This window comes from Paenibacillus sp. SEL1 (genome assembly GCF_054602535.1).
Genome location: NZ_CM137723.1, coordinates 2,310,343 through 2,368,013, shown reverse-complemented (window position 1 = coordinate 2,368,013; position 57,671 = coordinate 2,310,343). Strand labels below are relative to the sequence as shown.

At 46.5% G+C, this 57,671-nt stretch carries 53 protein-coding genes (2 of these 53 only partly in view); 18 read left to right on the top strand and 35 right to left on the bottom strand.

What is annotated here, in order from left to right; genetic code table 11:
* Positions 1-898 carry the 5' portion of an extracellular solute-binding protein gene (locus ACYCSE_RS10810; protein ID WP_235306985.1) on the bottom strand. 356 nt of this gene lie to the left of the window's left edge, so 898 of the gene's 1,254 nt are visible here — the first part of the coding sequence; its start codon is at positions 896-898; its stop codon lies off the left edge, out of view.
* A gap of 537 nt (positions 899-1,435) precedes the next feature.
* Between ACYCSE_RS10810 and ACYCSE_RS10805 the strand changes: the two genes are divergently transcribed.
* From ACYCSE_RS10805 to ACYCSE_RS10795, 3 genes are all read left to right on the top strand, one after another.
* Positions 1,436-3,643: a glycoside hydrolase family 3 N-terminal domain-containing protein gene (locus ACYCSE_RS10805; RefSeq protein WP_459702502.1), complete on the top strand. Its 2,208-nt coding sequence runs from the start codon at positions 1,436-1,438 to the stop codon at positions 3,641-3,643.
* 13 nt (positions 3,644-3,656) lie between these two features.
* Positions 3,657-7,097 carry a GH36-type glycosyl hydrolase domain-containing protein gene (locus tag ACYCSE_RS10800; protein ID WP_459702230.1) on the top strand — a complete coding sequence of 1,147 codons (3,441 nt, stop codon included), beginning with the start codon at positions 3,657-3,659 and terminating at the stop codon, positions 7,095-7,097.
* Positions 7,098-7,259: 162 nt separating this feature from the next.
* A complete protein-coding gene (locus ACYCSE_RS10795; RefSeq protein ID WP_459702229.1) occupies positions 7,260-8,264 on the top strand; it encodes a LacI family DNA-binding transcriptional regulator in 1,005 nt (334 codons plus the stop codon).
* Between the two features lie 100 nt (positions 8,265-8,364).
* Here the strand turns inward: ACYCSE_RS10795 and ACYCSE_RS10790 are convergent, their stop codons facing one another.
* The 6 genes from ACYCSE_RS10790 to ACYCSE_RS10765 form a co-directional block, all read right to left on the bottom strand.
* On the bottom strand, positions 8,365-9,042 hold the full coding sequence (locus ACYCSE_RS10790; protein ID WP_459702228.1) for a hypothetical protein: 678 nt from the start codon (positions 9,040-9,042) through the stop codon (positions 8,365-8,367).
* A 92-nt stretch (positions 9,043-9,134) separates the two neighbouring features.
* Positions 9,135-10,355, bottom strand: a complete 1,221-nt coding sequence (locus ACYCSE_RS10785) for a stalk domain-containing protein (protein ID WP_459702227.1) — start codon at positions 10,353-10,355, stop codon at positions 9,135-9,137.
* Between the two features lie 354 nt (positions 10,356-10,709).
* Positions 10,710-11,195, bottom strand: coding sequence for a cytochrome c biogenesis protein CcdC (locus ACYCSE_RS10780; RefSeq protein ID WP_235306981.1), 486 nt, complete (start codon positions 11,193-11,195; stop codon positions 10,710-10,712).
* A gap of 43 nt (positions 11,196-11,238) precedes the next feature.
* Positions 11,239-12,006, bottom strand: a complete 768-nt coding sequence (locus tag ACYCSE_RS10775; protein WP_459702226.1) for an ABC-2 transporter permease — start codon at positions 12,004-12,006, stop codon at positions 11,239-11,241.
* Positions 12,003-12,716, bottom strand: coding sequence for an ABC transporter ATP-binding protein (locus ACYCSE_RS10770; protein WP_348621246.1), 714 nt, complete (start codon positions 12,714-12,716; stop codon positions 12,003-12,005). Before ACYCSE_RS10770 ends, ACYCSE_RS10775 begins: the two co-directional genes overlap by 4 nt.
* Complete coding sequence (locus ACYCSE_RS10765) at positions 12,713-13,126, bottom strand: GntR family transcriptional regulator (protein ID WP_103048456.1); 414 nt, start codon at positions 13,124-13,126, stop codon at positions 12,713-12,715. The genes ACYCSE_RS10770 and ACYCSE_RS10765 overlap by 4 nt, the downstream gene beginning before the upstream one ends.
* Positions 13,127-13,339: 213 nt before the next feature.
* Between ACYCSE_RS10765 and ACYCSE_RS10760 the strand changes: the two genes are divergently transcribed.
* Together ACYCSE_RS10760 and ACYCSE_RS10755 are read left to right on the top strand one after the other, a co-directional pair.
* Positions 13,340-13,912, top strand: coding sequence for a hypothetical protein (locus ACYCSE_RS10760; protein ID WP_459702225.1), 573 nt, complete (start codon positions 13,340-13,342; stop codon positions 13,910-13,912).
* A gap of 209 nt (positions 13,913-14,121) precedes the next feature.
* On the top strand, positions 14,122-14,667 hold the full coding sequence (locus ACYCSE_RS10755; RefSeq protein WP_459702224.1) for an N-acetyltransferase family protein: 546 nt from the start codon (positions 14,122-14,124) through the stop codon (positions 14,665-14,667).
* A 51-nt stretch (positions 14,668-14,718) separates the two neighbouring features.
* On the opposite strand, the gene ACYCSE_RS10750 is transcribed toward ACYCSE_RS10755, so the two are convergent.
* Entirely contained in the window at positions 14,719-15,051 is a 333-nt protein-coding gene (locus ACYCSE_RS10750) for a hypothetical protein (protein ID WP_061830729.1), read from the bottom strand.
* A gap of 187 nt (positions 15,052-15,238) precedes the next feature.
* Here ACYCSE_RS10750 and ACYCSE_RS10745 point away from each other — a divergent pair, with 187 nt between their 5' ends.
* On the top strand, positions 15,239-16,057 hold the full coding sequence (locus ACYCSE_RS10745; RefSeq protein ID WP_459702223.1) for an alpha/beta fold hydrolase: 819 nt from the start codon (positions 15,239-15,241) through the stop codon (positions 16,055-16,057).
* Between the two features lie 108 nt (positions 16,058-16,165).
* On the opposite strand, the gene ACYCSE_RS10740 is transcribed toward ACYCSE_RS10745, so the two are convergent.
* The 3 genes from ACYCSE_RS10740 to ACYCSE_RS10730 form a co-directional block, all read right to left on the bottom strand.
* Positions 16,166-16,381: a cold-shock protein gene (locus tag ACYCSE_RS10740; RefSeq protein WP_013308357.1), complete on the bottom strand. Its 216-nt coding sequence runs from the start codon at positions 16,379-16,381 to the stop codon at positions 16,166-16,168.
* Positions 16,382-16,512: 131 nt separating this feature from the next.
* Positions 16,513-16,713: a cold-shock protein CspD gene (gene cspD, locus ACYCSE_RS10735; RefSeq protein ID WP_013308356.1), complete on the bottom strand. Its 201-nt coding sequence runs from the start codon at positions 16,711-16,713 to the stop codon at positions 16,513-16,515.
* A gap of 387 nt (positions 16,714-17,100) precedes the next feature.
* Complete coding sequence (locus ACYCSE_RS10730; RefSeq protein ID WP_459702222.1) at positions 17,101-19,536, bottom strand: LamG-like jellyroll fold domain-containing protein; 2,436 nt, start codon at positions 19,534-19,536, stop codon at positions 17,101-17,103.
* 425 nt (positions 19,537-19,961) lie between these two features.
* Here ACYCSE_RS10730 and ACYCSE_RS10725 point away from each other — a divergent pair, with 425 nt between their 5' ends.
* Both ACYCSE_RS10725 and ACYCSE_RS10720 read left to right on the top strand, forming a co-directional pair.
* Positions 19,962-20,306, top strand: a complete 345-nt coding sequence (locus ACYCSE_RS10725; protein WP_459702220.1) for a DUF805 domain-containing protein — start codon at positions 19,962-19,964, stop codon at positions 20,304-20,306.
* Between the two features lie 422 nt (positions 20,307-20,728).
* A complete protein-coding gene (locus tag ACYCSE_RS10720; RefSeq protein WP_459702219.1) occupies positions 20,729-21,127 on the top strand; it encodes a hypothetical protein in 399 nt (132 codons plus the stop codon).
* Between the two features lie 82 nt (positions 21,128-21,209).
* Here ACYCSE_RS10720 and pyk read toward each other — a convergent pair whose 3' ends face one another.
* Positions 21,210-22,625 carry a pyruvate kinase gene (gene pyk, locus ACYCSE_RS10715; protein WP_023986598.1) on the bottom strand — a complete coding sequence of 472 codons (1,416 nt, stop codon included), beginning with the start codon at positions 22,623-22,625 and terminating at the stop codon, positions 21,210-21,212.
* Positions 22,626-22,804: 179 nt separating this feature from the next.
* Between pyk and ACYCSE_RS10710 the strand changes: the two genes are divergently transcribed.
* Positions 22,805-23,593 (top strand): helix-turn-helix transcriptional regulator, encoded by a 789-nt coding sequence (locus ACYCSE_RS10710; RefSeq protein WP_459702218.1) that lies wholly within the window; start codon positions 22,805-22,807, stop codon positions 23,591-23,593.
* A gap of 194 nt (positions 23,594-23,787) precedes the next feature.
* Here ACYCSE_RS10710 and ACYCSE_RS10705 read toward each other — a convergent pair whose 3' ends face one another.
* The 5 genes from ACYCSE_RS10705 to ACYCSE_RS10685 form a co-directional block, all read right to left on the bottom strand.
* Positions 23,788-25,206 carry a sucrose-specific PTS transporter subunit IIBC gene (locus ACYCSE_RS10705; RefSeq protein WP_013308350.1) on the bottom strand — a complete coding sequence of 473 codons (1,419 nt, stop codon included), beginning with the start codon at positions 25,204-25,206 and terminating at the stop codon, positions 23,788-23,790.
* Between the two features lie 67 nt (positions 25,207-25,273).
* Complete coding sequence (locus ACYCSE_RS10700) at positions 25,274-26,749, bottom strand: glycoside hydrolase family 32 protein (RefSeq protein WP_459702217.1); 1,476 nt, start codon at positions 26,747-26,749, stop codon at positions 25,274-25,276.
* Between the two features lie 181 nt (positions 26,750-26,930).
* Positions 26,931-27,953, bottom strand: a complete 1,023-nt coding sequence (locus ACYCSE_RS10695; protein ID WP_069292049.1) for a LacI family DNA-binding transcriptional regulator — start codon at positions 27,951-27,953, stop codon at positions 26,931-26,933.
* A 172-nt stretch (positions 27,954-28,125) separates the two neighbouring features.
* The gene (locus ACYCSE_RS10690; RefSeq protein ID WP_322174105.1) at positions 28,126-28,968 is read right to left on the bottom strand and encodes an aldo/keto reductase; all 843 of its coding nucleotides are present in this window, start codon (positions 28,966-28,968) and stop codon (positions 28,126-28,128) included.
* A 31-nt stretch (positions 28,969-28,999) separates the two neighbouring features.
* Positions 29,000-30,196 (bottom strand): MFS transporter, encoded by a 1,197-nt coding sequence (locus ACYCSE_RS10685; protein WP_061830747.1) that lies wholly within the window; start codon positions 30,194-30,196, stop codon positions 29,000-29,002.
* Positions 30,197-30,384: 188 nt separating this feature from the next.
* Here ACYCSE_RS10685 and ACYCSE_RS10680 point away from each other — a divergent pair, with 188 nt between their 5' ends.
* Entirely contained in the window at positions 30,385-30,750 is a 366-nt protein-coding gene (locus ACYCSE_RS10680) for a winged helix-turn-helix transcriptional regulator (RefSeq protein WP_069292048.1), read from the top strand.
* A 78-nt stretch (positions 30,751-30,828) separates the two neighbouring features.
* On the opposite strand, the gene adhP is transcribed toward ACYCSE_RS10680, so the two are convergent.
* Entirely contained in the window at positions 30,829-31,845 is a 1,017-nt protein-coding gene (gene adhP, locus ACYCSE_RS10675) for an alcohol dehydrogenase AdhP (RefSeq protein ID WP_250259850.1), read from the bottom strand.
* 224 nt (positions 31,846-32,069) lie between these two features.
* Here adhP and ACYCSE_RS10670 point away from each other — a divergent pair, with 224 nt between their 5' ends.
* Positions 32,070-32,909, top strand: a complete 840-nt coding sequence (locus ACYCSE_RS10670; RefSeq protein ID WP_459702216.1) for a carbonic anhydrase — start codon at positions 32,070-32,072, stop codon at positions 32,907-32,909.
* Between the two features lie 111 nt (positions 32,910-33,020).
* On the opposite strand, the gene ACYCSE_RS10665 is transcribed toward ACYCSE_RS10670, so the two are convergent.
* Positions 33,021-34,307, bottom strand: coding sequence for a Gfo/Idh/MocA family protein (locus ACYCSE_RS10665; protein WP_459702215.1), 1,287 nt, complete (start codon positions 34,305-34,307; stop codon positions 33,021-33,023).
* A 138-nt stretch (positions 34,308-34,445) separates the two neighbouring features.
* Here ACYCSE_RS10665 and ACYCSE_RS10660 point away from each other — a divergent pair, with 138 nt between their 5' ends.
* Positions 34,446-35,282, top strand: a complete 837-nt coding sequence (locus ACYCSE_RS10660; protein WP_459702214.1) for a helix-turn-helix transcriptional regulator — start codon at positions 34,446-34,448, stop codon at positions 35,280-35,282.
* Positions 35,283-35,292: 10 nt separating this feature from the next.
* On the opposite strand, the gene ACYCSE_RS10655 is transcribed toward ACYCSE_RS10660, so the two are convergent.
* From ACYCSE_RS10655 to ACYCSE_RS10640, 4 genes are all read right to left on the bottom strand, one after another.
* Complete coding sequence (locus ACYCSE_RS10655; protein ID WP_013308340.1) at positions 35,293-36,123, bottom strand: carbohydrate ABC transporter permease; 831 nt, start codon at positions 36,121-36,123, stop codon at positions 35,293-35,295.
* Complete coding sequence (locus ACYCSE_RS10650) at positions 36,113-36,985, bottom strand: carbohydrate ABC transporter permease (protein WP_061830759.1); 873 nt, start codon at positions 36,983-36,985, stop codon at positions 36,113-36,115. Before ACYCSE_RS10650 ends, ACYCSE_RS10655 begins: the two co-directional genes overlap by 11 nt.
* A 38-nt stretch (positions 36,986-37,023) precedes the next feature.
* The gene (locus tag ACYCSE_RS10645) at positions 37,024-38,322 is read right to left on the bottom strand and encodes an ABC transporter substrate-binding protein (protein WP_459702213.1); all 1,299 of its coding nucleotides are present in this window, start codon (positions 38,320-38,322) and stop codon (positions 37,024-37,026) included.
* Positions 38,323-38,570: 248 nt separating this feature from the next.
* The gene (locus ACYCSE_RS10640; RefSeq protein ID WP_459702212.1) at positions 38,571-39,128 is read right to left on the bottom strand and encodes a GNAT family N-acetyltransferase; all 558 of its coding nucleotides are present in this window, start codon (positions 39,126-39,128) and stop codon (positions 38,571-38,573) included.
* Between the two features lie 165 nt (positions 39,129-39,293).
* Here ACYCSE_RS10640 and ACYCSE_RS10635 point away from each other — a divergent pair, with 165 nt between their 5' ends.
* A complete protein-coding gene (locus tag ACYCSE_RS10635) occupies positions 39,294-40,169 on the top strand; it encodes a hypothetical protein (protein ID WP_414126438.1) in 876 nt (291 codons plus the stop codon).
* The gene (locus ACYCSE_RS10630; protein WP_235306960.1) at positions 40,162-40,776 is read left to right on the top strand and encodes a hypothetical protein; all 615 of its coding nucleotides are present in this window, start codon (positions 40,162-40,164) and stop codon (positions 40,774-40,776) included. Before ACYCSE_RS10635 ends, ACYCSE_RS10630 begins: the two co-directional genes overlap by 8 nt.
* A gap of 71 nt (positions 40,777-40,847) precedes the next feature.
* Here ACYCSE_RS10630 and ACYCSE_RS10625 read toward each other — a convergent pair whose 3' ends face one another.
* The 9 genes from ACYCSE_RS10625 to ACYCSE_RS10585 all read right to left on the bottom strand — a co-directional run bounded on the left by ACYCSE_RS10625 (position 40,848) and on the right by ACYCSE_RS10585 (position 50,569).
* A complete protein-coding gene (locus tag ACYCSE_RS10625; RefSeq protein WP_452565993.1) occupies positions 40,848-41,303 on the bottom strand; it encodes a hypothetical protein in 456 nt (151 codons plus the stop codon).
* Between the two features lie 49 nt (positions 41,304-41,352).
* Positions 41,353-42,321, bottom strand: coding sequence for an ATP-binding cassette domain-containing protein (locus ACYCSE_RS10620; protein WP_459702211.1), 969 nt, complete (start codon positions 42,319-42,321; stop codon positions 41,353-41,355).
* Positions 42,308-43,345, bottom strand: coding sequence for an ABC transporter ATP-binding protein (locus ACYCSE_RS10615; protein WP_459702210.1), 1,038 nt, complete (start codon positions 43,343-43,345; stop codon positions 42,308-42,310). Before ACYCSE_RS10615 ends, ACYCSE_RS10620 begins: the two co-directional genes overlap by 14 nt.
* Positions 43,346-43,404: 59 nt before the next feature.
* Positions 43,405-44,250, bottom strand: coding sequence for an ABC transporter permease (locus tag ACYCSE_RS10610; protein WP_069290853.1), 846 nt, complete (start codon positions 44,248-44,250; stop codon positions 43,405-43,407).
* 4 nt (positions 44,251-44,254) lie between these two features.
* Positions 44,255-45,205 carry an ABC transporter permease gene (locus ACYCSE_RS10605; RefSeq protein WP_459702209.1) on the bottom strand — a complete coding sequence of 317 codons (951 nt, stop codon included), beginning with the start codon at positions 45,203-45,205 and terminating at the stop codon, positions 44,255-44,257.
* Positions 45,206-45,277: 72 nt separating this feature from the next.
* Positions 45,278-46,897, bottom strand: coding sequence for an ABC transporter substrate-binding protein (locus ACYCSE_RS10600; protein WP_459702208.1), 1,620 nt, complete (start codon positions 46,895-46,897; stop codon positions 45,278-45,280).
* 157 nt (positions 46,898-47,054) lie between these two features.
* Complete coding sequence (locus ACYCSE_RS10595; RefSeq protein ID WP_061831915.1) at positions 47,055-47,417, bottom strand: DUF1304 domain-containing protein; 363 nt, start codon at positions 47,415-47,417, stop codon at positions 47,055-47,057.
* 130 nt (positions 47,418-47,547) lie between these two features.
* Positions 47,548-49,059 (bottom strand): methyl-accepting chemotaxis protein, encoded by a 1,512-nt coding sequence (locus tag ACYCSE_RS10590; protein ID WP_459702207.1) that lies wholly within the window; start codon positions 49,057-49,059, stop codon positions 47,548-47,550.
* 256 nt (positions 49,060-49,315) lie between these two features.
* Complete coding sequence (locus tag ACYCSE_RS10585) at positions 49,316-50,569, bottom strand: cation:dicarboxylate symporter family transporter (protein WP_061831913.1); 1,254 nt, start codon at positions 50,567-50,569, stop codon at positions 49,316-49,318.
* A gap of 211 nt (positions 50,570-50,780) precedes the next feature.
* Between ACYCSE_RS10585 and ACYCSE_RS10580 the strand changes: the two genes are divergently transcribed.
* Positions 50,781-52,085 (top strand): sensor histidine kinase, encoded by a 1,305-nt coding sequence (locus ACYCSE_RS10580; protein WP_459702206.1) that lies wholly within the window; start codon positions 50,781-50,783, stop codon positions 52,083-52,085.
* Positions 52,086-52,090: 5 nt separating this feature from the next.
* A complete protein-coding gene (locus ACYCSE_RS10575; RefSeq protein WP_061831911.1) occupies positions 52,091-53,020 on the top strand; it encodes a response regulator in 930 nt (309 codons plus the stop codon).
* Between the two features lie 202 nt (positions 53,021-53,222).
* Here the strand turns inward: ACYCSE_RS10575 and ACYCSE_RS10570 are convergent, their stop codons facing one another.
* Complete coding sequence (locus tag ACYCSE_RS10570; RefSeq protein WP_165179584.1) at positions 53,223-53,726, bottom strand: MarR family transcriptional regulator; 504 nt, start codon at positions 53,724-53,726, stop codon at positions 53,223-53,225.
* A gap of 318 nt (positions 53,727-54,044) precedes the next feature.
* On the opposite strand from ACYCSE_RS10570, the gene ACYCSE_RS10565 reads away from it, so the two are divergent.
* Together ACYCSE_RS10565 and ACYCSE_RS10560 are read left to right on the top strand one after the other, a co-directional pair.
* Complete coding sequence (locus tag ACYCSE_RS10565) at positions 54,045-54,542, top strand: DinB family protein (protein ID WP_459702205.1); 498 nt, start codon at positions 54,045-54,047, stop codon at positions 54,540-54,542.
* 204 nt (positions 54,543-54,746) lie between these two features.
* On the top strand, positions 54,747-55,946 hold the full coding sequence (locus ACYCSE_RS10560) for an MFS transporter (protein ID WP_452565985.1): 1,200 nt from the start codon (positions 54,747-54,749) through the stop codon (positions 55,944-55,946).
* A gap of 23 nt (positions 55,947-55,969) precedes the next feature.
* Here ACYCSE_RS10560 and ACYCSE_RS10555 read toward each other — a convergent pair whose 3' ends face one another.
* The gene (locus ACYCSE_RS10555) at positions 55,970-56,791 is read right to left on the bottom strand and encodes an endonuclease/exonuclease/phosphatase family protein (protein WP_452565984.1); all 822 of its coding nucleotides are present in this window, start codon (positions 56,789-56,791) and stop codon (positions 55,970-55,972) included.
* Between the two features lie 5 nt (positions 56,792-56,796).
* On the bottom strand, positions 56,797-57,671 hold the 3' portion of the coding sequence (locus tag ACYCSE_RS10550) for a PTS transporter subunit IIBC (RefSeq protein ID WP_452565983.1). 790 nt of this gene lie beyond the right edge of the window; the window shows 875 of its 1,665 coding nt (coding positions 791-1,665); its start codon lies beyond the right edge, outside the window; it ends in the stop codon at positions 56,797-56,799.

The following is a 57,671-nucleotide window of genomic DNA, read 5'->3' as shown; positions in this document are numbered from 1 at the left end:
ACAGGTTGTTTACTTTGCCAGGAAGCTCCGCTATATTCCACTTACCTTCCAATTCTGGTGCCTTGCTCTTGATTTCTTTAATCATGAAGGGACCGCTGATAAACATTGGAACGATACCCTCGCCTTGCAAACCTTGAACGGAATCAATTCCAATATCCACTGCGTTAGAGCCATTTTGGAAAAAGGTATTCACATACTTCACAGCATCCACAAACGGTGGTTGATTGAACAGCGGATTGCCCTGCTCGTCAACCAGCTTGGAACCGTTCTGGAGAGCAAACATAAAGCCCATAGACTGCTCCTTTGCACTAAAGGAGATGCCATATTTGCCTTTGCCCCGAGCCGCCAGCTTTTGAGCAGCATCGGAAAGCTCTTCCCACGTTTTAGGCGCTTCATTATATCCGACTTGTTTCAGTAGGTCAGAACGATAGAACAAAACTCTCGTTTCAGTGTACCAAGGCACACCGACTGGTTTCCCTTCAAATTTTGTCGTACCTACAGCACCCTCGAAGAAATTCTTCGATTCCAGTTCAGGATACTTGCTGATATAAGGGCTAATATCCGTCAATGCACCCGCTGACGCAAGTTCGGGAACCCATGATGTACCTAACTGAACCACGTCCGGACCGGATTTTGAAGCAACTGCTGTCAGCAGCTTATCGTGAGCGTTATCCCAAGGCAACGCCTGTACATCAACGTGAATATCTGGATTTTCTTTCTCAAAATCTTTTACAATTTCAGGAAGCAGTTTTCCTTCTGCTCCCATGCCCCACATGGTGATGGTCGTCTTGCCGTTCGCATCTTTGCCAGACGAATCATCCTTGGACGAGCAGCCTGCCAGCGCGCCCCCCAGTAATAAGGTACTTGCCAAAATGATCCCCAACGTTCTTTTCATCATACGAATTCCTCCCGAGATGATCGGTTTACCGATCATGCAATATGATAACGGATTCAAATACGAGGATTTTGCAAAAATACAATAATTGATTGGAATCGAATTTTGCAAAATCCTGATGCATGTAAATACATAGCGATTAAAGCATACCGCTATAACACTTATGTTCAAAGCACAAGGACCATACCCGTCAATAGAAACGTTTCGATAGTCATTATAGAACAAATTGAAACCGTATTCAATAGCAATATTATTTTTTGTTTGTTCGGAATCCTGACTTTTTTTCGTTTTTATCATCTTTATTACGCTATTTAGCCTATAAAAACCCGCTGAATTGGATTTGACTCTCCATTTGAAAGCGTATATAATCCAACTGAGTTCAACAATAGAAACGTTTCGATTAATAATACGACAGAATATTATGCTTCTATACTAGCTATTAGCCTGTTCAGCACTTTTTTGAATCATCTTTATCCAAAAAATCTCATGAATCTGAAAAAGAGAGCTGTCCACCAACAATACAGCTTATGGAGGATTATGATGGAACAACACCTGAATTCCTATTTAGAAAACATGACGCTTGAAGAAAAAGTCGATCAACTGCTACAGCTTGTAGGTGCCTTCTTTGAAGAAGCGGGAACAGATAGTCAAATTACCGGTCCTATGGCTTCTCTCGGCATCACAGAAAAAAATGTCCATAACGTCGGTTCCGCGCTTGGCCTCGCAGGGGCTAAAGAAGCGATTCGTGTTCAGCAGGCTCATTTGAGTAAAAACCGTCTGGGTATTCCGCTTTTAATTATGGCAGATATTGTACACGGCTTCAAAACGATTTTCCCTATACCGCTGGCTATTGGTTGCTCATGGGATATGCAGCTGGCAGAAGAGAGCGCTACCATTGCTGCCCGAGAAGCGGCTGTATCCGGTGTTCACGTCACATTCGCCCCTATGGTCGATCTGGTGCGTGACCCGCGCTGGGGCCGTGTGATGGAATCTACAGGGGAAGACCCTTACCTCAACAGCGAATTTGCTCGAGCGTTTGTGCGTGGGTTTCAGGGTAAAGATCTGACGAACGATACCGACCGGGTCGCCGCATGCGTGAAGCATTTTGCCGCATATGGAGCTGGCGAAGGCGGACGGGATTACAATACTGTAGATGTATCCGCATGGCAGCTGCGAGAGTATTATCTCCCCTCTTACAAAGCTGCTTTAGATGAAGGCTGTGAAATTGTGATGACATCCTTCAATACCGTAGAAGGCGTAGCCGCAACGGGCAATAAGCGCCTGATGCGTGATTTGCTTCGTGATGAATGGGGCTTTAATGGTGTACTCATTTCGGATTGGGCCGCCATCAAGGAGCTTATCCCTCACGGCATCGCCGAGGATGAGCGCGAGGCAGCGAAGAAGGCACTGCTGGCTGGCGTAGATATCGAAATGATGACCTCCTGCTATAACGGGCATCTGCCTGAGCTGGTTCGTAGCGGACAGCTGGATGAAGCGCTCATTGATGAAGCCGTGATGCGTATATTGAAGCTCAAGCAAAAGCTGGGCTTGTTCGAAAACCCGCTACGCGGCGCAGACCCTGAGCGTGAACGTGAAGTTGTGTTCTGCGAAGCCCATCGTGCGGTTGCCAAAGAACTAGCCATTAAATCATGCGTGCTGCTCAAAAATGATTCCGTTAAATCATGCGTGCTGCTCAAAAATGATTCCGTTCTTCCATTGAATCGCAATCAACGTATTGCATTGATCGGACCTTTTGCAGAGAGCGGCGATATTCTGGGTTCTTGGTCGTGGAGCGGTTCACAAGAGGAAGCCATTCGTGTTGTTGACGGGTTCCAATCGAAAATATCCTCCTCGCTGCTCACGGTAGCGGCAGGATGCTCTATCGACGATATGACTGAGGAGCAATATACAGAAGCTCTGCAAGCTGCCAGCCAAGCAGAGGTTATCGTGTTGGCGCTTGGAGAGCGCTCGGATATGAGTGGTGAAGCAGGCAGCCGTTCCAATATTCGCTTGCCACAAGCCCAGTTGGAACTGGTGAAGCGCCTGAAGACGCTGAACAAGCCTATGGTAGCCGTACTATTTAATGGTCGTCCGTTGGATTTGCACGGTGTTATTGAAGAAGTAGACGCTGTACTGGAAGCCTGGTTCCCTGGTGGCGAAGGCGGCGCGGCGATTGCCGATTTGTTGTACGGTGATGCCGAACCTACGGGTCGCCTGACCATGTCATTCCCGCAATCGGTCGGACAGGTGCCCGTGTATTACAATCATTTTAATACAGGACGCCCGCAGCTAGACCCGAATACAAAAGAACGTTACGTCTCCCAATACCTAGACGTACCGAACGAACCTTTATTCCCGTTCGGCTATGGACTGAGCTACACCAATGTAGCCTATGACAGCGTACAGCTTTCCGGCGACACTCTTACTCCCGGTCAGGAACTGACCGTTAAAGTGCAGGTAACGAACACAGGAACGCGTCCAGTCGAGGAAACTGTCCAGTTCTATATTCGTGATATCAGCGGTGATACGGTTCGCCCAATGAAAGAACTGAAAGATTTCTGCAAAGTCCTTCTTGCCCCAGGCGAAAGCCGGGAAGTGGAATTTACAGTGACCGAGCCTCAGCTGCGCTATCATCATGCAGATTTGAGCTTTGACAGTGACAGCGGTGAATTTGCCGTCTTTACAGGACCTAACAGCCGAGATACTACAGAAGGCCGTTTTCGGTTAGTAAAAGAAACAGGAAAGTGAGGCGTACCCTATAATGAATACAAGTCTGGATCAAAATATTTTGCTGCGGGCCGGCGACCTGTCTTTTACCTTCTTGAGCAGTGGTGATGTGTATAAGATCGCCCACGGCTCAACGATGATCAACCAACTGTTGACCAATTCAGTCGACGGTTCCTTGAACAATCTGTACTTGAGATTGTACCGTCCGTCCGGTGTAAGTATCACTCCCCTACTTGGGGTTCGCTCACCGGGAGTAATCCGACAAACGGATCAGCAGATTATTTGGGAAGGTTTCACCGCTGGTGTAGGCTATCAGGTGACCTTCACGCTAAGCCGCCTGGGAGTATGGTTCTGGGATGTAACCCTACAGGGCGATGACGTGGAAGCAGATGTCGTGTACGGTCAGGATATCGGCATTGCCGATACCGCTGCTGTGCGCAGTAATGAAGCTTATTTATCTCAATATATTGACCACACCGTGTATCATGATGAACAAAGAGGCTATACCGTTTGCTCACGTCAAAACCAGCCTCAAAGTCAGGCATTCCCATACATTCAACAAGGCTCGTTAACCCGCACTGTTGGTTACTCGACTGACGGATTTCAGTTCTTTGGACTTTCGTACAAAGAAACGAATGAGCCTGAAGCACTCCGTCGCGATTCGCTCGCCAATGAAGTGTACCAATACGAATTCGCCTATACCGCGTTGCAATCTGAGCGGGTGAAACTGGCTGGGGAAGCTCGCTTTACTTTTTACGGTCTGTTCCAGCCCAATCATCCAGCCGCAGTGACAAAGCTGGAGTATCAGGAAATGGTGACAAAAGCACGTGACGAAGTAGCTGCCATTCTAGTAGACGCTTCCGAGACCATCATACCGGTACGCGCGGCAAGTGATCTTCAGGCAGGGCGTGTGGCTCCAGCTCAAACCATCGGTGAGCCGCTGCGTACATTGGACTTGACCGATGCCGAAGTGGATCAACTTTTCCCCAAACGGCAGGAAGAAGAACGGGATGGCGATGAACTACTTTCCTTTTTCACGGACAGCTATGAGCATGTCGTACTCAAATCCAAAGAGCTTCGTGTAGAGCGTCCCCATGGGCACATTTTAATGGGCGGGCATTACTCAGGAGGTAAGGAAGAAACCATTACAACCACCTCCTATATGTACGGGGTGTTCAATTCCCAACTCGTAATCGGCAATACAAATTTCAACAAAATGATTACCAACGCGCGTAATGCGCTTAATATTCCCAAGACATCCGGTCAACGTATTTATGTCGGAATCCAAGGGAAATACCGCCTGCTCACGATGCCTTCCCTGTTCGAGATTGGCTTCAATTATGTGCGCTGGTATTACAAAACGACAGACGATACATTCATTATTACAAACCATACGAATGTCGATAGCCCAGAAGTACGGCTTCACATGCGTGCGGCGAGTGGCAAAACCTATCCGTTCCTCATCACTCAGCAAATGTCTATGCATGTGAACGAATATGAGCTCCCGTTTCATATGGAACGTGAAGGTGATGCCCTACTCTTCCGGGCAGACTCCGCCTCTCTGAGCGCCGAGGCCTATCCAGACTTGCTGTACCGAATGCACATAGAGGGCGCTCCATTACAGCATGTGAGCGACGCTCACGCATTGCTACAGGGGAAAGCTTCTCCTGATGCGTCTCTGGTTGTGCTGGAGCTGGGTGACAGCAGCGAATGGACCTGCACCGTGCAGGGTTGGCTGAATGGGCTTTCAGCTGGGCAAGAATCAGCGCACAAAGAGCGTCATGCTTCCTTTGAAGATGAGCGCGAGCGCTATCGGGCATATTTTGCCGAGCTTATGAACGGTTTCCATCTGTCGCTGGGTCAACACGAAACGAGCGAGCTATTCCGTGTGAACGCAGTGGCTTGGTGGTACACCCACAATATGCTCGTTCACTACTCTGTGCCTCACGGTCTGGAGCAATACGGCGGTGCAGCCTGGGGAACACGTGATGTGTGTCAGGGGCCTGTGGAATATTTCTCAGCTATGCAAAAGTTCGATGAGGTTCGTTCCATTTTGCTGACTGTTTTCAGCCATCAGTACGAGGACAGCGGAAACTGGCCGCAATGGTTTATGTTTGACAACTATACTCACGTGCAGCAAGAAGAAAGCCATGGAGATATTATCGTCTGGCCACTCAAGGTACTGGGCGACTATTTGACCGCTACCCGTGATTACAGTATTCTGGAAGAAAATGTGCCTTACACCCATCGGCATACTTTCGATTATACCAAGCAGACCGCGACTCTCATGGAACATGCCCTGAAGGAAATCGAATATATTCGCGAGAATTTCCTGCATGATACGTATTTGTCGGCCTATGGCGACGGCGATTGGGATGATACCCTCCAACCAGCCAATGCTCAGCTGAAGCAATACATGGCGAGCAGCTGGACGGTTGCACTCACCTACCAAGTTATTAGTAACTTTGCTGCTGCTTTGGAGCAGGCCCCCGCGGGTGTAGTAAGTGAAGCCGACAAGATCGCACAAGATCTACATCAGATGGCCAATGGCATCCGTAAAGACTTTAACCGCTACATGCTGGAGAGCGGAATTATTCCGGGCTTCGTGTATATGGAAGAGCCCGGCCAACCTAAGCTGATGCTCCATCCGTCTGACACCGAGACAGGAATCCATTATCGGTTGCTGCCGATGACACGCAGCATGATCAGCCAGCTGCTCACGCCTGAGCAAGCATTGGCTCATGAGCAACTCATCCGTGAGCAGTTCCTCTGCCCGGATGGCGTGCGTCTGATGAACCGCCCTGCACAGTATGATGGCGGTGTGAGCTCGCACTTCAAGCGTGCAGAGCAAGCGGCCAACTTCGGACGTGAGGTCGGGCTGCAATATGTGCATGCCCATATTCGCTTTGCGGAAGCGATGGCCAAATTGGGACGCAAGGATGACGCTTGGCACAGCTTGAAGCTCATCAATCCGGTCGGCATACGTGCGTCCGTACCGAATGCCGAATGGCGCCAAAGCAACGCCTATTTCAGCAGCTCGGACGGTAAGTTTAATACCCGCTATGAAGCACAGGAACGGTTTGGTGAACTGCGTGAAGGAGCTGTACCCGTCAAAGGCGGCTGGAGAATCTATTCCAGTGGTCCAGGGATCTATATGAATCAGCTCATATCAAATGTCCTTGGTGTTCGTCAGTCGGGCGAAGATCTGATCCTGGACCCCGTGCTGCCGGAGCATCTCGACGGATTGGAATTTGAATTTTCCTTTGCAGGAAAACCGATCACCTTCGTCTACCGCATGCTGCAAGAGCATACTGGCGGTGAGCAAGGCCGTACAGTATTGAACGGAACACCACTGGAAAGCGTGCCAGCCGATGATAATCGCTACCGCTCCGGTGCCTTGCGCATCAAACGCGAGATTTTCGAGCAAGCCTTGGCAGAACATGACGGTGTACACCGTCTGGAGATTATTTTATAAAGCGTTTTTAATGCTAAATCTGGTATAGGCAACAAAGGGATGGCGATCTTGCGGGATCGCCCTTTGCTGCTTATGTGTAGGACTACGACATTTGGAATAGATATGTGGTTAATAATGAATATACAATAGCAATTATAAGATGGACGACAAGGAGGTGACGATGTGGTCAGCATTAAAGATATCGCCAAACAGGCGGGCGTTTCCATATCTACCGTTTCATATGCCTTGAATGGTAGCGATAAGGTAACAGAAGAAACTTGCGCACGTATTTTAGCCATTGCCAAAGAGCTTAACTATGTGCCCAATGCCGCCGCACGTAATCTCAAGAAAAGGCAGACCAAAATTATTGGCGTTTTCCTAACTGATTTCCGTGGAGACGTTTATGGAGATTTACTGTATGGCATCAAGGAAATTTTGAACCGCAAGGGCTATGATCTCATCGTATGCAGCGGTAAGCAGTCTCACCGAATGCTGCCGGAACGCATGATCGACGGCGCCATTGTGCTGGATCAGACGTTTGATAGTCAGGAGCTACTGAACTACGCCGAGCGAGGACATAAAATTGTCGTGTTGGACCGTGAACTGAACCATCCTAACATTAACCAGGTGCTGCTGGATAACAAAGCGGGCGCCGCTCTCGCAATCGAACATTTATTGGAATTGGGACACCGTAAGCTATATGTGGTTACCGGACCAGAAGGTTCTTACGATTCATGGCAACGGATGCAGGCGGTCAAGCAGACCATTGAGCGTAGCGGCGTGGCTGAAATGATCGAAATTGACGGCGATTTTGAGAAATCGGGCGGTGAACAGGCGGCTGAGATCATTTTGCAGCAACAAGTTAGCCCGGATTCGGAACCTGTAGCCGTATTTTGTCTCAATGATGAAATGGCAGTGGGCTTTTACAATCGAATGGCTCAGTCAGAGCTGACGATTGGCAAGGATATTCATATCGTCGGCTTTGATAATATCGAGCTGGCGCAATATATTCAGCCCCGTCTGACAACGATTGACTATTCCAAGCGTAAATGGGGCGCTGTAGCTGCCGAACAAGTTCTCAAAATCATTGCTGGGGAAGACGTGGAGCATGAACGTTTATACGTTACGCTTGTCCAAAGAGAATCGGCAGGCGCAGCACTCATCACCCAAGATCAACAGAATCTGTGATGAACAGCGTAGAAGTAACCTGCTCGCCAGCCTCCTCCCAAAAAAAAAGAACTTCCACAGGCCCAAAACACGGGGTGGAAGTTCTTTTGGTTATACTTATTTAACTTAACAAATCCTCAATTGAATTCGACAACGACCGTAAGGGATTACCAATCGTTTGCCCCGTCTCCAGCTCCACCTGTAACGCAGCATCAACCATAGACAACTGTGCTACAGCCAGCCCTCTGCTTGGATCAACCTCCCTTAGCTCATACAGCGAACGAACCAGCAATTCCTTATACTCGTCTTCACGTCCCTGCATAATCAGTTCAAAAGCGTCCTCCACCACCTTAACCTCTATCCAAGAAGAGATATCCGGTTTGCCTAACAGAGCAGCCGTATGATAAAGACGCTTCATCGTTCCCTCTACAGTAGCCGGATTCGTGAATACCAAGGTCCGTGGCCGCAAATCATCGCATATCTCATGAAAAAAGGGCTCATCCAGCGCAATTACTGGTGTAGACAGGGGCAATTGAGCCTTTTCTGCCAAAACAATATAATTCGTGCACGTTATCAAAATAACGTCTATGTCGCTTTGGGCAATCCAGCTCAGTTGCTCTTCTACCTTGCGACTGGCATCGTCCGCAGAAAAATGCGGGTCTGACGAGATCCGGCGCATAAGCCCAGGGTCCACAAAATGTATCAGCTCCACCTCATAAGAAGCAAAAGCTCGTTCCACATAGGCTATGTTCGAGTGATGTGCATGCAGGCAGCCCACACGTTGCTTCAAGCCTTCCATCGTCCAACCTCCTGTTATAGTTTGCATCATTTTAACAGGAAGAGGACGATTAGGAAAGCATGCCAATCACGCCATGCCACAAATGCACTTTCTTAAAACTTGCCGTTTGTATTTTTCCACTCTGTTTTAGCTGGAACCTCCTGAACTACGTCCCAATGTTCCGCTACCTTGCCGTTCTCTACCCGGAACAGATCATAGACAGCGGCTGAAGTTCCCTTAGACGATGTCAATTCACTCACAACCAGCACAAAGTTGCCTTCTCCAATGACCATGTGAACCTGATCATATCCAAAAGAAGCTCCTTGGCTTCCCGCTGCGGAAAGTGCTTGTTTCAAATTGGATACACCGTCACCAAAAAGAGGATTATGCTGAATGTAATGGTCACCGTTATAGTAGCTTTCCAATGCAGCACGATTTTTGCCAACCAGGACATCATCCACAAACTTGCGGATCAGTGTTTTGTTCGTCTCAGTTTGGTTGAGATCCGTGATCTGTGTTGTTCCATCAATCATGGTGTGTCCGCTTGGATTGGCTGGAGCCGAGTCCTGCATGTTGTCCCAATGCTCAACAATTTTACCATTGCTATCGAAGCGGAAAATATCAAAAACAATGCTCGTTTTCCCTGCAATGGACTCTTTATAATGAACTGCTACATCATTACCATCCTGAATTACACGTTGGATTTCAACCTGTACATTGGCTCCCTTCGCCTGGCTAATCCCTTGCAGCAACGCATCTCTTCCGCTAGCAAAGCTCAGATTGTGCTGAATGTACTGATCCTTGCTGATCCAAGTCTCGGCCGCTTTCGTGTCTCCGGTTTCAAAGCTTTTCACGATTTCAATGACCTTATCCTTATTACTCACCCCGATTTGCACCGTTTGGCTGGCCGGGTCCCAAATCACTTGCTTGCCCCATGCTTCTTTGACGACATCAACTGGTACATAGGTTACCCCCTGCTTGGTCAATAGGGTCGAGGTGGATAGCGGTACCTTAATCCCGTTGATTTGCGCTTCCGGGCTGCCTGACACCAGTACAACTGTCGCCTGGTCATAACGAATGGTCGTGCTTTGTCGTGCCGTATTGAACGTAATATGCTTGGAATCCAGCGGAATCCCCAAACTGGAGGCCAATTGTCTCAAGGGAATTAAGACCTGCTTATTTCTCACGATAGGCGCAATTTTGTAAGCCTCCTTCTTGCCATCTACCCAAACCTGAATACCTGTAGCGGGTTTTGTTTCGGCCGCCAAGGCCGGTACAGCAGAAGATAGCACGAGCAAGCCAGCGAGTGCGGCAGTAACCGTATGTTTTTTCATGAATGTAAGCCCCTCTCAACATAAAAAAAATAGAAAATTGAAAACAATTCCCTTTTATGTAACTAATTAAGTTACACCTAATCACAAAAAATGAACTTTTCACGTCCTGCCTTATCTTTAACCCTCATCTGAATCTCTTGAAACCTCAATACCCCTCCTTTCAAAATTCTATATGCATAGCCCGTTATGCAGCAAGCTACAGCCTTAGAATAAAGGATATGGGGACTAATAACAATGTATGCTTATGGTCTTACAAATGAATTTATGATGAAACCACAAAAAAAGCGGCTCCTATCGCCAAGCGAATGAACGCTTTTTGAATAGTAAGCCGCTGTGTTAACCCCATTGCTATTGTTATACGGATAACGTTCTCCGAAACTTGATAAAGCTCCCGATTCGCCAGATTGAGATATACACCAGCGCCATCGTAATTGCCAGCATGCTAATTTCGGTCGTACCCAAACTACTGAGGTACTGAGTCAAAACGACGCGAATCAAGATAATAGCGATAATAATATATTTAAAATATTGGTTCGGCTTGGGATAAATAAGACCGTCATCCCGTCTTTCATACGCTGTATGCAGCAAAATAACATAGCCAAACAGAGCCCCTAATAGCCCGGCAACCAGCAGTTCCCAAAAGGCGGGGAGCTCGTACGTTTGACCGGGAATATGCATTAATTGGTACACAGACATCATCATAAGCGGGAAAGCGATAAACAAGGGGAGCAGAATCCGGATTCCATTTCCTTTTACCGGTCCCCTTCGTCTCTTGGTCCTTAACCAGATCATCAGCCCCACCAGAACAGCCATCAATACATATATAAATATCGTCGTCATGGTGTAGTAACTCCTTCCTCATAGATCCTGTAGATACGCTAGCCTAAATCGACAGTTTTTTCTCCAGCAGATACGCGCTCAAGCGGATTAATACATATGCAGCAACCCAACTCATCAACACCGCAATCGGGAAATGCCAGGTAAATGGAAACCATTGTCCTGTTTGAGCATGGTCAAACTGCTCATAAAGCCCCTGATCGCCCGACCAATAAAAGACACTCCCGCCACCCATCAAAAGAATCCACAGTATCGGGTTAAGCGGCCGCAAGGTGCTGTATTTGGTACTGGCCGTCAATAGACCCAGCGCAATAACCAACGGCGTGAAGGCGATAATCATCACAAACCAGTTCAATCCGACTACAATAAAAGACGCTGCATCCGCAAACGTATAAGGCTGTATGGTTGATGAGATGAACAACGCGTACAGAGAACCCACCACAAACAGAAGCAATATTACGACCATGGTTTGTAAAATAGCCGCAATCCATTTGGCGCTAATCAGCCATATGCGCGGATAGGGAAGGGTCAGCCACCATCCGTAGGTGTCATTTTCCCATTCTCTTCTCAAGCTTCCCACACCCATAAAAATGATCATGTACGGCAGGCCCAGGGTGACATACCACAGCCTTGTTAATTCGAGCTGGTTGTGAAGTGCGAAGTACAAGGAAATAGCGAACGCCGCAATTAGAAATAATGAGAAATACACGAGTCTCCACGATCTCGGTAGTCGATTGCGGCCCTGCCTTCTCCAGCTTCCTTTATTTCGAAATTCATGGCGTATCAAATCTTTGAACAGCCCTGATGAATTCACGCCTTCCACTCCTTTTTGTACAAATTGCGGAACACCTGATTCAGCGAGCCATGCTCTGCACGCAGATCATCCGAATCACCAGACCATATGGTCCGTCCGTGGTCCATCATGACCGTGTAGTCAAACAAGCCTTCCACTTCCTGAATATCATGCGTGCTAATGAGTATCGACTGCTGCCGACCCTCCAAATAATCAATAATCCCGGCTACAATCGCCTCTCTGGAGAGGACATCAATACCCGCAAACGGCTCATCCAGGATCATGAGTGGAACCTCACGTGCCAGACATAAAATCAGTAGCACACGTGCCTCCTGTCCGCGACTCAGCCCAGTCATTTTAAGTTCCAGCTCGACGTCCATATGATCAGCAAGTTTATACGCGTCTTTTATATTGAAGCCAGGCAAAAAAGACTTCCCCCATTCCAGCGTCTGCTGAACTGTATGATTGGGGTACCAGCGTGCCCGGTCAGGAAGATAGGATATATCCCGGTTGGTTTCCCAACCAGGCTGTCGGCCCAACACCTGAAGCTCGCCCCCATCTGGCTGAATCAATCCGGTGATTGCCCGAAAGAAGCTGGACTTCCCACAGCCATTGGGTCCAAGCACGCCTACAATACGTCCTGCCGGAATGATGACATCTAATTGATCCAGTGCTTTTTTACTGCCGTATTGCTTCACCAGATGATTCGCAACCACAACAGACTCCGTCATGCCTTATCGCCTCCTTCCTTGTCATTTCCGGCCTGTTTGCTTCGTATATACTGCTGTACATCTTCCCACGATAACCCCAGGCTACTCATCTGTCCGAGAAACTGATCAATATATGTTATAGCCAATTGTTCCCGAAAGCTGGCAATCCGTTCACTGGACGAAGTAACATAAGTGCCTAACCCGCGCCGCTTCTCAGTCAATCCGTCCCGCTCCAGCTCCTGATATGCCCGCATCACGGTATTCGGATTCATGCGTAATTCCTGCGCCAAATCACGAACAGATGGCATTTTGCTTCCCATTTCGATCTCCCCTTTAGCAATGGAGCTTCGTACTTGATTTAATATTTGTTCATATAATGGCTGGCTAAAGTCAATTAAAAATCGGAACGAGCCAACCCGTTGTTCTTCCATGGGTGTTTCCCCCTAATCGGCTGCATCTATCGTGCCTGTAGTGTATTATATCACTTAATACACGTAATACACGTTTATTTTAGCTGAAATTTTAGTCATGCCACCCAAATTTCATTCAGTAAATGCTCAGCTTGCGCTCAGATAGCATTCAAGTTGATCCCTTATGATGTATCACGTACCAAACAAGCCATAACCGAAAGGTGGAAAATAAAGATGAAGAGCACCAAGAAAGCAATTTTGGTTGGAACGATGGCCTTGGCATTTTTAGGAGGCGGGGCACTGTACTCCACAAGCGCAGCCCATGCTGCTTCAACTACACCTGAGAAGGCTCCCATCGCAGACAAAGCACAGGCACCTAAGGGGAATCCCGGCGATGCTAATGGCCCTAAAATCGCAGGAGGTAACTACGCTGAGAACAAAGCTCTCCTGAAATTATTGAAATTATCCTCCACTCAGTTGGATACACAGTTGAAAGCAGGTAAATCCCTGGCTACGATCGCCAAAGCACAGGGCGTGAGCGTAAATTCCGTTATTGATGTAATGGTTTCAGATATGAAAGCGAAACTGGCTACGGAAAAACAAAACGGCAAGATTACGGCAACCGAATATAACCAACGTGTCTCTAATCTGAAGCAAATGATGACAGATATGGTGAATGGCGTGAAACCATCCAAACCACCAGTAGATGGCGGTAAAGCGGATGCAGGTAAAGCTCCTGCTCAAGGAGATGCAGCCAAGGCTCCTGCTCAAACCAATGCAGCTAAAGCCTCTGCTAAGCAGAAATAGCCACAACTTCCGTTTTCCAAAAGCTGTAGCTTGTATAATAGATCTCCATCCGGCTTCCCTGTACGGATAGAGAAATCAATTAGGCCTGTCCCCTGCTGCGATACAACAGAAGGAGACAGGCTTATTTGTCATGTAAACAAGATAATATGTGGTAGACTAACATGATCCAGAGGTCATTTTTCACTCTAATTCATAATAAGGAGAATGTAATGAAAATAAATAAACAGGAATTTGATGTGCAAGGAATACACTATACGATCAGATCAGCCATAATTCAAGATGCGAAGAATTTGTCTGAAATCCGCTTGCTGATTGATGGAGAAACTGAAAATTTAGATAGAGAGAAGGGAGAAGCGTTTATAAGTACATCCGGTTTTGAACAGCTCATTGAATCAGATACAGAGAATAACAGAAACCTATTTTTAGTTGCGGTAGTTCATGAAAAAATCGTCGGATTTTCAAGATGTGAGGGCCATGTTCTGAGCAGATTCTCTCATAAAGTTGAATTCGGCGTATGTGTACTAAAGGATTTTTGGGGTTACGGGATCGGGACGAATCTTTTAAAAAAATCTATTTCCTGGGCTGACTCCAATGGCATCAAGAAAATAACTCTACAAGTTTTGGAAACGAATGATAAAGCCATTGAGCTTTATAAAAAACATGGATTTGAAATCGAAGGGTTATTAAAAAACGATAAGGTTCTTTCAGATGGCAAATACTACAACACCATAATCATGAGGAGATTTCATAAATAAAATAAGACCCTGTTCAACAGGATCTTTCATCTTTGCATCGCCACACATCCCCTAGTAGCGATAATCATCATAAGGATTGCGATTGCGATACTGATCACGCGGCTGCTGAGCTGCGGTAATCATCAAAAATATACCTGAGAGCAAATGCATCAACCAGCCCACAATCGGAATCCATCCAATAACCGAGGTCACGATCCCTAAAATAGATCCATAATAAGACTCTCTATTCGTCACCGATAGCACCAACGTAACAATGTGGAAAATCAGCATAAAGAACAATATAGTATACGCGGAATTTACGATGAGCAGCCCGCCCAAAACAGGAATAGCTAAAAATAGCTCCAATCCGCCTGTAATCCATTTTAATGTTTTTGATGGTGTCATTGTTCCACTCTCCCGATGCTGTTTCATTCCATAATTATATCCTATCCCTATACAGGATGACATACATTTGTTGACATATTATATGCTTATATCGTGACAGACTCATCCCTTTTTCGAATGAGCTAAGCCCTGGCTACATATATGTGAGAGAGAATGAAATGACGTGATTTCTAGAGGGGTGAACACGATGGGATATTATATTGAGGTGGAACGCGGCGTGAAGCTGTATGTCGAGGATATTGGAGAAGGCATCCCTGTTCTGATGGTGCACGGCTGGCCGCTGGATCACCGAATGTACGAATACCAGGTCGCCTTGTTGCCTGCTTACGGGTATCGCTGTATTCAGGTTGATCTTAGGGGGTTCGGCAAGTCTGATCGACCATGGCATGGATACCATTATGATCGATTGGCGGACGATCTGCTGGCTGTTATGCAGGCGCTACAGTTAAATCAGGTACGGCTGATCGGTTTTTCCATGGGGGGAGCTGTAGTCACACGCTACATGAGCAGGCACCGGGGATTTGGCGTCAATCAGTTGATCTTAATCGGAGCAGCTACACCCCGGTTCACGCCAACCAGCGACTTCCCTTATGGTACTCCTGTCACAGAGGTAGATAAACTCATCAAACAAGCCTATACAGATCGCCCACAATTGGTAACTTCTTTTGGCGAAATGTTGTTTGCCAATCCCGTCAGCCAGAGCTTACGCGACTGGTTACGTGATCAGGGCTTTGCGGCTTCAGTTCATAGCATGGCTTGTACTTTGTATTCACTACGTGACTCTGATTTGCGTCCTGATTTGCCATGTATACACGTGCCTACTTGGATTCTACACGGCAAGCTGGATCGGGTCTGTCCTTTCCCCCTGGCTGTCCAAACTCAAAAAGGAATCGCCGGATCAAAGCTTATTCCTTTCGAACGTAGCGGCCACGGTGTATTCTACGAAGCGCTACCTGAATTTAATTCTATCTTACTGAGCATACTAGCCCCATCCTACACACCATAATTGAAAGCCTGTTCATTCTTATGTATAATTTATATTTATAAAAAACAAAAAGACGCCTCAGCGCCGTTAATGGCTATGGGGCATCTTTCACTACAAACATTTATCCGCTTAGGATTGTTTGGTATGATTGAAGCTCGTATTATTTAAAACTGCCAGCTTTTTCTCGCCCTTCACCATGGCAGAACCGCAAATGGGGCATGTCGGCTCGACAGAAAAAGCGAAGTTATCCCGCATCCAGCCGTTACATGTATCGCTGGCGCAATTCCAGACAGTTGTAATTTCCTCAGGAATCTCATCCATTGGCTTTTTCCGTGAATTGTACATAAACATCCCTCTTTCTTCATGATTTATAAAGCGATAAGATGTAATCAGTTCAAAAACGGTCTTGTGAACAGATAAAAACAAATGCCCCAAACGCTATGTTCGGGGCATCTGAAGTAGGCTGTAATTTTAAATTACAGTTTTACAACGTTCTCAGCTTGTGGTCCACGGTTTCCTTCAACTACGTTGAATTCTACGCGTTGGCCTTCGTCCAAAGATTTGAAGCCGTCGCCTTGGATTGCGGAGAAGTGTACGAATACGTCGCTTCCACCTTCAACCTCGATGAAACCAAAACCTTTTTCTGCGTTAAACCATTTTACTGTACCTGTTTGCATGGAATTACCTCCAAAATGTATTTATATGACCTTTATTTTTTACAAATAAAAATTCACATATTGCACAAGGTTATTTCAACCTAAAACAATAGCCCTCTACAATATGCGAATCTCAGGTCACAATTTCAATATACTCATATTACCATAAGTGTATTGAAAACGCAAGCACTGGTGAATTTAATTTATGCAGAGTGCTTATGTTCTCTATTGCGAACTTCAAAGCTGTGTTCATTCGAAGGGAGTGAGTCATTAACGCCTACTTAAAACATTATATCCGCAGTTGCTTCTTATTATACCAGCAATCAAGAAATAAATATACAAAACATTGTGCAGGAGACGAACTTCTTACTAAAAGCTCATCTCCTGCGTTTATTTGCTCATTTTGAACTACAATTCTGCCAGTGCTTTAATTTCCTCTGCTGTCAGCGCTTTGTTATACAATTGAACTTCATCCAGGCTGCCATTGAAGTAAGCATCGGCGGCAAAACGGCTTTTGCCGAGATAAGCCTCGCTCGTCAGCAACTCATCGGGATTGAAGGTAATGCTGTCATTAACAGCTACTTCCTCACCATTTACATACAACTTCCCTGTATTCCCTTCCAGTGTAACCGCTACATGCGTCCACTGGTTTAGAGGTAATGATGATTTGGAAAGCAAGCTTTGATCCGTACCCTCATGGATTGTAAACTGGAGCACACCACTTCCTTGGGAAGGGGTGAGGAACATATGCCGGGCTTGGCCGTTGCCAAAGTCAAAAATCCGTTGCCAAGCTGCACCGCCCTTCCAGTTCACCCAAGCGGAAAAGGTAAAATCCTTCGCATCCGTTACCGTCGCTGGTAGCTGCACGTAACCATCCTTGCCGTTCAGGACAAGAGCACCGCCAAGCTTCCCGTCTTTATCCCATGCGGCACCACCATAGATCTTACCATCGAAATGATTGTATGTGCTGTCGACTACCGAAGTTCCTTGATCTTCACTCCACGAATAGCGTGCAAGCTGAGAACCTTGGGCCTGCCCGGGAACAATGGCTGTAAAGCTTTTCTTAGCTGTGGCTTTGTCCTTTTTGATGGTCGCCGTCAATGTAACTGCTACAGGCTGGGAACCGGCATCGGGACGGTATACTTCACCTGTCACAGAAATATTCTCCGGGTGGGTGGACTCCCATGAAATAGTGGTATCTTGTGCTGCTTGAGTAGGTAGCGTCAGATTATAAAGAACATTGCTCGTATCGCCCAGGCTCAGATCCTTCTGCACAGCAGCTACAATCTTGCTGGCCTTCAGGTCAGGCTTTAGCGAACCCCATACCGCAACACCCTTGGAGGACAACGCGGTAAAAGCAAGCGTCTTGGCACCTGTGTCTGGATCACGGTGCTGCAGGAATACGCCTTTGTACTTCGTACCCTCTGCTGTAATTTCCAGCTGATTGCCTGCCCCCAACTTCCATGTACCGTTCACTCCACCAGACAGCTTGCCGCCGCTATCCAGACTGACGTTAACGGCTTGCTTAATATTTGCCGATATTTCCTTCCCGTGATTTACATACGAATATTGACCGAGGACATCCTTTTCTGACAGCTTTTTCAGTGAATCCTCATCTCCCGAATAACGATAAGGAGCAACCACAGGCCAACCGTCAGCGTTCATGAACATTTCATGTACCCGCACTTCATACTGTTCGCCTCTCCCCGGGAAACGGGAATGGAAAATGACAAAATGCTTTTTCGTCTTGGGATCATAATAAGCCGAGTTGTGTCCGGGCGACACATAGCCTGCACCCAGTCCAGTACCCGGATCACCAATTTCTCTTGGAATCAGGTAATTACCTATCAGTTTGACACCGTATGGTTCAATGGAAGCGTCATCAAAAAGTGGTTTATCAGGATTTGCCTTGACCTTGATCATATCATTGCCTTCAGCATCGTAGAAAGGGCCATCCGGTGTTTTAGACCGAGCCACCCGCAAGTTGTATCCGCCATCCGCTGACAATCCACCATAGGACAGGAACAAGTAATAGTAGTCCGTTTGCGGACTGTATTGTATGTATGGCCCTTCCATACGAGCATGGTTACCGCCTGTCAGCTTTTTCCCGTAGCCTTGACCAGGGAGCGGCTTCCCTGTTTTTTCATCCATCTGCAAAATAAAAATGCCTCCAGAGTAAGAGCCATATACCATCCACAGCTTGCCGTTTTTATCATAAAAGGTGTCCGGGTCCACGGCATTCGGATGCTTGGTTGCATCATAGATCGTCCCATCCTCACTCGGTTGGTCCCACATGCCGGATTTTAGAAAAATTCCTTTATTCTTATAAGGCCCTTCAATTTTATCAGCAACTGCTAGGCCCATCGCTGAACGCGGTGAGTCACCCTTGCAAGCGTTATAATACATATAGAACTTGCCATCTGCCAGTTGAATGACATCAGCTGCCCACAGCGTGTCCGTCTGCGCCCAATCCAGTGCTTCCTTTAATTCATCTTTGACATTGGGAATCAATGCATTACCATTCGCCACTCCTGTAGCAATCGTATCCCAATTCATGAGGTCTTTGGACTTGGCAGCCGCCAGATGTGAGCCAAAAATGTAAAATGTGTCTTTCACTTTCAGAATGGATGGATCATGTACGGAAGTCTCCTTGAAAGAGACAGCCTTTTTACTTTGAATTGAAAAGTTTTCTAGGTCTTGAGCTTGAAGGGAAGTTTGCCCTACATTTTGAATTCCATCTGTATCTGAATTGAGTGTTGGCTCCGCGCCTACCAAAGAAGCAGGCAACAACAGCGCACCTGCGAGTGAAGCTGCCGTTACTTTACGAACAAATGATTGCTTCATAAATCAATCTCCTCTCGTTTTGAACATCCCTGATAACATAAAAAAATATTGAGAAAGCGGTCAGGATTATGTTTGTATTAACTTCTTCACCCTCGAATTTAATGTTAGTCATCCCTCCTATTTCGCATTAAAGCGCTTTCAATTGATTTGAAAAATAAAAGCACCTTCTGTTAAGAAGGACGATTCAAACCTGGCGGTTAACCGTACCTCTATATTATTCAATGGATATGGAAAATTCAATATGTAATTTTATGTTTTTATAAATTATTCATCGAACTATTAACATTAATAAATGTATTGCGTAAATTTCTAGTTTAAAGTTATAATTTTACAACTAAAATTCTATATGTTTCCTGCCGATATACCTAAAAGAACAATTTTACGTGTATAGAAACATTTAGATTTTATAAGGAGGTGAAAAATATATGCAATGGTATTTAAACGCATTAAAAAACTATGTAGGATTTCAAGGTAGAGCAAGACGTACAGAGTATTGGATGTTTATCCTATTTAGTGTAATCGTTAGCTTTGTAATCAGTCTAATCGATAGTCTTGTAGGCTTATCACCGATATTGACTTACATTTATTCTTTGGCTGTCCTGCTGCCATCCTTGGCCGTCCTGGCCCGTAGACTGCATGATACAGGCAGAAGCGGATGGTGGATTCTAATCGCTCTGATTCCTCTGGTAGGGTCAATTATTTTGATTGTATTCACATGCCAAGACAGTCAGCCTAGCGACAATAAGTATGGAAAAAACCCTAAACTGTAATAGTTGTAGATGTCTCAAAACCTCTTTCACTTTTGTGAAGGAGGTTTTTTTCATATCCGCCTCTCCCCTAACAAAGTTAAAAAGCCGCCAATCCAGCACAGCGAAAATAAGTCGGAGCAGATGCTCTGTATTCATGGGATACGAACAATGTGGTCAAAGAAAAGGGCAGAATCCAAAGGGTAAATCACATCCATTATTCGTATCCGTGAATTTTTTTTGCTTTACCTGTTTACATCCTCCTCTTTTAGTTTATTTTAAACGAGTATTAAGCTGGCGCTAAGATTGGGTGTGTATGATGTATATTAGAATCTGGTAACTACATAAGCCGGATCGGCTAAAGGCATAAACATTACTCCCGTTGGATATCCATATAAGGCTCCACCTTGTCAGAAATTGAATGAACACAAAGGAGATTTACACTCATGAATCGAAAACGAATTATGGTCATCTGTACACTGTTGCTGGCGTTATCTATTGGGCAGTCTTCTACTTGGGGAAGTCGGGCTAATGCTGCTACACTGGCTCCAGAGAGAGCCCCTCAGGTACAGGATAATGAAGCTTCCAAGGATGATGAACTTTTGAAAACACTGGGCGCATCCTCGGATGAGCAATTGTATGATGCGTTATATAACGGTCAAACCTTGGCAGATATTGCACAAACCAATAAACAGGACGCACAGGCTGTCGTTGATTTACAGGTAGCTCAGTTAACGGAGCAGTTGGATCAACGACTGGCCAATAAGAGCATTACACCTGAGCAATACCAAGCCCATAAGGCAGAATTGACACAGGTCGTTGCTAAAAGTGTGTTCGGGCTGTAAGTTAGTGACATGACAGAATGTGAAAAAGGCGCTGAACCCATGGGGGCCAGCGCCTTTTGGCTTGTCTATATTTGGTTGTAAATTACACTTGATATACTCGGATCAAGTTAGTGGTGCCCGCCTCAGCGACAGGAACACCTGCTGACAGGACTACAGTATCGCCTTTATGGATATATCCTGCATTCAGCGCGTTACGGATGGAGGATTCGAACATTTCATCCGTTGTTGCTACTTTATCCCCCTTGATCGGGAATACGCCGGATAACAGGCAGATTTTAGCGAATACCGTATTGTTCGGAGTAACCGCAATAATAGGTGCCTTCGGACGATATTTGGATACCATACGTGCCGTGAATCCGCTGGCAGTCGATGTAATAATTGCTTTCGCATCCAGCTCCAGGGACGAACTCACCGCACCCTGACTAATCACTTCGGTGATGTTGGTGCTTTGACGTGCTCTGCGCTTATCAAACTGCTCCTGATAATCGAATTGCGATTCTGCTCTGGCAGCTACAGCGGCCATGGTCCGTACAGACTCGACAGGATATTTACCCGCAGCTGATTCGCCCGACAGCATAACAACATCGGCTCCTTGCATAACGGCATTAAACACGTCACTAACTTCGGCTCTCGTCGGACGCGGGTTCACCTGCATGGATTCCAGCATGTGGGTAGCTACGATAACGGGTTTGCCGACCAGATTACACTTGTCGATCATTTCTTTTTGCATCACAGGCACATCTTGAATCGGCACTTCGACACCCAGATCGCCACGGGCTACCATAATGCCATCGGAAGCTTCGATAATATCATCCAGGTTTTCCATGCCTTCAGCATTTTCAATTTTGGAATAAATTTGTACATGCTCAGCATGATGTCCCTTCAAAATCTCACGGATTTCACGGATATCGTCGCCTTTACGCACAAAAGAAGCCGCAATAAGCTCAACACGCTGCTCCACCCCAAATTGGATGTGCCTCACATCTCGCTCCGTCACGCCTGGAAGGGTCGTATGAATCCCTGGCAGGTTTACACCTTTTCTCGGTTTCAAAATACCGCCGCTTACAATATTACAAATCATTTCCGTACCTTCGATGGAGGTTACAGTCAGATCAACCAAACCGTCGTCAATGAGAATGCGGTCGCCTGGTTTGATGTCCTTCGGCATATCCGGGTAATTCACTGAAATACGATGCTCGTCCCCTAGAATCTCTTCTGTGGTCAGAATGAGCTGGCTACCTGGTTTCAACAGACAAGATGCCTCTCTCAGCTTGCCAATCCGTATTTCTGGCCCTTTAATATCCATCATGACAGGGATAAAGGTATTCATTTCCTTCGCAGCCTGACGCACATTTTCGATACGTTTAACGTGATCTTCCAGCTCCCCGTGAGCCATATTCAAGCGGGCTACAGTCATACCAGCCTGGATCATTTCTTTTAGCAAATGAATGGAGTCACAGGCAGGTCCCATAGTACAAATAATTTTCGTTTTAAGCATAGTAATGTCATCCTCCTGAATGTCTTTACTGTATGGTTTTCTATTCCACTTTGCTTCTCTATCTACATTAAACTTATATAGCTCTATTCTACCTGTACCCGTGTACCAAGACTATGAACTATAGTATGATGAATGTACTACAGTATAACGAAAGTTGAAGACATCGGGGAGTGAGTTTCGTGATTACATTGATAGATATACGGCAGGATAACGGTGTGGACTGGTATGAAAAGGCTGGTGCAAATAGCCACAACGATGACTTACTGTTCATTTTGGTCACCTTTGGCAAATGTGTATATTGGGTGAACGATTGCAAATTCATTCTCGGTAAGGGTGAAACACTGCTTTTACCCGGTCATCTGGATTACTATGGCAAGAGCATTCCTACGCTTTTTCATACCAAGTATGTGATACATTGCCGCAAAACATGTACGAACAGCACACTTCCCATACTGAATACTGACAAGCCGTTGTTGATCAAACCTGGATGCTACGATATGCTGCATGAACGAATTAAATCGATGTACTATCAATGGACTGAACACCCAAGCTACTACACCCTGATGGCTGACTGTCTGCTGACCGAGGCAATGATATATATGAATCAGGAATGGGACAAAGGCGCCATTTCTTGCGATCGAGAGCGACATGTGGAACATATGAAACAGTATATCCAGAACCACTACCGTGAAAAGGTAACCAAGGAGGAGCTTGGCGACGCCATCCGTAAAACCCCCAATTATGCCGCGACGCTGCTGCGTGAGGTAACACGCCAAACGATCAGCGAGCATGTACATACGCAACGTATTAAAACCGCCATCTACATGCTGACCGAGTCCCGGCTAACGATTCGTGAAATTTCGGAGTATGTGGGATATAGTGATGTTTCCTATTTTCATCGGATCTTCAAACGGTTGACAGGCTGCTCGCCGTCCGAATTTCTGGATGAACGCTCTTCGATTGTTTAGTTGGATGGTCTAGAACAGAATTTCATAGTTACAGGATTTTGCAAAATCCTCAGTTAATAAAAATGGTCGTTCTACCTGGAACCCTGCTCTAGTAGTCCTTTTTGATTAGGGACCAAGAGCGTTCCATATAGAACGACCATCATATTTATAATTACGCGTATAAATCTGCGTGTATTCGCATTACTTGGTTGGTGTTAATTGGAGGAACCCGCTGTTTTGACCTCTTCCAACATTTTATCGTTATAGCCAAACATCCAGGTCAAGACAAAGGCTACAACCATAGCAGCCAAGTTCGCCAAAATGTAAAGCGGAAGCTGATGATTCATGTAGAGCAACGTGCCTGGAATGACCGTAACTGCCATGCCTGTAGCCGCCAAATGGAAGACAGAAGCGATAAAACCGCCAACCGCCCCACCGATAAGACCCATAACAAAAGGCTTCATGTATCTCAGGTTGACTCCGAAAATAGCCGGCTCCGTAATCCCCAGAAAAGCAGACAACGAGGAAGGAAGTGCCAACGCTTTCAGCTTGCTATTCTTCGTTTTCAGCCCAACCGCCAGACAGGCAGCACCTTGAGCAGCCATAGCGCAGGTAATGATGGCGTTAAAGGCATTTACGCCGTTCTTTTCAAGCAGTTGAATCTCCAAGAAATTAAATATATGATGCACACCTGTAACGACGATAATCTGATGCAAGAAACCGATGACAATCCCTGCAATACCGAAAGGCAAATCCAGTACAAACGTTGTTCCGTGAAGCACCCATTCTTCGAGTGAATGGAAAATCGGACCGATGGCAAACAATCCCAAAGTGATCATGATCAACAGTGTTAAAAACGGTGTGAGAATCAGATCTAGCGCTTCAGGTACCCGTTTGCGCAGTGCCCGCTCCAGCTTGGCTCCGATCAAGCCCACGAAGAAAGCTGGCAATACCGAGCCTTGATAGCCCACTACAGGAATGAACCCGAACATCGTCAACGGATGGGCTGAGCCGTCCGCAACACTATAAGCGTTGGGCAAGGCCGGGTTTACCAGCATCAGACCGAGAACGATACCCAGCACTGGACTACCGCCGAATACTCTAAAGGCTGACCATGCGACTAACGCTGGAAGAAAAGCAAAGGCCGTATCCGTTAATACTTGTGTGTATAATAGAAAATTGGGTGAAATGTCCTGTGGCGTCATGCCGAGTAGAGCGAGAATTTGCGGCTGAGTGAGCAAGCCACGTAGCCCCATGAACAGCCCCGTAGCAACCAGCACAGGAATAATGGGTACAAACACATCGCCAAAGGTACGAATGGAGCGTTGGAAGACGTTGCCTTCCTTTTTCGCCTGACTCTTCACCTCTTCTTTAGATGAACCGGTCACGCCAAGCTTTTCGACCTCTTCAAAAATTCGATTTACCGTACCTGTACCAAAAATAATCTGATATTGCCCGGAATTGAAGAAAGCACCCTTGACCTTGTCGATCTCCTCAACTTTTTTCTGATCAATCTTCTCCTTGTCATGCACCATAATCCGCAAGCGCGTCGCACAATGAGCAAAAGATGCAATATTTTCTTGCCCACCGATTGCCTGGATCACTTCTTTAGCTATTTCTCTGTTTTCCGCCATGATGTTCATCCCCTCGTTCATTCCGTTATGTTTGATGATTAACGAACCACTTGATGTTTTAGCCTACTCATGTAAAATCCCATTTTACCGCCTGGAAGAGAGCCTCTCCCTTGTCGGCAAAAAAGCGTATTTCGTCACTCTCTGGATGCGGAAAAATACGACTGGTGAACACCTCTTCCCCATCATTGACGAAAATCTCAACTGAAGACGCATCTACAAACAAATGTAGTTTGATATGATCCTTATCCCATGAACACTGCCGTACCTCACCATACGAAGTGGCTACAGGCTCACCTGATTGCGAACGGTCCAATACAAGTTTGCGACTGACGGCATTATATTTAATCACCGTCTTCTCAGTCTCACTCGCACGGAATTCAATACCAAACACCTTAGTGCTCAAAAGATCTACCTCACAAATCAGCTCATAGGCCGTACCTGTAAATCCTTCATAGGTTTTGCTCTCTGAGAATAACGTGTCAGCTACCCGATCCTCACGATTTCTACGCAGCGTAGTCAGCTCAGGGATCGGCCGCTGCAAGAGTTTGCCCTCATGAAGCGTAAGCTCCCTTGGTAATGTCAGACAATGAGCCCATCCGTTCGGATCTGTGGGATATTCGATATCCGGCAGGCCCATCCATGCCACCATAATACGCCGCCCCTGTGGGTCAATCATCGTCTGTGGCGCATAGAAGTCAAAGCCTCTATCGAGCTCGTGGAATGCACCGTGCTCCAGTGTTCTTGTTCCGGTATCCAACAGCTTGCCGATTACATAGCCCGATTGATAAATATTGCGATTTTCATCCCCAGAAGGCTCCAAGCCCTGAGGAGAAAAGATCAAGACTCCCGCTTCGTTCAGTTCAAAATAATCTGGACATTCCCACATGTAGCCAAACGACTCCAGGCCTGTGCACAATTCTCCCTCAAACTCCCACGTACGAAGGTCAGTTGATCGGTAGAGGACCGCGCAGCCTGTTAAATTCGTTCTCTGGGCACCAATCACACAGTAAAAGCTATCGCCGTCTTTCCATAGCTTGGGATCACGAAAATGGTCTGTATAGCCTTCTGGCACATTGGCAATAACAGGATGCTCCCATTTAGTAATGTGACCGTTCTCATCCATAACAGCCATGCATTGATAAGGATGTCTAATCCAGTTTTCGTCTCGTGTATTCCCTGTATACATCATGTGTAACTTACCCTCATGCTCCAGTGCGCTGCCGGAATAAGCCCCATGCGAATCAAAATAGTCCCCCGGTGCGATCCCAATGCCCGCACTATTCCATGTGACCAAATCTCTGGATTTCAGATGATACCAGTATTTCATCCCATGATCCGTTCCGAGCGGAAACCACTGATAAAACAAGTGGTATTCACCTTGGTAATAAGAAAATCCATTGGGGTCATTGAGCAAACCGGTCGGTGGCTGGATATGAAACGCCTGCCGCCAGTGACATTGCTCCACTTTCTCTTCCAAGCCGGCTATTTCACCGGGCTCTGCCTGCTCGATCATTCGATACTTTTGTTCTCTTGTCATTTTCATAGTTGTACCTCATTTTATTAAAACTTCTCTTCAGGAACCGGTTCCAAATTAATGAAAAAAATATTTAATCGGAACCGGTTCCTATACGATTAAAAAAAATGCTCATCCATGGATTTGCAACCGATTCCATTTGTGCTCGAATGCTATGGAACCGGTTTCGTAGAAATTATAATCCACTTGTTCAGCGTTTGTCAACGCTTTCTCTTTCGATAAGAGAATAATTCATGACCGTCACTTTTTCTACCGATTTATGTTCTACCAGCCGCATAATATTTTGCGCTGCTACACGTCCAGCCTCCATATACGGATATTGAACGGTTGTCAGGGCAGGGTGAATGACCTCCGTAATATCGTATCCCCCAAAGCCAGTTACCGACAAATCCAACGGGATGACAATCCCTCTGGAATAAGCCGCATTGATTACGCCCAGCGCGATATTATCCGTAGCACACACCATTAACGACGGCTTGAAATGGTCCAAAATGGCGGATGCAGCAATCCGTGCATCGGACATTTTAAATCCGGTCTCATAGTATCTGATATCATACCCTGCTGCTCGCATCGCATCGTCCGTATGAGACTCAGCAGGCACTGCATCGCGAACAGCCTGCCTAAAGCCCTCCTTGCGCTGCACACCGACGGCAACATCCTTTTCAGTAACACCAACGTAGGCAATTTCGCGGTGTCCCTGTGACAAAACGTACGTGCCGATATCATATCCTGCACGATAGTCATCATGGATAAGACTATGAAGCTGCTCGTGCTGCTGGCCCACCAGCAACACCGGAATACCAATGTCACGAATCGCGGCCAGATGGTCGTCTGTAATTTGAGCAGCCAGCAAAATGATGCCCGAAATCTTTTGTCTTCCCAGCTCATAAATGGCTTCGATTTCACGCTGTACATCCTGGCTCGTATTAGAGATCAGCATCTGATAATGCTGAGAACGCAGTTCCTCATCAATCCCCATCAGCGTATGAGATGTCGCAAAAGAATCCAGACGCGGCACAACGGTGCCGATGATGTTGGTCCGCTTCGCCTTAAGACTCTGGGCAAAGGCATTGGGCACATAGCCCGTGGCTTTAACCACTTTTTCAATTTTTCGTTTCGTATCCACGCTGACAGACCCGCCGTTCAAAAAACGGGATACCGTGCTCTTGGATACGCCAGCCATTTGGGCTATATCTGCAATCGTCTTATTCATGAAGTCCCCCGGTGATTTTTCGTATTCACAAGCTTCCAAAACGTCTCTTTTCATATAACCCTATAATACCATATGGCGGGATTGGATTGCTGTAGCCCCAGACCCATCATGCACAAACAAAACGCCGTCCCTTCAGTGAAGAAGGAAACGGCGTCTCATGATGAACGTAATTTTAAAAATCAAAGTTATCCGGATCTGGACCTACCCGAAGATCGGCATTTAACGCCTGAATTCGATCCATATCCTCGCGCGTCAGTTCGAAGTCAAAAATGTCGGCATTTTCGACGATCCGATGCGCCTTGGTAGACTTGGGAATGGTGACAACTCCCTGCTGCACATCCCAGCGTAAAATCACTTGCGCCACCGATTTGCCGTACTTGGTCGCTATGTCTTGCAGTACCGGATGATCGAGCAATTGGCCTTGCATTAACGGAGACCAGGCTTCCATTTGAATGTCGTTCTTTTGACAGAATTGCAACAGCTCGGCTTGGGTTAATTGTGGATGGAATTCCACCTGATTGATCATGGGCTTGATTTCAGCATTCTTCATGAGATCTTCCAAATGATGAATCTGGAAGTTGCTGACTCCAATTGCCTTAATCCGTCCTTCTTTATACAAGGATTCCAACGCTCTCCAAGCTTCTTTATACTTTCCTTGAACTGGCCAATGAATCAGATATAGATCCAGATATTCCAGACCCAGCTTGTCCAGACTGGCTTCATAAGCTGCTCGTGTCTCTTCATAGCCTAAATCTGCATTCCACACTTTGGACGTGACGAACAGTTCTTCTCTGGACAGATTATTTTCCTGAAGGGCTTCCTGAATAGCCTGCCCTACACTGCTTTCGTTCGCATAGATTGCAGCTGTATCTATACTGCGGTAGCCATGCTTTACAGCAGCCTTTATAGCATCGACCAGCTCCGAACCTTCTTCCACTTTAAATACCCCGATGCCAAACCAAGGCATGCGAACTCCGTTGTTTAACAATGTTGTGCTTTGTAAGTTTTGTGTCATTTTGAATCTTCCTCTCTATTTTTTAAAAGCTTTAACCTGTAATGGGGGTTGTATCCCTTTTTTCGAGCATACGACTCCAGCCTGTGAGCAAAACCGCAACGAAAACCATAATGCTCCCGATCCATGCCGTATGAATGAGACCGAGTGAATCCGTTACAATCCCGCCTACATAAGCTCCGATGGCTATCCCTGCGTTGAAAGCTGCAATATTAACAGCAGAGGCAACATCGACAGCTTTGGGTGCAAACCGTTCGGCTAACATGACGACATATACCTGTAGCCCGGGCACGTTCATAAACGCAAGCAATCCCATAAAGAAGATCGTAATCAGTCCTGCCGTTTTAAAAGGTGCCGTGAACAACAGGAGAAACAGGATCACTGCTTGAATCAGAAACATGTAAAACAAAGCTGAAAGCGGCTTGCGGTTTGCTGCTTTTCCGCCAATAACATTCCCGATGGCAATCGCAATTCCATACAGCAAAAGTATAAACGTTACCGTACTTTGCTGAAATCCGGTTATGTCGTGAAGTAATGGAGATAAATAAGTAAATACCACAAATGTGCCTCCATACCCCAAAGCTGTAATGATAAATGCGAGTAGCAAGCGACCATTGGTAACCAGTTTGACCTGCTCGCGGAAAGGAGTCTTGTTCCCTTTGCGCAGCGTAGATGGCAGCAGAATCAGATTGGCGATGAGTGCCACTACACCGACGACCACAATCGCCATAAATGCTGCCCGCCAACCCCATTGCTGCCCAATGTAGGTACCCAAAGGTACGCCTGTAACCGTGGCTACGGTCAACCCGGAGAACATAATGGAAATCGCACTCGCTCGCCGATCATCCGGCACAAGATCGGCCGCGATGGTGGAACCGATGGACATGAACACCCCATGAGCGAACGCCGAGATCACACGTGCAATCAGCAGCAAGGCAATTCCGCTAGAGACCGCAGCGAGGCTGTTGCCTGCAATAAATATAATCATGATCCACAGCAGCAACGTTTTACGGGGAACACTTGATGTTAATGAGGTCAAGACAGGTGCCCCGATGGTGACCCCTAATGCATACAGCGTTACAGTTAGTGCAGACATCGTTACAGATATGTGCAAGTCTTCAGCAATCAGGGGAAGCAGTCCCACGCTGATGAACTCAGTTGTCCCAATCGCAAAGGCGCTTACGGCTAGAGCCAGTAATGGCCAGATACTTCGTTTTGATTCTGGCGACATGTTTTTCACTCCTATCTATAGAAATCTTCGACCAGCAGATGTTATTATGAGTTATTCAAGCAAATATGAACAGTACGTACTTTTTAGTGATATAGGTACTAAAAAGTACCCTAAAATAAAGTTCTTTTTAATTAAAACAGGCTGTTAAGGTATGTATAACAGAAGCGATACACATGGGGGGATCGGCATTGGGGAAGAAAAAATACAATATCTCTGTTGAGGCGACGTTAGAGGTGATCGGGGGGAAATGGAAATGCGTCATTCTGTGTCATTTGACACATGGAAAGATGCGGACAAGCGAATTAAAACGGATGATGCCTTCCATAACACAAAAAATGCTGACTCAGCAGCTTCGTGAATTAGAGGAAGACGGCATTGTCAATCGGATTAGCTATAATCAGGTTCCACCCAAGGTGGAGTACGAGCTTAGTGAATATGGATGTAGTCTGAAAGGCATTTTAGATTCTCTTTGTGCTTGGGGAGAAAGACATATTATTAAAGAATACGGGGATAAATCTGCGGTTTTGGAAGATAACATTCTGAATAATTTGTAAAGCCAAAAAGAGCGCCTGCAATACATCAGCAGGCGCTTTCTCTCTCCGAATTCCAAGGGTTACGAATTGGACATCATTTTAATTTGTGAAATCAATGACCATGCGTCCTTGGATTTTGCCCTGCTCCATCTCCTCGAAGATCTCATTAATGTCTTCGAGCGGACGTTTTTGTACAAGAGGGACAACTTTACCTTCTGCAGCGAACTGGAACGCTTCTTTAAGGTCTTCACGTGTGCCGACCAAGGAGCCAATAACTTGAATGCCGTCCAGAACCAGACGTGGAATGTCCAGATCCATCTTATCGGTTGGGAGACCTACAGCTACGACACGCGCGCCGGCCTTCACAACGTCGATGGCCTGGTTGAAAGGTGTTTTGGCAACAGCAGTAACCACGGTTGCATCCAAACCAGCACCGTCTGTTAACTCCTTAGCTCGAGCGACCGGATCTTCTTTCATGCTGTTAACGATATAGTCAGCACCAATTTGTTTGGCCAGTTCTAGTTTTTCATCACTGATGTCAAAGGCTACAACTTTAGCATTGAATACATTTTTGGCGTATTGCACAGCCAGGTTACCCAAGCCACCAATGCCGAAGATACCGATCCATTGTCCTGGTTTGACTTCACTTACTTTAACTGCTTTATATGTGGTAACCCCTGCGCAAGTTACACTACTTGCAGCGGCAGGATCAAGACTATCTGGTACTTTGACCGCGTAGTCAGCTGTGACAATACATTGCTCTGCCATTGCACCGTCTACCGTATATCCGGCATTTTTAACTTCACGACACAGCGTTTCCCGCCCGGTTAGGCAATATTCGCAGTGACCGCAGCTTTGGAACATCCAGGCAATACTTACGCGATCACCAATCTTAAGACTGGTTACTCCTTCACCTAATTCAATGACTTTCCCAATACCTTCATGCCCCAGAACTCTGCCTGTGACATCACCAAAATCTGCATTTTTTACATGTAAATCTGTGTGGCAAACTCCGCAATACTCGACTTGGACTAACGCTTCCCCATGCTTCAGGGAGCGTAAAGGTTTCTCTTCTACACTGACTTTCTTGTCTTTTGTAACAATTGCTGCTTTCATGTAGATCTCTCCTTTAAATAATATGGAATTATTTTGTAATGCACACTCCATTATTATAGTAACTTTTGCCCGAAAAGGACAAACATAAATCTAACTTACTAACTTAAAACTATTTAATCGAAAAATGCTTCTTTCTAAGTCCTTGGACCCTTGTAGGAACTTTGTACAATAATTTACAATGTAAAAAGTTTCACATACTCTATTTGGAAGAAGGATAAAGAAACATGAAAAAAAACTGGAAAGGTTGCCTGTTCAGCATATTTGCCATTATCTTGGTTGTGTCAGTAACAGGATGCAATTCACAGCCCGCCATTTCTAGTACCACCAGCACTTCATCCTCATCAGCTACCAACGCTCATGCGGTTGTTCAAAAAGGCCCGCACTGGTCTTATGAAGGAGATCAGGGACCGGAGCATTGGGGAGAGCTGGAAAAAGATTTTGTTGCTTGTGGTAACGGCCACGAACAATCTCCTGTCAATATAGAGCATACCCATTTGGAAGCATCGCAAACGCAGCAACCGCTGCAAGTTCATTACACTAATACGAAAGCATCCATTTTGAATAATGGGCACACTGTGCAAATCAATGTTGCCGATGCCAGCAATAGCATCATGCTGGACGGTACTAAATTCACTTTAAAGCAGTTTCATTTTCATCACCCGAGCGAACACCAAATAGATGGTAAAAATGCTGAAATGGAGCTTCATTTTGTCCATCAAAGCGACAACGGAAACACAGCTGTCTTAGGAGTCCTTATCCAAAGTGGCAAAGAAAACAAGGCTTTCAACCGCATTTGGTCCAAACTACCGAAGGATAATTCCCAAGAAGCGGCGGCTCTAGATGAAGAAATAGATCTCGCTGCGCTGCTGCCAAAAGACCTGCACTCCGTTCGCTACAACGGATCGCTGACTACCCCGCCATGCACAGAACATGTAAATTGGACAGTGCTGGAGCAGCCTATTGAAATGTCCGCAGACCAAATCAACCAGTTTGCTGCCATTTTCCCCGATAACCATCGTCCTGTACAACAACTGGGAACCCGGGAACTGACTGCCGATAAATAATAAAATAAAGTGCCGTAAGATGTAAGGTGCATTCTATATATAAATACAACCGAAAAGCCCCCTCTATTCATCTAGTTAGAGGGGGCTTTTCGGTATTACATTTACTGCTCATTACAAGCGCACCAGTTCCTCCACCTTCACCGGTTGACCTGTACGCATAGAACGGTTGGCGGCAATGCCTGTTAAAATGGACCATGCACCGTCAATATGTGAGGCCGCACGATGAAACCGATCCTCTGCCGGCTTATCGAAAATATCACGCAGCATGACTGGATCTCCTCCGCCATGACCACCCTGGCCTTCCTCCACTTCGACCTCATAAGGTGCTGCAAAGTGGGGATAGATGGTGATGGTCTTCTCTTTTAGCGCACCCTCATCTGCCTTGCTGCCACCGGAATTAACATAGGATTGCTCGGATACCCGAACCTCCATCCGTCCCTTCGTGCCGTTAAATACGATGATAAAGCCCTCCCAAGGCATGTAAGCATTCAGCGAATAGTTCATTACCGTCTTGTTCTGATACTTCACCATGACACTCAGCGTATCTTCAATGCTGATATTGTCGCCAAATACGCTTTGATCCCGCACATAACCATCCTCATGCTCAGCATCCAGATACATGCTTTTTAGATGCTCGTTACGGTCCAGGTGTAGCGCAAAGGGGTCATTTTCCGCTGCCTTGCTGCCGTAAGCCCGTTGATAAAACTCCGTCACGCCACGCTGCTCCGCATTTTCTCGTCCGTAAAATTTCAGATCCCCCATCGCATACACCGTCTCCGGTTTCGAGCCAAGCCAGAAGTTCATCAGATCAAAATGATGCGTCGATTTATGCACCAGCAGACCGCCGCTATTGCGCTTGTCCCGGTGCCACCGACGGAAATAATCCGCGCCATGCTGTGTATTCAGCAGCCATTCGAAATTGACTGACAGCACCTCTCCGAGCGTTCCGTCCATGATCAGCTCACGGATTTTCGTATTATGCGGCGCATAGCGGTAGTTAAAGGTGACGCGTAGCTTCCGTCCCGTGCGGTCTATGGTATCCAAAATGTCTTGGCATTTATCTTCATCCACCGTCATCGGCTTCTCAGAAATGACATCACAGCCCAGCTCCATCGCCCGGATAATATACCGATGATGTACCCGGTCAATGGTCGTGACAATGACGATATCCGGCTGCGTCTCCGCGATCATCCGATCAAACTCGTGAGCTTTATAGGTCGGAATCGGCTCATGCTCGTATTTCTCCTGCAGCAGCCGATTGGCATAATCCATTCTCGCCTGATTGACGTCACAGAACGCGATCAGCTCCGAGGTATCTTTGAAAACGGTAACAACTTCACCGTAAAAAAATTCGGCTCTTCCTCCGGTACCCACAAGTGCATATTTGATTTTAGCCAATTGGTTCACACCCTTTACATGAATTGCTTTTATTTTATAGTATAAGAAAGAGCAAAATCTTCGCTTTTATTATGATTTTTCCCGTAAAATATACATATATTATCCTTATGTATTCTTTCACTAAAGGAGACTATCGATATGATCGCTACACCCCGTTTTGCCATCGAGCAAGCGTTGCGGAAAGTGCCATTCAGCATGTCCGCCGACCATGTCCACCAAGCGCACGAAATCTATTATTTGCTGGCAGGAGAGCGCTACTACTACATTAATCAGCGGGTATATGCGCTCCAGAAGGGCGATCTGATTTGGATCAGCAAACATGATTTTCACCGTACGAGTAACAAGGGTAGCGGTAGCCATGAACGGATTTTGATTAACTTTGATGAAGAATTTGCAGCCTCGTCAATGACCGTCTCTCCCTCCAGCGATCAGAACCAGCTTCTTCTGCCAGAGAAAAGCTTTCTGCTTCGCCCCTCCGCGGAAGAACAATGCGAGCTGGAACACCTATTCCGGCAAATGCTAGATGAATACCACCAAGAACATGCCTACCGCCAGCTATATCTCCAGAGCTTGCTACTCCAGCTCCTTATCCGCATCCGGCGCATACAATCGGCCACTGCCGATACCATTGCACCGGTACGTAGCGAAAAGCAGCAGCGCGTGTACTCGGTCATCGCATACCTGCATGCTCATTATGACGAGAGCCTGTCGCTAGATCGGCTGGCTGAGCATTTTTATATTAGCAGCACGTATTTATGCCGTATTTTCAAGCAGACAACAGGTTTTACCTTAGTAGAATATCTTCAGGATGTGCGGGTCCAGCAGGCTCGGGCGTATTTAAGAGAAACAAGCTGGAAAGTGACTTCCATTGCTGAAAAAACGGGTTTTGACAGCATCGCTCACTTTGGTCGTGTATTCAAGCACCTTACCGGGCACACCCCACTACAGTACCGAAAAAAATACAAAAAGGAGTAGAGAGATGCCCCTACCCCTTAATTCCCGTCAAGGTGATGCCTTCAATAATTTGCTTTTGGGCAATGATGTAGACGATTAGCACCGGGACGACAGAAATGGTGGTACCCGCCATCATCAGTGACCAATCGGCGGTATATAACCCTTTGAAATTGTTAAGTAAAAGCGGAACCGTGAATTTCTCCGGTGTATTGAGATAGATAAGCGGATCAAGAAAGCTGTTCCAGGCACCCAAAAAGGTGAAAATCCCTATTGCCGCCAATGCCGGACGAATGAGTGGCAGGATGACGCTCCAGTAAATACGAATGTAGCCCGCCCCATCCATTACCGCCGCTTCCTCTAGATCGCGTGGGATACCCATGACGAACTGGCGGAGCAGAAACACTGCGAATGCATTAAACAAGGCTCCAGGTACGATCAGCGACCAATGTGTATCCAGCCAACCGATGCGATCCATCACCAAATATAACGGAATCATCGTCACCTGCTTGGGCACCATCATCGTAGCGAGGAACAAGATAAACAGTATGTTCGAGCCCGGAAATCGGATTTTAGCAAAAGCATACGCCGCCATAGACGCGCTAATCAGTGTCGCTGTCACGATGATCACCGTAATGTAAAAGCTGTTCATATACGCCTGCACGAAGGGCATTGCCTCCAGCGATGCCGGATAGTTGCTCCATACGAACGGATCAGGAATCCATTGAGGTGGGACGACGAAAATTTGAGAAATATCCTTCAGGGAACTGAGAACAGTCCACAGGAATGGAAAAAACATGACTAAAGAGCCGACAGCGAGCAGCACATGGCGCAGGAATACCCTACCTCTGGAACTAATCTCCATAGTGCACCCACCTCTTTTGCATTTTAAATTGCAGCAGTGTAAATACGAGAATGATCACGAACAAAATCATTGCTGCCGCAGCACTTTCTCCCATCGTGAAGTCAATGAACGCCTGATCATAAATGTGGTACACCAGCGTATAGCTTGCTTTGGCTGGCCCTCCATTCGTCATGACAAACGCCTGATCGAACACCTGAAAAGAACTGATGACCATCATGATGGTCACAAAAAAGGTCGTTGGTGACAACAGCGGCAATGTAATATACCTTAGCTGCTGGAACTTGCTGGCCCCGTCAATTTCGGCTGCCTCGTAATAGCTTTTGGAGATACCCTGGAGTCCTGCCAGAAAAATGACCATATTATATCCAAGTCCCAGCCATATGCTCAAAAGCGCAATCGACGGAATCACCCACTGCGTATCGGTAAGCCACATCGGGCCTGTAATCCCAATCGCTCGCAGCAGATGATTTAAAATGCCAAATTCGCCGTTCAGTATCCACATCCAGATGACACCAACCGATACCGAACTGGTTACGACAGGCATGAAAAAGAACAAGCGATAAATTTCCTTGCCCTTCACTTTGTTGAGCACGATGGCTACGAGCAGAGCCAATATAATCCCCGCCGGGATGACCAACACCATATAGTACATCGTATTGATGAGTGCCTTCCAAAAATCAGGATCAGATAATTGGCCTTTGAAATTGTCCAAGCCGACAAACAAGGGGACGCCAAATCCATCCCAGTTTACAAAGCTTAAGTAAAGCGCATATAGCAACGGCAACAGCGAAAAACATAACAGACCCAAAAACTGGGGGCCAATAAATAGATAGCCCCACAGCGCTTGATGCTTTTTCTGCATCTTGTCACCTTCCTCCCCGGTCACGGCCCATCCCGTGCCTACTTGACCGCCTTGGATATGATCTGATTCAACTTTTCAATGGTTGCCGCAGCATCCTGCTTGCCCAGGAACATCAGGTCGATGGTTTCCGTGATATCCGAGTTCAGCCCTGGCACCTGAGCATCATAGGCCAGTGCAGATCCATGAGCATGCCCTATGTTACGTCCTTCGGTCAAATAGCTTGAATGCTCAATTGTCGCCTTTTTCATAATGCTCTCATCTGCGGCAGCAAGCGTACCCATGGCATTCCCACCTTCAACCAGCCGGGCCTCCTGCCCCTTCACAGAGACGTAGAATGCTGCCAACTTCATGGCCTCTTGCACATGCGGACTATTTTTGTTTACAGCTACATAGGCAACCGGAATGGCAACGGGCTCATTCTTACCGGTATTGGATGGCCAGTAGATATAATCGAAGTCGAGGCTTTTATTTTGGCTAAACAAGGGTTCCAGCCATCTTCCCGCCGCCAGCATACCGACTTGATTGGACATGAACATCGCGTCAGCCCCTTGCCCTTTGGGAAGCGAGCCGAGATATACCGCATTTCCCTTTTTCACCATATCGTACATAAAACCGAAGGCTTCCTTGCCCTTTTCATTGTGGTCCAGCACATATTTGCCTTGTTCATCAAAGATCTGACCGCCATTCGACCACACCCATGAATACCAGTGAGCCCACCAGTTTTCCGCAATATAACCCTGCTTTCCGGCTGCCTTCAGCTTGGATGTAACCTCTTCAAAGGCGTCCCAATTCCACTTGCCTTCGTCATAGTATTCTTGCGGCGTCTTCACGCCTGCTTCCTTAAATACCTTTTTGTTGTAATACATGACCATTGGGTTTGAGTCGGGAGTGACCCCATAAATTTCCCCATCACGCTTTGCCGGTCCCCACAATCCTTCCGGAAAATCCTCAGCCTTCACATCACTCGCATCACTTTTTAAAAACTCACCCAAAGGCTGTACCTGCTTCGCCCCGATCAAACGCGCAATCGTCGGTTCATACGAATAAAACACATCCGGTCCGCGACTTCCCTGAAGCTGTGTCAACAGCTTTTGCTCATATTGGTCTCCCGGTACAGGCACCAGCTTAACCTCGATATTTGGGTTTTCCTTTTCAAATGCATCCAGCGCCCGCTGATACACCTTCACCTCCGCAGGATTACCCCAAGCCTGCATCGTAAGTCGCACTTTTTGCCCTTCTGTCTCCTCTATTTTGGGAGAGGTACTGCATGCCGCTGCAAGTAAAAACAGAACGCTGAGGAAAAATCCAATCTTTATCCAGCTCATGTAATTGTCCACCTTAACCGCCTCCTGTAGCTTCGCATGGTTGTATGTCATCCTTCTTTTGAAGCGCTTACAAAACTTTCCCTATCATCATATGTAGGAGGGGGAGGCGCGATATCCCCATTTTCATTTTTATATAAATTTTTTTCTTTTGGGGGCTCTGATATGACAGTGACCAAGAGAAAGTAAAGGGCTATACAGCAAAAAAGAAGAATGCAGATCACCTGCTTCCTTCTTTCGTTTTCTTCAGTAGATTCCGTTTTCTATGACTTTATTAGCATCTTTTCAAAAATATTATAGCCGTTCGTTTCGCCTATATACGTATAACCGCATTGTCTGTAAAACTCGCTAAGCTTGTCATTGCCCGCAATACAGTCTAAACGGATTCGATCCTTGCCTGTGAAGTGGATGCCTCGTTCAATCCATTGCATCAGCTCACGGCCTAGCCCCTTCCCGGTGCTATCGCGATCCACAACCAAACGATGCAGATATACTGAGGTTCCTCCCTCAGAATCCGTTTCGTCTAGTCCCCACAACTTACGGTCCCATGCACTGGGTTGCTGCTGCAAGATCACTGCGCCTGCCAGGCTATGATCCTCTGATGCTCGGAAAATAACCACTTCTCGGCGTGCAATAGCGCCGCCTAGGTTATGATCATCTTTTCCTTTTAGTAAGCGTCCCCATTGCGTAGAGCCTTTGCTGTGCAGCCATCTGGCCGTCTTTAAAATTAACTCCTGAACCTGCTCCTGATCTTCAGTGTTTGCCTGAAAAGCCATTAATCCTGGTTTGACGGATGATTCGACAATATTCATTGATGTCATGCTGCACCTCAACTCTCAAATTTTCCTTATGTATAAAATATAGCATAAAAAATGAGCGTCTGATGATCTGGCAGAGCGTAAAAAATATGAATACTACTATACTCTTATCGGTCATTTATGGTGAAAAATGTAACCTTTCTAATCATTTCAACCGATGATATCCGTATGAGAACAGTTGGAAAGGTTGTGAATGAGGTGCCAAGCCGTAATCCATATCTCCTCAAAAAGATATTTGGCATAAACAGAGAACGTATACTCATCTTCGCGCTGCTGCTGATCCCCGCTATCGCTGCCTTTATTGGAACAAGGCCTATGCCTGCGCAGTATATTTTGCAGGGAGAAATGCATCCGGTCAAAGATCTTGGCGTTCAGGGAAGCGTGTTTTTTGCGTCTGTGCAAACGGGTATTGCTAACAATCTCCTGGAGCGTTGGAATGTATATTCCAGTGAAAATGTATCTGGGGGAGCGATTAAATTTGAACCTCTTGCCCCTGATGAAGTGGACTCTTATTTGAAGGACCTTACAGAGACGGACACGCTAAAATATTCTGCCATGCAAGCCGTACATGCAGCGACGGAATTAAGCGTAGACAGCGACACAGCTGGGGCTACGGCGACTTTCTCGAATCTTAACAAATTGGAGGATGCTCGCTATGCGGAGCTATTGACTCATTTGCAGGATCTTTCGGGAAATTCCTTGGGTCTGATGACAGGTATCGGACTGTATGAGGAAGCCAATAATATCGACTTTTCAGATGGCGGACGTCACAAAATCGCAGGCTCTGGCACGATGGAAGAATACGGAGATGTCGGATCGGTCGGTGGGCTGGAGCAAAAGCTGCTGGGAGCCGAGGCGGCAAAGGTTGATCTATTCTTCGTACCGGCAGATTATGAATGGTACGGTGAGGAAGGCAACGAAGCAGAGGCTGCCCGAGTTCAAAAGGAGCATGGACTCAAGTTACGCATTATCCCCGTAGAAACACTGGAGGATGCTATCGTGTATTTGAAGCAACTAGATTGGGAGGAAGTACATCTTGAATGATCCAGATTCCAAAGCATTCCCATCCAAGACAGCTGGCAGCGTACATCAAGCCTTACTAGCAGTGGGCACTATAGGCGAATTTATCATCCTTATTTTTACATTAGTGTATATCTACGCAAATGATTTTTATTATGATCATCTATACGAGCTGGAGCAAAAATTTACAGTTTTTAGCTTTGTGCTGTACTACTTGTGTTTTGTAACCTATCTGATCTGGCTAGTTCAAGTACATAAAGCCATCCGGCAAAAGCATTCCGATTATCCGATTCGTACCGTGGGAGCCATTGCTCGCATGATTCCTTTTATTAACTTGTGGGGATTCTCTAATACATTCACCCATATTTATAGGTACTTTGCGCTCCACCCCGAATTGGAGCGCAAAGCCCGTTATATTCAAAAGATGATTGTTCCGCTATATTTTGTCTGGTTTGGTGAAGGAATTATTAATCGGATTCTTATCCGACACTTTTCCGATATGGAATCGATGTCCATGTTGTTGGGAGCTATAATGCAAACCGCCAGAATGGCCTGCTTTTACTGCATGACACGGGTTATTCACAATAGTCTGGTTATGCTGAATAAAAAAGATGAAGAAGGATTGCATTAAAAAAAACGAGCTGGCCTTCACGGTCGGCTCGTTTCCATTTCTGGTGAATGGTGTTACTCCATCCCCATGATTTAATTCGTCTGTGAAGCAGGCACAATTCGGTATAATCCTGAAGTCTCGCCCGCCGCGGGACGTACTTCCTGGATGAACCATCCTAACGACAGCACTCTCTCCAGCCGATCATACTCAGCCTTCGTCAGTTCGGATGTAACGGCTTCGCTTCCTTCCTCCAGTGACAGCTCAGGCTCCCGCCCGAACGCAACGGCAATCCACGAACGAATGCCCCGGATCGTATTGTACTTGATCTGATATCCATCCGTTACCGCGCTGACAAACACTTCCGGCTCTTGGGACGCCAGCCCGGTGACAAGCTCTGTATAATCAAAATCGGATGGTCCGTCCGTTGGCAGCTCATTTTGCTGCACCCGACGGATTAATTCCTCTTGGGACCAGCCTAAAGAGCGTAATGATTCCAGCAAGAGCGCGTCCCATTGGGAAATACGTACTCTTTTCGTCGATTCAGTCATCGTTTTTTACCTCCTTTGGGTCATGCACATCATACAACCGCTCTTAACCCTAAAGGTTAACCGGGTATGCTACATAATGGCCGGGACTGATTTCTCTCAGCTCGGTTGCACTGTTGTTATCCTTGTCCCATACTAATGAACCGTCTGGTTGGGCCAAGCCTCCTCCCAGTCCCCCTTGCTCTCCGACCGCTCTCGGATCAGGCACAGGGATGGAGGATAGCAGCGCCTGCGTGTAGGGGTGAGCGGGCTGCTCATACAGTTCATCTGCATCGGCTACTTCTACCAGTCGCCCATGGTACATCACACCGATTCGGTCTGAAATATGTCGCACCATCGACAAGTCATGGGCGATGAACAGATACGTCAGCCCGAACTCCTGCTGGAGATCCTCCAGCGTGTTAATGACCTGCGCCTGAATGGACACATCCAGTGCCGAAATCGGCTCGTCACAGACGATGAACTCGGGGTTCACGGAGAGAGCACGGGCGATGGAAATCCGCTGGCGCTGCCCGCCGCTGAACTCGTGCGAGTAGCGATACAGATGTTCCCGCTTCAGCCCTACCTTCTCAAGCAAAGCCACTACAGCATCCTTACGCTCACTGCCCTGATGCAGTCTGTGAATATCCATCGGCTCACCGATCAGGTCAAGCACGTTCATACCCGGATTAAGAGAGGAATATGGGTCCTGAAAAATGCTCTGAATGCGCCGACGCAGCGGCTTGAGCTGTTTATCGTTCAGCTTGGAAATATCCTGACCGTCAAAGCGTACCGTACCTTCTGTATAATCGTATAATCGCGTCAGACAGCGTCCAACCGTTGATTTCCCACTACCTGACTCACCGACCAGTCCGAACGTCTCGCCACGCTTGATTTGGAAGCTCACGCCATCCACCGCCTTGAGCACCTCAGAGCTACGCCCTAACAAATCCTTTGCGGTCACAAAATGCTTCTTAAGCTGGTGTACCTCCACCAAGGGCTGTTGCTCACCCAATACATCTTTTGTTTCACTCACCGTCATTCCCTCCTTCCGCGTGGCCCGCTTTCGGCGTCTCGTAGACTCCGGCAGGCACTGCGTCCGGCTCGTTCAACCAGCAGGCTGCTCGCTGATCCGGGCGCAGCTCCACCATCGGTGGCCGCTCCACACAGCGGGCAAACGCATGCGGGCACCGTTCCATGAACGGACAGCCTGATGGCGGGTTCAGCAGGTCTGGCGGCGTGCCCTCAATCGGCACCAGCCGCTCGCGAAAGCCGTTCGTGCGTTGGGGCACAGAACGCAGCAGGCCCTGCGTATACGGGTGGCCCGGACGATAAAAGATATCGTCCACGCGTCCCTCCTCCATCACCATGCCGCCGTACATGACGATGACACGGCTACACACCTGGGCGACGACGCCCAGATCATGGGTGATCAGAGCAATGGACATGTCGGATTGCTGCTTTAGCGTCTTGAGCAACTCCAAGATTTGTGCCTGAATCGTTACGTCCAGTGCTGTAGTCGGCTCATCTGCAATCAGCAGCTCCGGGCTGCACGAGAGCGCCATGGCAATCATCACCCGCTGGCGCATCCCGCCGCTGAATTGATGCGGGTATTGGTTCATTCGGCGCTCCGGCTCGGTAATGCCTACTTGTCGCAGCAGTTCTACAGCTGCTTGCGTAGCCGCTTCCTTGCTCAGTCCTTGATGTCTGCGAATCACCTCAACCAGGTGATAGCCAACCTTTTTGACCGGATTCAGCGAGGTCATCGGGTCCTGAAAAACCATTGCAATCTGGTTTCCGCGTATTTTACGCCATTGCTTTTCCGTCAGAGCGGTCAGGCTTTGTCCCCGGTAACGGATATCGCCGTTCAGCCGCTTGCCGGGTGGGGCAATCATCGACATGATCGCTTTCGCTGTAACACTTTTGCCGCTGCCGGATTCTCCTACGATTCCTACCGTTTCTCCAGCATCAATATGAAAACTAACCCCTCGAACTGCCTGATTTTCCCCTTCACGAGTGAAAAAGGAGACCTCCAGCTGTTCGACGGACAGTAGATGTTCTGTCATTGTGTTTTCGCTCCTTCCCATCGCTCCTGGAGCCATTTGTAATGGATCTGTGCTATGAATCATCGTTTTACTAATTTGGGTTCAAAGCCTACACGCAGCACATCCCCCAAAACATTAAAGCTCAACACAGTCAGTAAAATAAGTAGACCCGGGAATAATGCCATATATGGGGCCTGTGCAATATATCCTTGGGCATTATTCAGCATACTGCCCCATGTAGCGTTCGGCAGCTGAACACCAAAGCCGAGGAAGCTCAGTGACGATTCCATCATAATCGCTGAAGCGATATTGTTCGTCGCCCCTACGATAATTACCGGAATCAGATTCGGTACGATATGCTTCATAATAATACCCAACGTACTTTGTCCCGAAGCTTTGGCGTATAGTACATACTCCCGTTCGCGCAACGTCATTGTCTCTGCACGAACCACACGGGCAATGTTCATCCACATGAGCAGTGCTATAATGACAATGATATTGCCGACGCCCGGCTTCAAAAACACACTCAGCAGCAAAATAACCAAGAAAGACGGAATTGACATGATCAGCTCCAAAACCCGCATAAGCAGATTGTCGATCCATCCTCCAAAATACCCGCTCACAATCCCTACCACTGCACCAATACTGGTCGCAATAATCATGGACGCGAAGCCTACCAGCAATGATACACGTCCGCCGTACAGTGCTCTTGTAAAATAGTCCCGCCCATAATCATCCGTCCCAAACCAGTGTGCCGCTCCCGGTGGTTGGAGACGCTCCAGCACATTCAACTTATTCGGGTCCTGCGGCGATAAAAATGCGAAAATCGCCCCCAGCGAGAATACGATCAATAGTATGAGGGCGACGGCGCCCATTTTGCTCGTCATCAGCTCGATCCCGATGTTGCGCCATTTGCTCCGATTCATGAATTCACCTCGTTGATTTAATTCTCGGGTCCGCGATGCTATACAAGATATCTGCAAGCAGATTACCCAGGATCAGCAGCAGAGCGGAAAATAAAGTAATCCCCATGATGACGGGATAATCCATCCCTTTTACCGCCGTCATGCCCAGCGAGCCAATGCCCGGCCAGGAAAATACCGTCTCCGTCACAATGGCTCCAGCCACCAGGTCCGCAACCGACATTCCGAGCAGCGTAATGATGGGCAACAGCACATGCTTAAGCACATGTCGAAACAAAACCAGTCTTTTTCCAGATCCGAACGCGTATTGAATCTGCACATACTCTTCCTTGAGCTGCGTAATCGTGCTGGAACGGATGTACCTCACATACACAGACAGAAAGCCGAAGGCCAGTACAAAACATGGTAAAATCCCATGCTTGATTACATCTAGCACCGAGTCCGTACCGATGGTACGCATTCCTGTACTCGGAAGCCAATGCAGATAAATCGCAAATAAATAAATAAGTAAAATACCGAGCCAAAATAGCGGAACAGAAATTCCGATGTACGACATCAGATTAATGAGCTTGTCGATCCAGCGATTCCGATTAGCCGCAGCCGTCAAACCGAGTGGAATTGCAATCAGCACAGCCAGTATGATGGAGGCGCCCATCAACCCGGCTGTAGCCGACAGACGATCGAGAATCTGATCCAGCACAGGCTGGTGATTAATTAGCGAGTAGCCGAGATCACCCGTCAGGCTCTTTTTAAGCCATAATATGTACTGCACATAAGCAGGCTGGTCCAGCCCCAAGCTATGCCTCATTCGTTCAATGTCTTCCAGATGCATATTCGGTGTAACAAAAGAGAGAACCGGATCACCTGGAGCCAGCTTGATCAAGCCGAAGCAGACGATGGACACAAAAAATAGCATCGGTATAACTTGCAGCAACCTTCTGGCGATGAGTTGTCTCATACGTTTCCCTTCCCCTTGCTGTTTTCGAAAAAAATAAGCTGGTTAGCCCAGCTTATTTTTGAAAACCCTGTCTTATTTGTGATAAATTTTGGACAAATCCTCGAAAATCACGACCGGCTTTAACACAGCCTGATCAATACCACCATACTGCTTGTCGAAAGCTACAATAGTCTTGGTGTAAGCAATCGGGTAGATGACAGCATCCTCAGCCAGCAGCTCTTGTACCTTTTTATAAATTGCTCCACGTTTAGTCGTATCCGACTCACCCGCGCCCTCTTCCAGCAGCTTATCTACTTCTTTATTTGAATAATGTGAATAGTTGGAGGATGATCCGGTGCTATACAAAATACGATATGCGTCAGGGTCATATCCCATGATATAGCCGCTGATCGCCAGATCGAAATCCTTGGCATTCGTATCGACGAATTTTTGCGACCATGCCGAGGAATCCATGCTGTTCACGTCCAGCTGAACGCCTATGTCCTTTAACTTCTGCTGGATATAGAGCGCTTGTGCTTCTTGTACCTTGTTGCCGCCCGGAATGATAATGCGCAGCTTCAGTCCTTCAGCTCCAGCCGATTTCAGCAGTTCTTTTGCTTTGTTCACATCATTATTGAAAAATGCAACGTCGTTCGTGTGATACAGTACGTCCTGTGTCAGAGCAGATTTCGCAGTATCTGCATAATCCTTGAAGCCATAGGATACCTGAATCAATTCATCCTGATTCAATGCATAAGAAAGCGCCTGCCGTACTTCTTTTTTGTTCAACTGCTTCGTATCGCTGTTTTCATTAAACATCAGATAAGCCAAGCGACCTTCGCTGTAAGGGAAAATGTCAAACTTATCTGTTGCTTTAATGGTCTCCACATTTTGCGGATCGAGATAGTTTACATTGATCTCACCATTTTGAAGGGCCAAATTCGCAGCATTTGAATCTTTAACAATCCGGTATGTTACTGAATCCAGATGCGGCTTTCCGCCAACATAGTTATCGAACCGTTCGAGTGTAACGTACTCACCGGTTTTGTACTCTTTAAATTTGAAAGGACCAGATCCAATCGGAGCGTTGTTTTTTGTGCTCTTCTCAATATCCGCTTCATTCTCGAAAATGTGCTTCGGAATCGGGGATACCTGTACCAGTGCTGCCTCAAAAGCAGGAGCTGGCTGAGGAAGCTTGAAATCCACCGTTGTATCATCAACCTTGCTCGCCTGAACCGGTTTGCCATTAACCATAAAATTACTTCTCAAAAAGCTGTGCTGCTTCTCATCCAAAATTTTGTTAATGGTGAAAACAACATCGTCAGCTGTCAGCTTCTCGCCATCATGCCAAGTCAGATTTTTTTTCAGTTTTAGTGTATAAGTCAGCTTGTCTGCTGAAGGAGTCAGACTGTCTGCCAAATAAAATGTCTTTTTGCCATTGTTTACTTGAAATAATGGTGCGAATATCGCCTGATCTATCGTCAGACTTACCCGATCACCCGCATAATTCGGATTCAGCACCACCGGATCAGCTTGTACGCCAATGATCAGGCTGCCGCCATCTTTAGGCTGTCCGTTATCAGCTGTTGTGGTAGCTGTACCGGGTGTATTCCCATTCGTCTTAGACGTAGATCCAGAATTCCCGCCGGAGCATGCACTTACAATCAACATCAATACAATAAATACCAATACACCAGTCAAATTACGACGCATCGCTCTAGCCCCCGTGTCCTCTTAGTATGTAATAAATTTATTATAAATCGGAATAGTCGGATTTACAATCGGTCAAAAACTGTTTATTCCCCTTGTCATTAGCATTCCAGACATTATGTGATCGAATCTAGGAAAAAGACACCCGTTAAGGGTGTCTTCAGAGTATCCACAAACTGATTAGTGCCAAGATGGCAGGCAGGCCTTGCTTTAATAAAATAGACTTATTGGCAGTTAATGCACCATACAACGCAGCCACTACCACACAAATGACAAAGAATAATTGGATTTGCCGCCCGAATACAGTATCCGGATAGAACAAGCCCCAGACCAATCCGGCTGCCAAAAAGCCGTTGTACAGCCCCTGATTTGCAGCCAAGGATTTGCTTGCTTCCGCCAGCTCCTTCGAGGTGCCGAACGTACGCATCGCCCGCGGAGTCGTCCACAGAAACATTTCCAATATTAGAATGTACACATGCTCCAGAGCTACAATTCCGACCAGTATTGAACTAAGTAAGCTCAAGTATATTCCTCTTTTCCACATAAAGTTACTATGAGGCGATTTTTAGATCTATCCTCGAAAAGTATAGTTCATCTTCCAAAAACAGTAAAGAGACCGAGCCTAAGGCCCGGCCTCATTTCTACATGAAGCCTTACATCGTTCTTGCAAAATCCAACAAAGCTTTGGACATGCTATTGATCTCGTCTGTAGATGCATTCACTTGTTGCGTTAGCGCGGCTTGTGTTTGTGTCAGCGTAGACATATTACCGATATTGTGCAAAATCCGCTCGATGAGTGTCTTCATTTCGTCCAGACTAGTCTCGATATTTCCGGTCGCATCAGCACTGTGTATGGCGAGTTTTCTCACTTCATCTGCAACTACCGCAAACCCCCGCCCCTGCTCGCCCGCACGCGATGCCTCAATGGCGGCATTCAGACCCAGCAGATTTGTTTGATTCGCAATCTCTTTAATGAAGTTGGAAATGTTTTGGGTCTCTTCTGCACTGACTTTGGCTTGATTCGCTGCCTCTGTCGATTGCTCCTGAGCCGTAGCCAGCTCCTGCGCCTGGTTACTAACCGAGTTAACGCCGTTCACCATTTCCGTAATGGAATCGGAGAGATGCTGGATCTTGAGCGTCAGCTCATCCGCGACAGCCTGCTTTTCCTTTTCGACAGTGATATCACGAATGGTACCCGCAATACGAATAGGCACTCCCTTGCTATCGCGTATGCTTTTTCCACTGCAATAATACCACCGATGCTCGCCATTCTTACGCACTAAACGGCATTCCATTTCGTACGGTGTGCGTCCCGTATAATCATTTAAATGATCATTCAAAATCTTAATCGCCATTTGGGCATCCTCAGGATACAGGATTGAAGCCCAACTGCTAAGCTTGCTTGGGAAATCTTGCTCGTCCTTAAAGCCTAGCGTTGCGCGGAATTGCGGTGACCACCAAAATGTATTATCCGGATTTTCTATATTTCCTCCAATAATGTTTACATCGTAAGGAGCCTCTACCAGCACAAGGTTAATGAGATCGTATCTTGTAACCATGGCCTCCAACTCTTCAGACTTAATCTTCTGGTCGTGCACATCCAATAGAGCGCCCGCAATCCGAAGCGGCACTCCCTGCTGATCGCGGATCGTCGTTCCGGTAGCCCGGAACCAGCGGTATTCTCCATGCTTCAGCTTCAAACGATACTGTACGTCATAAGGCGTCTTGCCCGTAAAATCCAGCAAATGATCCGACAATTCGGTCAATGCTCTGTCATGATCTTCGGGGTGCAGCCGGGATGCCCAGCTGTTTAATACATTGGGGAAGTCCTTTTCGCTCTGATACCCCAGCATAGCACGAAATTCTTCTGACCATGTGAACGTATTACTTGGATTGACGGGATCACCCGCAACCACCTCCATGTCCCATAAGCCAATCTCTATAGCCTTGGTAACAAGCTTCAGACGGATGTCAACATGTTGAGCATCATTTTTCATGGACTCAAGCGCTTGGTTTACATTGTTTGCGATTTCTTGAACCTCGGAAGATTGGGATGAAACTTGTATTGCGGCAGAATAATCCTTCTGCTGTATTCTTTGTGAAAGTTTGCGGCTTTCTTCTACTAAAGGAGCAAGTGAGTGGGTCTCATTTTTTTTAAGAAACATATATGCTCTTCCCTTCTAAGCCAATATATAAAACGATATAGTTTAATATCGGAATTTTATTAATAATCATTATAAATAAATCTAAAATTGCATAGGTAATAAGAATCATTTTTATGTCCATATACCTATATATCCATACAAAAAACATCGAAAAATGTCGAAAAAGGAAATATCTTAATAAGTCTGGAAATGAAAAGAACACCTTCGCATTACTTCGCAAAAGTGCTCTTTCTGGCAACTATTCAGTTCGTTGCATTTATTTAATTGAAGCAACGTATTCCTCGCCCTTTTCTTTATCATATTGGCCTTCCCATTTGGACATGACCACAGCGGCAAGCGAGTTGCCTAATACATTGACTACCGTACGCGCCATATCCAGAATGCGATCAATACCAGCAATAAAAGCCAACCCCTCCAGCGGGAGGTTCACTGCTCCAAGTGTAGCGAGCAAAACGACAAAGGAAGCACCTGGCACCCCTGCAATACCTTTAGATGAAATAATCAAAACTAGCACCAGCGTGATTTGTGTCGTGATTGGCAGGTCAATGCCATACATTTGGGCAATGAAAATCGCAGCCAGTGCCTGATACAGGGTGGAACCGTCCAGATTAAAAGAATACCCAATCGGAATGACAAAGGACGTAATTCCTTTAGGACATCCGAACTTCTCCATCTTCTCCATGATCTTAGGCAAAACACTTTCCGAACTGGCCGTCGAATATGCAAGCAACAGCTCACTTTTCAATATTTTAACCATGGTCCAGAGACGGGTACCGCAAAGCTTGGCGATAATTCCAAAAACAATCACAATGAACAGTATCATGGAGCCGTACACCGACAAAACAAGCTTCAATAAAGGCCATAACGAGGCCAATCCAAACTTGGCTACTGTCGTTCCAATCAGGGCAAATACACCGAACGGAGCCAGGCGCATGACCTGATTGGTTACCCAGAACATGGCGTCGGCTACGCCTTCAAAGAAATTCAGCACAGGCTTGCCTTTGTCACCAATCGCCGCTACCCCTAATCCAAACAGTACGGAGAAGAATATAATAGCCAGCATATCTCCCTCGCCCAGGGCGTGAATAACATTGGTAGGAACAATATGCACAATCGTATCTATAAAGCTATGGCCTGACTTCTCTGCAGTCTCCACATAGGAATGGATATCACTCTTGGCCAGGTGGGACATGTCCACGCCGTCACCTGGTCGAACCAAGTTGGCAACAAGCAGTCCGAAAAGGATGGCGATTGTCGTTACAATCTCAAAGTAAAGGATCGACTTTCCGCCGAGTTTACCCAGTTTCTTCATATCTCCGACGCCGGCTACGCCGATAATGAGCGTTGAGATCACAATAGGCACGACAATCATCTTGATCAAGCGGATGAAAATATCACCGATTGGCTTTAAGTAGACTTCCACCCCTGAATTGCCGTAAAATAAGGCACCAATAATAATACCTAAAGCCAGACCGATAAAGATTTGCATCGTCAAATTAATCTTTTTCACTTCGCGTCCCCCCTGGCTGATTTGTATATTTTTGCAGTATGCTGTTCTTAATATTCAAATGATGTTATTTATACTACAATCTGATCTATAAAAAACGACAATTATCTACAGCTGCATTTATTTTTTTCTATAAATTCACAAACTTTAACGGCGAGCCTGTGAATTTAGCTCACATTGCCTTTCTGACTGAATACCCAGGAGGTGAATATGGATGAAGTTGAATACGCTCCTTTTCCTGCTCATGCTTGTATTTGTACCGCTCGCAGGTGAGCTGAATATTCACCCGTTCGCTAATACATTCCGTCTCAGCTTTGGTACGCCTGTATTTTTTTTCTTTCTGTTATCTATTCGTCATATTCCGCCTGCATTATCGGGAGTGCTTGCAGGGATAGCGGTAGTCGCCTTTCGCATCTTACTCAATCATTACACTCAGCCCGGCCTTCCCTTTGAAGAGTTGCTGACACTGCACGGCCCTACCTTTTTTTATTACATGGTCTACGGTCTGCTCTTCCAGGTTCTTAACATTAATGCTGAGCCTTACCGCGCACTCCGCGTGGGCATCCTCTCTGTAGGGATTGAGGTTGCCGCAAGTGTGTCGGAACTTAGCGTCCGGTGGAGCATTGACGGCGATTTCTGGGACATCATTAAGATCAGCAAAGTAGCTTTCATGGCTATGATCCGTAGCTTCTTCGTACTTGGGTTTTATAATATGATTCGGTTAAATCAATCGGTCCAGCATGAAGAGGCACAAAGGCAGCAAACGGAACGAATTTTACTCCTTGTATCGGACTTGTATGAGGAGTCGGTCCAGTTAGGCAAAACGCTGTCACATGCAGAACAAATCACTCGTGAAAGCTACGAGCTGTACCGTGAGCTGCAGCAGGATGAGTCTCTGAAGGACAGAGACCATTACGCCAGACAGGCACTTCGTATTTCCGGACAGGTTCACGAGATCAAAAAAGACAGCCAGCGGATTTTTGCTGGTTTGTCCAAGCTGATTGATGCCGAAAGCGGAGTGCATTACATGGCTTCTCAAGAGCTTGGGGAGCTAATCATCCGAACGAACAGCAAATACGCGCAATCGCTGGACAAGTCTATTCGTTTTACCCTAGATGTCGATCCATTGTTACCCAAGCTGCATGTTTATACCGTTTTGACACTTATTAATAACCTGACAGCCAATGCGGTTGAAGCAATGAAGGACAACGGAAGGATTGACGTTTCCATTCGCTTTCTAGCGGGAAAAGAGGATATAGCTTCCTTTAGTGTTACCGACAACGGTCCGGGTATTCCTCAACGGAAACGGGAAATGGTCTTCACACCAGGGTATACGACCAAGTATGATGAGGAAGGACAGCCGTCGACCGGCATGGGATTGTTTTATGTGCGTGAGGTCGCGGAGAGCCTTGAAGGAATGATTGAACTGCAACAGGATGAAGAAGAGAATACAGATAGATTACAGACCACTTTTAGAATTACATTGCCTTTACGGAAACTGACGGAGAAAGGAAGATAGCCCGGATGCGTTTTTATATTGTGGATGACGATCAGGGAATTCGTTCTATGCTGGCAGACATTATTGAAGACGAAGGTCTAGGAGAAGTCATCGGGGAAGCAGAGGATGGTACCTACGTGAATAGCGGCCTCCTGGAGCTGAACCGGATTGATGTATTGCTGATTGACTTGCTGATGCCGCTTCGTGACGGCATTCAGACCGTGCGTGCACTCGGCGATCAATTCAGCGGCAAAATCATTATGATTTCTCGCATCGAATCCAAAAACATGATCGGCGAGGCATACTCGCTCGGTATTGAATATTATGTGGCCAAGCCTTTGAATCGACTGGAGATTATTGCAGTTATTCATAAGGTGGCTGAGCGTCTGCGCATGCAGCAGTCGATTACGGATATTCAGCGCACGCTTCAAGGGTTGTCGATGTTCACAACGAATAACCCAACGGCAACAATTGAACCGACCCGAAACATCGTAACTTCCGGGCAGTTTCTGCTCTCCGAAATGGGGATGATCGGCGAAGCCGGGAGTATGGATTTACTGGACATGCTGGAATTTCTGGACCAGTATGAGGAGGAAACAGGCAATCTATCTCCCTATCTGTTCCCGCCGTTGAAGGATATATTTGCTAATGTAGCGTCCAAACGGTTAGGGGCTTCAGCCTCAGCAGTAGAGCTGAGTAAGGAAATCAAAGCATCGGAGCAACGTGTCCGCCGTGCTATTTTCCAGACGCTAAGCCATATAGTATCGCTCGGATTGACTGACTATACCCATCCTAAATTTGAAAATTATGCATCCAAATTTTTTGATTTTACAGAAATCCGCAAAAAAATGCTGGAGCTGCAAAACAATGTGGAGCCTTCACTGTCCCAAGCCCGCATTAATACGAAAAAGTTCGTACAGGTGCTTTATATGGAAGCAAAACGGCTATTACACTAAGCATTTTGCATAAATCCCAAGAGTATTTACAAATCAGCAATATATAGATCGGAACGGGTTAGTCCGTCTATATATTGTACCCTCGAGCGTTGGGAATCGAATTATGCAAAATGCTGACATTAAAAGAAAAGCACCTGCATATCCCCATGTATCTATTACTTGGAGATTAACAGGTGCCCATCGTTGATGATTCGATATCCCTTTAGTCCAGACTCTTGCCCTGCCACTCCATAGCTTCCAAGAGATCTACACCATCGGACAGCAGACGTTTCAAGACATTCAGATCTTCCGAGCTATAACGATTTAAAAATTGAAATAACTGCTGCTGTACCTTAACATGCAGTCGTTCATGCACAAGAAAGAGTCTTTTCCCCAAAGGGGTTAACCGAAAATAAATTTCTTTCTTGTTGTCGTTAAGCTGGGTTCTGCGAATCCAGCCTTCCTTGAGCAGCTTGGTGCTGACTTTCGAAACTGTACCCTTGCTCAGCTCAATTCGATCCGCTAATGTCGTAACATTAATCGGCTCATGCCTCCCAATACAGTCAATGACGTGCACATCCGTCAGATTGAGTGAAGCAATTCCATCAAAATGCTCGTGTATTTCTTCGAGAATAGTCATGCTCTCTCTCTGCTGATGCTGCTCCAGCTGGTGATTCATCTTAATGAGCAAATCATAAACATGCTGAACTGATGTCGCTTTCTCCATACGAAAAAATGGTCACTCCTTTGGCATACTCCTCCTTTCATTATAGCCCATTTTTGTTTCATAGAAAACAATATATGCATACGGAAATCTCCCCTTTAACATTTCCGTATATATACAAAATATATCTATTATCGATACTTTGTTTCCTTTGAAACAATATTATTTTATTATAATTGAGAATGATTATCAATTGTTTTTAAAAATTATTTCTGTTTCTCTTCTTACTACGTGGGTATTTTCATTTTGAAAAATATAATTGTATAATCGTAAAATGAGAATAAGTTAGAAACAAGTTCTCCATAGAAGGGATGATGATACATGTCGGATGCAAACCAATTATTCGGTCAAGCACTGGTTAAATCACTGGTCGGGGAACGTGGACATATTCGAGTAGCTCGGGCTTTACCAGACATCGACGTCGAGCTGGCAGGGAAGAAAAATGCAGAAATGCCTTACAGCATTTATCAACTGCTGAAGCATATGATTTACTGGCAGCAGTTCATGCTGGAGCATTTGGAAGGACGGAAGCCCCAGCTTCCGGGCAATGTCATGGAAAGCTGGCCCGAAGAGACTGTACCGCAAAGCGAAGAGGCATGGCAGGCTGTCATTAACGAATTTTTACAGGGCGTAGATCAGGCTGTGCAGATTGCCGAAACCGCGCAACTGGATGATTCACTAGCTCATTTTCCAGGTGAAACGAAAGCAGGACTACTGCGGAATATCGCTTCCCACAATTCATATCATTTGGGTGAAATCGTGCTGCTACGCCGGATTTATGGAGCTTGGCCACCACCAGGAGGCGGCTTTCCAGCCTAAAGGCAACACCACGCTCTAATCAAGCTTTCCCCCATCCGCTGCTCCATACCTCCATCATTGCAATGGGATTTAGGCACCGCGAGGAACTCGCTTGCGTACCCTATATGGGAACCCGCTAACTCGACCTGAAGCCGTTTACCCGTAATCAGGTGCAATCCGAATAACGGTTCCCATGATGCAAGACCAAAGAGAGGTTTCGAGGTTATGGTGAGACACTTATATTTAAATCGTAATATTGCCTGTATGATTGTGATCAGCCTTATTGCTAACATGAGTGGAAGTATGATCCTTCCACTCTTTGCTATTTATGTAGAGCAATTCGGGATATCCGTACTCGGCATGAGCATTTTATTTTCTCTATTTTATGTAGGTAGATTTCTTGGTGGAGGCTTGGCAGGACGAATTTATGAAAAGATTGGCGCAAAACGCTTGGGGTTGAGCTTACTTATTGCTGAAATCGCATGTATGCTCCTGTTTCCGATTGCAACAAGCTTCATCATTCTATCCATACTGAGACTCCTCCAAGGCTTGGTAGCTATAGGTCTAACCGTCTTTGTAAGAGTCACGATCAACCATATGAGCACCGCAGAGAATCGAGGCACGCTCAATGGATATATCAGCAGCAGTGAAGGTGCCGGTATGATTTTAGGGCCCCTTATGAGTGGAGCTATTGTTTCTTATTTTTCTTTATCCATTCCGTTTTATTTCGTTGCTATTTTCTCATGTATATCCTTCGTTGCCGTCTCCAGAATGACCTTCCCCAGTCTCTCTTCCAAACCTCAGCAACAGCACGCTCCCCTTCATGAGTCGAAAAGAAAAACCATGCTAACGAAACAGCTACTGCTCTATTCCACCGTTCATTTCCTTGAAATGAGTGCATTCGCTATATTTTTAACGTACTTCTCTGTATATGCAACCTACAAACTCCATTGGAGCCCCGCAGAAATTAGCTTAGCTTTTACCATTATCGGCATATCGACCTTCATATCAGCCCCCTTTATTGGCAAACTATCTGATCTACTTAAGGATCGCTTGATGCTTTGTATCATCGGTCTATTGTTGATCATGGTGGAAATCATCTTATTTCTTTGGTTCACAGAACCGTGGATCGTATACTTAGGGATGTTCATCGGAGGTATAGGAGGAGCCAGCTATCTGGATTCCTTTTACTCGCAACTAGGGGATGTTATTCCTGAGGAGAATAGAAGCTCATTTATCGGCAACGTCGTATCTTTGTCCGAATTGGGGGCCATTGTGTCTCCGATCATCGCAGGTGCACTCATGGAACGGTTTAGCATCAACACTCCCTTTTACTACAATTTGATTTTGGTGTTGATCGCTATAGTTATCCAATATGTTATTCATTTTAAGTCGAAATCTATAAGAAAAAGGCCATTTGCATAAGCAAGCGGCCTCCTTTCTTTTCATCACAGCTCCAACTCAACTGCAACCCCAAAATGATCCGATACAACTGGTCCAGTTTTCCCGTTCAGTACAACGGTTGAGGATTGAACCTGTGCAGCCTTATTGGAGAAGATAAAGTCAATACGGAGCGGCTCCGCATTACTTTCCCAACCAGCAATAGCTTTAATCACTGTGTGGCCTTCATCACGTACTGCTGCATTCGGATAGGTGTCCGACCAGCCGGATTGCAGTACATAGTCATATCCTTCTCCGCGTACTTCAGCCGCGTTGTTGAAATCACCCATCATAAACACAGGAGTCGGAGCAAAAGAATTTAGCACTTTTGTTGTACGATCCCATAGTCCACGGAAGGATTCTTCATCATTCCACCAGTTATAATGTCCACTTACAAACCAGGCCTGCACTCCGTCCACCACAGTTTGAACGCCGACAATTTTACGTGAGCGGTAGTTGTCATAATCCTGTAGCGAGGAAACATATTCGTTCACCGTAGCTGTAATCGGTGTTTTGGACAGAATCGCCAAACCCTCGTCGTATTTGGCAAAACCAACATGTGCGGGAGCCCACGTCCACTGATAAGCATCGGACAATAGCCCGTTCAGCACATAAGCATAGTTATCACGCTTAATGACAACTTCAGGATCTGCGCTATAATAAGCGCCCAAATCGTCCGGCAACAAAGGAGTCTCTTCCATGGACTGGTTCACTTCCTGCAAAGCAATGACATCAAACTGCTGTTCATCAATAAAAGCAGCCAGCTGCTTTAGCTTATCATGCTGGTTTTCTTCCATCCAAGCATGTGCATTTAAGGTTAACAACTTCAAAGTAATCACCTGTTGAGTATGTCTTGTATATCTGATTTAAGCACATCGGCCTTCGGTCCGTAAACTGCCTGCACCCCATTGTCTACTTTTATCAAGCCCAAGGCACCCAGCGCTTTCCACGTCTTTTCGTCCCCAACGGCATCCGTATCCTTCACCGTCACACGCAGACGGGTCATGCAAGCGTCCACCTCGACAATGTTCTGCTCACCCCCAAGCGTCTTGATGATATCCGTAGCCAGTTGATTTTGAGTGGAAACAGCTGCCACACCCTCTGTCTTCGTATTCCCAGCCACGGAAGTCCCTTGAGGCTCCTCATCCGTATAGTTCCCCAGTCTTCCCGGCGTAGCCATTTTGAATTTACCGATCATAAAATACGCGATAAAGTAGGTTGCTACCGCAAACACCACACAAGTCAGCACGAAGTTAATAATATCCTGCACCAAACCCGCATTTATAGACAACGGCATTCGGGTCAGCAGTTCAATCATACCAAACGAATGTAAACGCAAATGTATGATGTCGGCCATTCCGAACGCAATACCGGTAAGAATAGCATAAACCACATACAGCACAGGCGCCACGAACATAAACATGAATTCCAGTGGCTCCGTTACCCCTGTTAAAAAGACAGCTGCGGCTGCCGAAAAGATCATCGACTTGTACTTGCCACGTTTATCTTTGTCTACACGGCGATACATGGCCACCGCTAGTCCCATAAGGATTCCTGCTCCACCGATCATTTGTCCTACCTTGAAGCGGGCAGGCGTCACGCCTTCCAACAAGCTATTGTAGGCTGTCGGATCAGTACCACGAAGCGCACTTAGGTCACTTGCCCAAGCCAGCCACAGCGGGTCTTGCCCGGCAACGACGCTTCCTGCCC

Excerpts from the sequence above, each read along its gene's own strand:
- ACYCSE_RS10805 (WP_459702502.1), top strand. The coding sequence starts at position 1,436 with ATGGAACAACACCTGAATTCCTATTTAGAAAACATGACGCTTGAAGAA.
- ACYCSE_RS10800 (WP_459702230.1), top strand. The coding sequence starts at position 3,657 with ATGAATACAAGTCTGGATCAAAATATTTTGCTGCGGGCCGGCGACCTG.
- ACYCSE_RS10790 (WP_459702228.1), bottom strand. The coding sequence starts at position 9,042 with ATGGAAGGCTTGAAGCAACGTGTGGGCTGCCTGCATGCACATCACTCG.
- ACYCSE_RS10785 (WP_459702227.1), bottom strand. The coding sequence starts at position 10,355 with ATGAAAAAACATACGGTTACTGCCGCACTCGCTGGCTTGCTCGTGCTA.
- ACYCSE_RS10780 (WP_235306981.1), bottom strand. The coding sequence starts at position 11,195 with ATGACGACGATATTTATATATGTATTGATGGCTGTTCTGGTGGGGCTG.
- ACYCSE_RS10770 (WP_348621246.1), bottom strand. The coding sequence starts at position 12,716 with ATGACGGAGTCTGTTGTGGTTGCGAATCATCTGGTGAAGCAATACGGC.
- ACYCSE_RS10765 (WP_103048456.1), bottom strand. The coding sequence starts at position 13,126 with ATGGAAGAACAACGGGTTGGCTCGTTCCGATTTTTAATTGACTTTAGC.
- ACYCSE_RS10760 (WP_459702225.1), top strand. The coding sequence starts at position 13,340 with ATGAAGAGCACCAAGAAAGCAATTTTGGTTGGAACGATGGCCTTGGCA.
- ACYCSE_RS10755 (WP_459702224.1), top strand. The coding sequence starts at position 14,122 with ATGAAAATAAATAAACAGGAATTTGATGTGCAAGGAATACACTATACG.
- ACYCSE_RS10750 (WP_061830729.1), bottom strand. The coding sequence starts at position 15,051 with ATGACACCATCAAAAACATTAAAATGGATTACAGGCGGATTGGAGCTA.
- ACYCSE_RS10745 (WP_459702223.1), top strand. The coding sequence starts at position 15,239 with ATGGGATATTATATTGAGGTGGAACGCGGCGTGAAGCTGTATGTCGAG.
- ACYCSE_RS10740 (WP_013308357.1), bottom strand. The coding sequence starts at position 16,381 with ATGTACAATTCACGGAAAAAGCCAATGGATGAGATTCCTGAGGAAATT.
- cspD (WP_013308356.1), bottom strand. The coding sequence starts at position 16,713 with ATGCAAACAGGTACAGTAAAATGGTTTAACGCAGAAAAAGGTTTTGGT.
- ACYCSE_RS10730 (WP_459702222.1), bottom strand. The coding sequence starts at position 19,536 with ATGAAGCAATCATTTGTTCGTAAAGTAACGGCAGCTTCACTCGCAGGT.
- ACYCSE_RS10725 (WP_459702220.1), top strand. The coding sequence starts at position 19,962 with ATGCAATGGTATTTAAACGCATTAAAAAACTATGTAGGATTTCAAGGT.
- ACYCSE_RS10720 (WP_459702219.1), top strand. The coding sequence starts at position 20,729 with ATGAATCGAAAACGAATTATGGTCATCTGTACACTGTTGCTGGCGTTA.
- pyk (WP_023986598.1), bottom strand. The coding sequence starts at position 22,625 with ATGCTTAAAACGAAAATTATTTGTACTATGGGACCTGCCTGTGACTCC.
- ACYCSE_RS10705 (WP_013308350.1), bottom strand. The coding sequence starts at position 25,206 with ATGGCGGAAAACAGAGAAATAGCTAAAGAAGTGATCCAGGCAATCGGT.
- ACYCSE_RS10700 (WP_459702217.1), bottom strand. The coding sequence starts at position 26,749 with ATGAAAATGACAAGAGAACAAAAGTATCGAATGATCGAGCAGGCAGAG.
- ACYCSE_RS10695 (WP_069292049.1), bottom strand. The coding sequence starts at position 27,953 with ATGAATAAGACGATTGCAGATATAGCCCAAATGGCTGGCGTATCCAAG.
- ACYCSE_RS10690 (WP_322174105.1), bottom strand. The coding sequence starts at position 28,968 with ATGACACAAAACTTACAAAGCACAACATTGTTAAACAACGGAGTTCGC.
- ACYCSE_RS10685 (WP_061830747.1), bottom strand. The coding sequence starts at position 30,196 with ATGTCGCCAGAATCAAAACGAAGTATCTGGCCATTACTGGCTCTAGCC.
- adhP (WP_250259850.1), bottom strand. The coding sequence starts at position 31,845 with ATGAAAGCAGCAATTGTTACAAAAGACAAGAAAGTCAGTGTAGAAGAG.
- ACYCSE_RS10670 (WP_459702216.1), top strand. The coding sequence starts at position 32,070 with ATGAAAAAAAACTGGAAAGGTTGCCTGTTCAGCATATTTGCCATTATC.
- ACYCSE_RS10660 (WP_459702214.1), top strand. The coding sequence starts at position 34,446 with ATGATCGCTACACCCCGTTTTGCCATCGAGCAAGCGTTGCGGAAAGTG.
- ACYCSE_RS10655 (WP_013308340.1), bottom strand. The coding sequence starts at position 36,123 with ATGGAGATTAGTTCCAGAGGTAGGGTATTCCTGCGCCATGTGCTGCTC.
- ACYCSE_RS10650 (WP_061830759.1), bottom strand. The coding sequence starts at position 36,985 with ATGCAGAAAAAGCATCAAGCGCTGTGGGGCTATCTATTTATTGGCCCC.
- ACYCSE_RS10640 (WP_459702212.1), bottom strand. The coding sequence starts at position 39,128 with ATGACATCAATGAATATTGTCGAATCATCCGTCAAACCAGGATTAATG.
- ACYCSE_RS10635 (WP_414126438.1), top strand. The coding sequence starts at position 39,294 with ATGAGAACAGTTGGAAAGGTTGTGAATGAGGTGCCAAGCCGTAATCCA.
- ACYCSE_RS10625 (WP_452565993.1), bottom strand. The coding sequence starts at position 41,303 with ATGACTGAATCGACGAAAAGAGTACGTATTTCCCAATGGGACGCGCTC.
- ACYCSE_RS10620 (WP_459702211.1), bottom strand. The coding sequence starts at position 42,321 with ATGACGGTGAGTGAAACAAAAGATGTATTGGGTGAGCAACAGCCCTTG.
- ACYCSE_RS10615 (WP_459702210.1), bottom strand. The coding sequence starts at position 43,345 with ATGACAGAACATCTACTGTCCGTCGAACAGCTGGAGGTCTCCTTTTTC.
- ACYCSE_RS10610 (WP_069290853.1), bottom strand. The coding sequence starts at position 44,250 with ATGAATCGGAGCAAATGGCGCAACATCGGGATCGAGCTGATGACGAGC.
- ACYCSE_RS10605 (WP_459702209.1), bottom strand. The coding sequence starts at position 45,205 with ATGAGACAACTCATCGCCAGAAGGTTGCTGCAAGTTATACCGATGCTA.
- ACYCSE_RS10600 (WP_459702208.1), bottom strand. The coding sequence starts at position 46,897 with ATGCGTCGTAATTTGACTGGTGTATTGGTATTTATTGTATTGATGTTG.
- ACYCSE_RS10590 (WP_459702207.1), bottom strand. The coding sequence starts at position 49,059 with ATGTTTCTTAAAAAAAATGAGACCCACTCACTTGCTCCTTTAGTAGAA.
- ACYCSE_RS10580 (WP_459702206.1), top strand. The coding sequence starts at position 50,781 with ATGAAGTTGAATACGCTCCTTTTCCTGCTCATGCTTGTATTTGTACCG.
- ACYCSE_RS10575 (WP_061831911.1), top strand. The coding sequence starts at position 52,091 with ATGCGTTTTTATATTGTGGATGACGATCAGGGAATTCGTTCTATGCTG.
- ACYCSE_RS10570 (WP_165179584.1), bottom strand. The coding sequence starts at position 53,726 with ATGGAGAAAGCGACATCAGTTCAGCATGTTTATGATTTGCTCATTAAG.
- ACYCSE_RS10565 (WP_459702205.1), top strand. The coding sequence starts at position 54,045 with ATGTCGGATGCAAACCAATTATTCGGTCAAGCACTGGTTAAATCACTG.
- ACYCSE_RS10560 (WP_452565985.1), top strand. The coding sequence starts at position 54,747 with ATGGTGAGACACTTATATTTAAATCGTAATATTGCCTGTATGATTGTG.